Origin of the sequence: cyanobacterium endosymbiont of Rhopalodia gibberula (assembly GCF_003574135.1) — a bacterium.
GTDB lineage: Bacteria > Cyanobacteriota > Cyanobacteriia > Cyanobacteriales > Microcystaceae > Rippkaea.
On sequence record NZ_AP018341.1, the window covers coordinates 2,364,531 to 2,422,201 of the forward strand.

48 protein-coding genes (1 of these 48 only partly in view) are annotated in these 57,671 nt (G+C 35.9%); 28 read left to right on the forward strand and 20 right to left on the reverse strand.

The window, feature by feature from the left end:
• Nucleotides 1–121: 121 nt before the first annotated feature.
• From hisS to tadA, 3 genes are all read left to right on the forward strand, one after another.
• A complete protein-coding gene (gene hisS / locus RGRSB_RS07585) occupies nt 122–1,411 on the forward strand; it encodes a histidine--tRNA ligase (protein ID WP_119260516.1) in 1,290 nt (429 codons plus the stop codon).
• Between the two features lie 20 nt (nt 1,412–1,431).
• Nucleotides 1,432–2,667 (forward strand): hypothetical protein, encoded by a 1,236-nt coding sequence (locus RGRSB_RS07590; protein ID WP_119260517.1) that lies wholly within the window; start codon nt 1,432–1,434, stop codon nt 2,665–2,667.
• Nucleotides 2,668–3,161: 494 nt separating this feature from the next.
• Nucleotides 3,162–3,644, forward strand: a complete 483-nt coding sequence (gene tadA / locus RGRSB_RS07595; protein ID WP_269460811.1) for a tRNA adenosine(34) deaminase TadA — start codon at nt 3,162–3,164, stop codon at nt 3,642–3,644.
• A 28-nt stretch (nt 3,645–3,672) separates the two neighbouring features.
• On the opposite strand, the gene RGRSB_RS07600 is transcribed toward tadA, so the two are convergent.
• From RGRSB_RS07600 to queD, 5 genes are all read right to left on the reverse strand, one after another.
• A complete protein-coding gene (locus tag RGRSB_RS07600; RefSeq protein ID WP_119260518.1) occupies nt 3,673–4,029 on the reverse strand; it encodes a hypothetical protein in 357 nt (118 codons plus the stop codon).
• Between the two features lie 83 nt (nt 4,030–4,112).
• Nucleotides 4,113–4,862, reverse strand: a complete 750-nt coding sequence (uppS, locus tag RGRSB_RS07605) for a polyprenyl diphosphate synthase (protein WP_119260519.1) — start codon at nt 4,860–4,862, stop codon at nt 4,113–4,115.
• Nucleotides 4,863–7,514: 2,652 nt separating this feature from the next.
• Nucleotides 7,515–8,411: a diadenylate cyclase CdaA gene (gene cdaA / locus RGRSB_RS07610; protein WP_119260520.1), complete on the reverse strand. Its 897-nt coding sequence runs from the start codon at nt 8,409–8,411 to the stop codon at nt 7,515–7,517.
• Between the two features lie 57 nt (nt 8,412–8,468).
• Entirely contained in the window at nt 8,469–9,893 is a 1,425-nt protein-coding gene (lysA, locus tag RGRSB_RS07615) for a diaminopimelate decarboxylase (protein WP_119260521.1), read from the reverse strand.
• A gap of 816 nt (nt 9,894–10,709) precedes the next feature.
• A complete protein-coding gene (gene queD, locus RGRSB_RS07620) occupies nt 10,710–11,096 on the reverse strand; it encodes a 6-carboxytetrahydropterin synthase QueD (protein ID WP_119260522.1) in 387 nt (128 codons plus the stop codon).
• A gap of 201 nt (nt 11,097–11,297) precedes the next feature.
• On the opposite strand from queD, the gene RGRSB_RS07625 reads away from it, so the two are divergent.
• On the forward strand, nt 11,298–12,143 hold the full coding sequence (locus RGRSB_RS07625; protein WP_119260523.1) for a M48 family metallopeptidase: 846 nt from the start codon (nt 11,298–11,300) through the stop codon (nt 12,141–12,143).
• A 1,572-nt stretch (nt 12,144–13,715) separates the two neighbouring features.
• Here the strand turns inward: RGRSB_RS07625 and RGRSB_RS07630 are convergent.
• Entirely contained in the window at nt 13,716–15,062 is a 1,347-nt protein-coding gene (locus RGRSB_RS07630; RefSeq protein WP_119260524.1) for a Mur ligase family protein, read from the reverse strand.
• 1,714 nt (nt 15,063–16,776) lie between these two features.
• On the opposite strand from RGRSB_RS07630, the gene polA reads away from it, so the two are divergent.
• Entirely contained in the window at nt 16,777–19,701 is a 2,925-nt protein-coding gene (gene polA / locus RGRSB_RS07635; RefSeq protein WP_119260525.1) for a DNA polymerase I, read from the forward strand.
• Between the two features lie 1,828 nt (nt 19,702–21,529).
• Here the strand turns inward: polA and ileS are convergent.
• Nucleotides 21,530–24,409: an isoleucine--tRNA ligase gene (gene ileS / locus RGRSB_RS07640; protein ID WP_119260526.1), complete on the reverse strand. Its 2,880-nt coding sequence runs from the start codon at nt 24,407–24,409 to the stop codon at nt 21,530–21,532.
• Nucleotides 24,410–25,646: 1,237 nt separating this feature from the next.
• Here ileS and RGRSB_RS07645 point away from each other — a divergent pair.
• Both RGRSB_RS07645 and RGRSB_RS07650 read left to right on the forward strand, forming a co-directional pair.
• Complete coding sequence (locus RGRSB_RS07645; protein WP_119260527.1) at nt 25,647–26,606, forward strand: septal ring lytic transglycosylase RlpA family protein; 960 nt, start codon at nt 25,647–25,649, stop codon at nt 26,604–26,606.
• Nucleotides 26,607–26,759: 153 nt separating this feature from the next.
• On the forward strand, nt 26,760–28,298 hold the full coding sequence (locus tag RGRSB_RS07650; protein WP_119260528.1) for a bifunctional pantoate--beta-alanine ligase/(d)CMP kinase: 1,539 nt from the start codon (nt 26,760–26,762) through the stop codon (nt 28,296–28,298).
• A gap of 15 nt (nt 28,299–28,313) precedes the next feature.
• Here RGRSB_RS07650 and RGRSB_RS07655 read toward each other — a convergent pair whose 3' ends face one another.
• Nucleotides 28,314–29,312: a LysR family transcriptional regulator gene (locus RGRSB_RS07655; protein WP_119260529.1), complete on the reverse strand. Its 999-nt coding sequence runs from the start codon at nt 29,310–29,312 to the stop codon at nt 28,314–28,316.
• Nucleotides 29,313–29,517: 205 nt separating this feature from the next.
• Between RGRSB_RS07655 and RGRSB_RS07660 the strand changes: the two genes are divergently transcribed.
• The gene (locus RGRSB_RS07660; protein ID WP_119260530.1) at nt 29,518–30,234 is read left to right on the forward strand and encodes an NnrU family protein; all 717 of its coding nucleotides are present in this window, start codon (nt 29,518–29,520) and stop codon (nt 30,232–30,234) included.
• Between the two features lie 664 nt (nt 30,235–30,898).
• Here RGRSB_RS07660 and RGRSB_RS10195 read toward each other — a convergent pair.
• The 4 genes from RGRSB_RS10195 to RGRSB_RS07675 all read right to left on the reverse strand — a co-directional run bounded on the left by RGRSB_RS10195 (nt 30,899) and on the right by RGRSB_RS07675 (nt 34,209).
• The gene (locus tag RGRSB_RS10195) at nt 30,899–31,036 is read right to left on the reverse strand and encodes a hypothetical protein (protein WP_172582074.1); all 138 of its coding nucleotides are present in this window, start codon (nt 31,034–31,036) and stop codon (nt 30,899–30,901) included.
• 278 nt (nt 31,037–31,314) lie between these two features.
• Nucleotides 31,315–32,313 carry a glycosyltransferase family 2 protein gene (locus RGRSB_RS07665; RefSeq protein WP_119260531.1) on the reverse strand — a complete coding sequence of 333 codons (999 nt, stop codon included), beginning with the start codon at nt 32,311–32,313 and terminating at the stop codon, nt 31,315–31,317.
• 20 nt (nt 32,314–32,333) lie between these two features.
• Nucleotides 32,334–33,305 (reverse strand): glycosyltransferase family 2 protein, encoded by a 972-nt coding sequence (locus RGRSB_RS07670; RefSeq protein WP_119260532.1) that lies wholly within the window; start codon nt 33,303–33,305, stop codon nt 32,334–32,336.
• Nucleotides 33,306–33,507: 202 nt separating this feature from the next.
• Complete coding sequence (locus RGRSB_RS07675; RefSeq protein ID WP_119260533.1) at nt 33,508–34,209, reverse strand: phosphate ABC transporter permease; 702 nt, start codon at nt 34,207–34,209, stop codon at nt 33,508–33,510.
• Nucleotides 34,210–34,652: 443 nt separating this feature from the next.
• On the opposite strand from RGRSB_RS07675, the gene RGRSB_RS07680 reads away from it, so the two are divergent.
• Nucleotides 34,653–34,844, forward strand: coding sequence for a hypothetical protein (locus tag RGRSB_RS07680; RefSeq protein WP_119260534.1), 192 nt, complete (start codon nt 34,653–34,655; stop codon nt 34,842–34,844).
• A gap of 725 nt (nt 34,845–35,569) precedes the next feature.
• Here the strand turns inward: RGRSB_RS07680 and RGRSB_RS07685 are convergent.
• The 8 genes from RGRSB_RS07685 to cysE all read right to left on the reverse strand — a co-directional run bounded on the left by RGRSB_RS07685 (nt 35,570) and on the right by cysE (nt 39,855).
• Nucleotides 35,570–35,974, reverse strand: a complete 405-nt coding sequence (locus RGRSB_RS07685) for an ArsC/Spx/MgsR family protein (RefSeq protein ID WP_119260535.1) — start codon at nt 35,972–35,974, stop codon at nt 35,570–35,572.
• Between the two features lie 6 nt (nt 35,975–35,980).
• Entirely contained in the window at nt 35,981–36,577 is a 597-nt protein-coding gene (locus RGRSB_RS07690; protein WP_119261013.1) for a (2Fe-2S) ferredoxin domain-containing protein, read from the reverse strand.
• Between the two features lie 142 nt (nt 36,578–36,719).
• Nucleotides 36,720–36,920 (reverse strand): putative nitrogen fixation protein NifT, encoded by a 201-nt coding sequence (nifT, locus tag RGRSB_RS07695; protein WP_119260536.1) that lies wholly within the window; start codon nt 36,918–36,920, stop codon nt 36,720–36,722.
• A gap of 106 nt (nt 36,921–37,026) precedes the next feature.
• Nucleotides 37,027–37,338: a nitrogen fixation protein NifZ gene (locus RGRSB_RS07700; protein WP_119260537.1), complete on the reverse strand. Its 312-nt coding sequence runs from the start codon at nt 37,336–37,338 to the stop codon at nt 37,027–37,029.
• Complete coding sequence (gene nifV / locus RGRSB_RS07705; protein ID WP_119260538.1) at nt 37,325–38,458, reverse strand: homocitrate synthase; 1,134 nt, start codon at nt 38,456–38,458, stop codon at nt 37,325–37,327. Before nifV ends, RGRSB_RS07700 begins: the two co-directional genes overlap by 14 nt.
• A 47-nt stretch (nt 38,459–38,505) precedes the next feature.
• Nucleotides 38,506–38,718 (reverse strand): DUF2949 domain-containing protein, encoded by a 213-nt coding sequence (locus tag RGRSB_RS07710; protein WP_119260539.1) that lies wholly within the window; start codon nt 38,716–38,718, stop codon nt 38,506–38,508.
• Nucleotides 38,719–38,829: 111 nt separating this feature from the next.
• Complete coding sequence (locus RGRSB_RS07715; RefSeq protein WP_119260540.1) at nt 38,830–39,108, reverse strand: Asr1405/Asl0597 family protein; 279 nt, start codon at nt 39,106–39,108, stop codon at nt 38,830–38,832.
• Between the two features lie 15 nt (nt 39,109–39,123).
• A complete protein-coding gene (cysE, locus tag RGRSB_RS07720) occupies nt 39,124–39,855 on the reverse strand; it encodes a serine O-acetyltransferase (protein ID WP_119260541.1) in 732 nt (243 codons plus the stop codon).
• A gap of 1,063 nt (nt 39,856–40,918) precedes the next feature.
• Here cysE and nifB point away from each other — a divergent pair.
• The 19 genes from nifB to RGRSB_RS07815 form a co-directional block, all read left to right on the forward strand.
• Nucleotides 40,919–42,379, forward strand: coding sequence for a nitrogenase cofactor biosynthesis protein NifB (nifB, locus tag RGRSB_RS07725; protein WP_119260542.1), 1,461 nt, complete (start codon nt 40,919–40,921; stop codon nt 42,377–42,379).
• Nucleotides 42,380–42,382: 3 nt separating this feature from the next.
• Nucleotides 42,383–42,559, forward strand: a complete 177-nt coding sequence (locus tag RGRSB_RS10200) for a hypothetical protein (protein WP_172582075.1) — start codon at nt 42,383–42,385, stop codon at nt 42,557–42,559.
• 476 nt (nt 42,560–43,035) lie between these two features.
• On the forward strand, nt 43,036–44,238 hold the full coding sequence (gene nifS / locus RGRSB_RS07735) for a cysteine desulfurase NifS (protein ID WP_119260543.1): 1,203 nt from the start codon (nt 43,036–43,038) through the stop codon (nt 44,236–44,238).
• Nucleotides 44,239–44,315: 77 nt separating this feature from the next.
• The gene (gene nifU / locus RGRSB_RS07740; protein WP_119260544.1) at nt 44,316–45,215 is read left to right on the forward strand and encodes a Fe-S cluster assembly protein NifU; all 900 of its coding nucleotides are present in this window, start codon (nt 44,316–44,318) and stop codon (nt 45,213–45,215) included.
• Between the two features lie 452 nt (nt 45,216–45,667).
• Nucleotides 45,668–46,540: a nitrogenase iron protein gene (gene nifH, locus RGRSB_RS07745; protein ID WP_119260545.1), complete on the forward strand. Its 873-nt coding sequence runs from the start codon at nt 45,668–45,670 to the stop codon at nt 46,538–46,540.
• Between the two features lie 158 nt (nt 46,541–46,698).
• Nucleotides 46,699–48,135: a nitrogenase molybdenum-iron protein alpha chain gene (nifD, locus tag RGRSB_RS07750; RefSeq protein ID WP_119260546.1), complete on the forward strand. Its 1,437-nt coding sequence runs from the start codon at nt 46,699–46,701 to the stop codon at nt 48,133–48,135.
• A gap of 144 nt (nt 48,136–48,279) precedes the next feature.
• Nucleotides 48,280–49,815, forward strand: a complete 1,536-nt coding sequence (nifK, locus tag RGRSB_RS07755; protein WP_119260547.1) for a nitrogenase molybdenum-iron protein subunit beta — start codon at nt 48,280–48,282, stop codon at nt 49,813–49,815.
• Nucleotides 49,816–50,048: 233 nt separating this feature from the next.
• Nucleotides 50,049–50,141 (forward strand): Mo-dependent nitrogenase C-terminal domain-containing protein, encoded by a 93-nt coding sequence (locus tag RGRSB_RS10845; RefSeq protein WP_275540739.1) that lies wholly within the window; start codon nt 50,049–50,051, stop codon nt 50,139–50,141.
• Nucleotides 50,142–50,324: 183 nt separating this feature from the next.
• A complete protein-coding gene (gene nifE / locus RGRSB_RS07760) occupies nt 50,325–51,737 on the forward strand; it encodes a nitrogenase iron-molybdenum cofactor biosynthesis protein NifE (protein ID WP_119260548.1) in 1,413 nt (470 codons plus the stop codon).
• Nucleotides 51,738–51,854: 117 nt separating this feature from the next.
• On the forward strand, nt 51,855–53,237 hold the full coding sequence (gene nifN / locus RGRSB_RS07765) for a nitrogenase iron-molybdenum cofactor biosynthesis protein NifN (RefSeq protein WP_119260549.1): 1,383 nt from the start codon (nt 51,855–51,857) through the stop codon (nt 53,235–53,237).
• A gap of 66 nt (nt 53,238–53,303) precedes the next feature.
• Nucleotides 53,304–53,729, forward strand: a complete 426-nt coding sequence (nifX, locus tag RGRSB_RS07770; protein WP_119260550.1) for a nitrogen fixation protein NifX — start codon at nt 53,304–53,306, stop codon at nt 53,727–53,729.
• A gap of 75 nt (nt 53,730–53,804) precedes the next feature.
• The gene (locus RGRSB_RS07775) at nt 53,805–54,278 is read left to right on the forward strand and encodes a NifX-associated nitrogen fixation protein (RefSeq protein WP_119260551.1); all 474 of its coding nucleotides are present in this window, start codon (nt 53,805–53,807) and stop codon (nt 54,276–54,278) included.
• Between the two features lie 145 nt (nt 54,279–54,423).
• Entirely contained in the window at nt 54,424–54,654 is a 231-nt protein-coding gene (locus tag RGRSB_RS07780) for a CCE_0567 family metalloprotein (RefSeq protein ID WP_119260552.1), read from the forward strand.
• 1 nt (nt 54,655) lies between these two features.
• Nucleotides 54,656–54,991 carry a nitrogenase-stabilizing/protective protein NifW gene (gene nifW, locus RGRSB_RS07785; RefSeq protein WP_119260553.1) on the forward strand — a complete coding sequence of 112 codons (336 nt, stop codon included), beginning with the start codon at nt 54,656–54,658 and terminating at the stop codon, nt 54,989–54,991.
• Between the two features lie 8 nt (nt 54,992–54,999).
• Nucleotides 55,000–55,743: a HesA/MoeB/ThiF family protein gene (locus RGRSB_RS07790; protein WP_119260554.1), complete on the forward strand. Its 744-nt coding sequence runs from the start codon at nt 55,000–55,002 to the stop codon at nt 55,741–55,743.
• A gap of 126 nt (nt 55,744–55,869) precedes the next feature.
• Entirely contained in the window at nt 55,870–56,229 is a 360-nt protein-coding gene (locus tag RGRSB_RS07795; protein ID WP_119260555.1) for a HesB/IscA family protein, read from the forward strand.
• Between the two features lie 42 nt (nt 56,230–56,271).
• Nucleotides 56,272–56,613 (forward strand): 2Fe-2S iron-sulfur cluster-binding protein, encoded by a 342-nt coding sequence (locus RGRSB_RS07800; protein WP_119260556.1) that lies wholly within the window; start codon nt 56,272–56,274, stop codon nt 56,611–56,613.
• 514 nt (nt 56,614–57,127) lie between these two features.
• Nucleotides 57,128–57,466, forward strand: coding sequence for a hypothetical protein (locus RGRSB_RS07810; RefSeq protein ID WP_119260558.1), 339 nt, complete (start codon nt 57,128–57,130; stop codon nt 57,464–57,466).
• Nucleotides 57,467–57,530: 64 nt separating this feature from the next.
• Nucleotides 57,531–57,671: the 5' portion of a hypothetical protein gene (locus RGRSB_RS07815; RefSeq protein WP_119260559.1), read on the forward strand. It continues 72 nt past the right edge of the window; 141 of the gene's 213 nt are visible here — the first part of the coding sequence; its start codon is at nt 57,531–57,533; the stop codon falls past the right edge of the window.

Below are 57,671 nucleotides of genomic sequence, written 5' to 3' on the forward strand. Positions count from 1 at the left end.
CTCATTTATAAAAAAAAATTAACTGTTAATTAAGTAACCAGTTTCATCATGTTGAAGGCTAATTGATTTATAATAATTGATGTTACATTAGCGTAAATTTTAGAATTTAAGTGCAACCCCAATGGGTATAATTCAAGCAGTACCAGGAACACGAGATATAGTGCCAGCAGAGATTGGATACTGGCAATACGTAGAAACTGTCACCACGGAAATTCTTGGTAGAGCAATGTATCAGGAAATTCGTACCCCCCTTTTTGAGCAAACGTCGTTATTTGAACGAGGCATAGGAGAAGCTACCGACGTAGTGGGCAAAGAAATGTATACCTTTAAGGATAGGGGAGATCGTTCTTTAACTTTACGTCCAGAGGGAACGGCCGGCGTGGTGCGTGCTTTCTTACAAAACAATCTCTATGCGATAGGAGGGGTACAAAGGTTATGGTACAAAGGTCCAATGTTTCGCTATGAACGCCCTCAAGCTGGCCGTCAACGGCAATTCAATCAAATCGGTTTAGAATTATTCGGTAGTGGCGATCCTAGATCAGATGTAGAAGTGATTGCCTTAGCAACAGATATCCTCAAAACATTAGGACTACAAAATTTAAAATTAGATCTAAATTCTGTCGGTGATCGCAATGATAGACAGAGCTATCGGGAAGCCTTAGTTAACTATTTTCTTTCTTACAAAGACGAATTGGATCTTGATTCCCAAAATCGTCTAGAAAAAAACCCTTTGCGCATTCTAGATAGTAAAAATCAACGGACAAAGGAAATCAGCCGAAGTGCCCCTAATATTATTGATTATTTGGGAGATGAATCTCGGAAGCATTTTGACCAAGTTCAACAATTTCTAACGGATCTAAACATCAGTTATATACTAAATCCTTATTTAGTGAGGGGTTTAGATTACTATACTCATACAGCCTTCGAAATTAAATCAGAGAATCTTGGCGCACAAGCGACAGTTTGTGGGGGAGGTCGCTATGATGGTTTAGTAGCTGAACTAGGGGGACCCTACATCCCAGCCATAGGGTGGGCAATTGGAATGGAACGGCTAATCATCCTCCTAAAACAAATCCAGTATACTCCAAATACGTCTCCTGATTTATACATTGTATCTAAAGGTGAAAAGGCCGAAAGCAAAGCCTTAATCATAGCCCAAAAGTTACGTCATGAAGGATTAACTGTAGAATTAGACCTCAGTTGCGGTGCTTTTGGGAAACAATTTAAGCGAGCTGATCGCAGTGGAGCGATTGCTTGTCTCATATTGGGAAATACAGAAGCTGAGACTCAAACCGTTCAACTTAAATGGTTAGCTAGCAAAGAACAGAGTACTTTAACCCAAGAAGAATTAATTAGTCAAGTTGGGGAACTTAAAGAACAGTTGGCCAGACAAATACAAACAAATGGGTAACTATAATAGAGTAAGTTGCAATGAAACCTTGGGAATTTCTGATTCAAAAAGAAGGCGATCATCAATGGGTTTCTATTCCCACATCAACCTTCGAAATCGAATCGGGTACTTATCGTCTTCTTGCTAATTCTAATCACCTTGATAGTGATATTGAAGTTCGCATTAGTCATCAAACCCCAACTGGCGAAGATTCTTCTCATAATACTCAACATTATTCTCGTCATATCAATCTACAGGGGTTGGTAATGATTTTTTCATTTAGAGAATTATCTGCTGGGATTTGGGAAATACGCTGTCGTAACGATATCATGTCAGAATTACTTGGTGAAACTTGGCGGAAAACTCTGAAACTTCAGGTTTTAGATACTGTGACTAACCAAAATTTTTTTGATCCACAAATAGACTGTTTAAGAGCTCCTATCAATGATATTTTTTTAGAAAAAGAAACAAAAAATTTATCTAGGTCTAATCATTCCAATAAATTGGAAATTTGCGGAACTTCCTACATTAACGGCTCCTCTAATAAAACAGCCCAGTTTTATCTACATCAATTGGAGAAACTGGTACAGGAGAAAGTAGAGCCATTGATTGATAACTATGGGAAAAATTATCAGCAGAGTTCAGAGAATTTTCTTGAATTATCTTCATCGGATAAAATGATAGCACCAACTCTTAAACTTATCCTAGAGCAAGATACATTTCGAGGCAATCCAGATAAATCTATTACCATTTCAGGAAAAATTGAAGTGCAAAGTTCTGGAGAAGAATTAGCTTTAACCGCACAACTTTGCTATCAATTAAAACACCCTTATACTGATGAGATTATTCTAAAAATAGATTGTACTCTTTCCGATAAGACCCTACCCTATACATTTAATCAAACATTAGTCGTTCCTGAGAAACTAGAAAATCTTCCGTATTTATCAGGAGAAGTTTTACTACAAACCATAACAGGAATTACTATTACCCACTGTCCATTTCAGATTTATAGTAGGGAACACTACCCGGTTAATTATACTATTGAATTATTTAATACTGAACATAAGTTTTCTTATCAATTTGAATTCAAAGTTATAGAAAGGACTAAGACAGAATCTACAGCTATTGAATTACCAATCACTGCTAAATACACTCAAATATTAACTGAGCCTTTATCTTCATATAATCGAGGCTTACCTCCTAAATTGAACTGTAATTCTAGATTATTAAAAGTAGAAACAAAGTCTTTAAACCTACCACCAGTTATCTTTAGTTAAAGATAATTCAGTTCTTATTTTCTTTATTTAATAGAACTTTGATTTCAACAAAAACCCTATATTTCATTGCAGATAACTCCTAGTCAAATTTAAATTAATTTAGTGTTTTTTATTTAAAAATTGCTTGATTAAAATCAATCTATGGATTAATTTATACAGTATAAACACGTTTATGTTAAGAAACTATAAAAATAGTTAAATCATACATTTAATTTATGAATTAAATACTACTTCTTTTAAAAGATCTATAAATGTTCATTATAAAGATTTAGAATGGGAAGCTTACGCTGTTCAAACTCAGCCTAATGGTCTTAAGATGGTAGTATCTCTGACAAAAAGATACTGTTGAACTGCTCTTCAATTGTTAAGATTTGAGTTGGTAAACGCTCAAGCTGTTTCAAGCTGTTTCAAGAAGTGTTTGAACAGCTTGAGCTTTTGTCTATCTTCGTCTCTTATTGTTATCCCTTTTTGTATTTCTCGTTCCGTTGCTTCAATTGATCACCCAAACTTCTTATCACACTCATCGTTACTGGATGGCAAAGGCATTCATCCTTAGCCAAGAGGCGGAAAAAATGGGAGAAGTTCCCGTAGGGGCTGTTATTGTTGATAGTCAGGGGAATTTGGTCGCCCAGACAGCTAATCGTAAAGAAACAGACCAAGATCCCACTGCTCATGCAGAAATTGTGGCTATCCGTATTGCTGCTCAAACATTGCATAGTTGGAACTTAAAGGACTGTACCCTCTACGTCACCCTTGAACCTTGTCCTATGTGTACTGGAGCAATTATTCAATCTCGCTTAGGATTACTAGTTTATGGATGTGACGATCCCAAGTCAGGGACCATTCGGACAGTACTGAATTTGCCTGATAGTTACTGTTCTAACCATCGTTTAGCCGTTATTTCAGGTATCTATGAAGATGAATGTCGTCAACAGCTACAAAAATGGTTTACAAAACGACGACAACAAGTTCAGTAAAAGATAAGAAATTTACAATTAACAATGATTATCTTAATCTATTCACTTTCTTTAAAAGCCAATTAGTAATTAATTTAGGGGTATTTTTATGAACCCAATAAAAGGCAATGAAGCGAAAGCCAGGTCTAGAAAACTTAGCAATTAGCTTCATCATTTGATTGAAGGGACAAATAGAAAACTTCTTATTGATTAAGTTTACTGAACCAAGATCGTAAAGACAATCAATAATCATCTTAAAAGTTGCCTCTTCTCTTTCTATTAAATTTTCTATTAAAAGTAGTATGTTTTTCTTCTGCTCAGCTTCTAATCGCTCAGATTCTGAGAGTTTAGAAAGATGTTTGATCGCTTCAATAGTATTTTGTTTATACTGACGAGAGGTTAACATAAGTAATTAAATAACGAACACCCTGCAGTTACTATAAACTAGATATCGTATTTTCACTAGAGATAAAACTTTTTTATCTCGAACTAAACTTTCCCGAATCGTCGTTCCCTTTTTTGATAAGCTAATAAAGCTTTATAAAATTCTTCTCGATTAAAATCTGGCCAGAGGGTTTGAGTAACATAAATTTCAGCATAAGCCAACTGCCAAAGAAGAAAATTACTAATTCGCATTTCCCCACTGGTACGAATTAAAAGATCAGGGTGAGTAATTCCCGAAGTATATAAGTGGCGTTCAAATAGAGATTCATCAATTTCTTCTGGTGCTAAAAGACCTTTTTGAATTTGAATAGCAATTGCCTGACAAGCCTGGATAATCTCTTGACGGCCACCATAATTGGTGGCTACTGTAAATTGAATTCCTGTATTATCTTGAGTATCGTTCATAGAACGGGTGATTTCTAATTGCAAGGAAGGAGGAAGAACTTCTAAATTTCCTACAAAAGAGATCCTAACATTTTCCTCCATCATTTCTCGTAGTTCACGACGTAACACCCGTTCAAATAGAGTCATCAAAAATTCTACTTCTTCAAGAGGTCTTCCCCAATTTTCCGTCGAAAAAGCATAAGCAGTCAGTGCAGGGATTTTCCAGTCACGACAACAACGAAGTAAATCTTTAAGGGTATCAACACCTCGTTGATGTCCCATCATACGAGGAAGTCCGCGACGCTTAGCCCAGCGTCCATTACCATCCATTATTATCGCTACGTGTTTAGGAAGACGGACCTGATCGAGATCGGTGGGTAAATCTTTTGAGACAATGAGTTTAAGAGTCATTATTATCTGGCAATTTGTTGTATGGGATTTTATTTCCTCGTACTTTGAAAAACCTTTTGAGGGGTGTGTCTACGTAATTTATATGGAAGAAGTTATTCTTTATTACCAATTTGCTTTCTGCCATATTGTCAACTATTTTGCTTTAATCTATTTTTAGAGATTTACCATAATGGTAATGGCGATGATTTTAGACTAGTCCATGATGCTTTTCCATAGTATATTATCATAGTGGCTTAAGTTTTTTTGCTGACAAGTATGGTTATACTAAACTTATCATAATACAAATTACAAGTATAAAGACAAAGTTTGATTATAGACAATAGGCTTGTCAAAAGCCATAATTATTATATACACAGTACTCTGATGGACTTTGTATTTTAATTGAGTTATGCTGAACTCAATATTTTTGCCTAATTTGTACTTAATCTAAGGCACCATATACTTAACTTAATCTAATGAATAAAATTCTAAATTTAAAATGACTAATTGTTATTTATTTTAAGATTTTAAGTAGGATGTAGATAGTTTATTTTCCAAAAAAATAGAGTAAAAAAACTTATATTAATCATGTTTTAGCTGTTTAGTTAACTTTATTAAAAATAAAGTTAACTATTAAATATTAACCTTAAATATTTGCTTAAATAAAGAAAGGAAAAAGAAAGATGTTCATATTGAAATTAATCGTTATTAAATCGAATGTAATCAATATTTACTAGATACCTAGAAGAGTAAAACTTTTTCAAAAAAATACTAAAATATATAATATTAACAATATTAAGTAGTTCTTAAAAAGAGTTAGTATAGTAACTATATCAACAAAAATATCTAAAATAGCAATAATACTAAATTTAATAGCCAAATCTTCACCTCACAAAAAGCTAAAAGTTTAACTTATTTTTAGTTAAGTTTTTAGCTTTTTAAAATTTTACTGAGGGCACTACGAAAATTTACTGATAATTTTCTCATTGTATTAATTTTCATAAAAAACTTATGAATTCAAGGTTTATCTATTAATATTTATGATCTTTATACTAGCTCTATACTAGCTCTTCTTATAAAGAGTACTCTGGCTTATTTAGTAATTTTTAAAGATATTTTTAGCTAGATATTTATCGTTTAAATTAAGCTATTTTGTATTTACTATTAATGTTTAACTTGATAACTTTTATTAAGTTAAACATTTGATTATACAATACATATATAACATCAATAAGATTAGTTTTATATAGCACTTAGTCATTATTAAATGAAACTCTAAACTTTATTTTTAAATAAGTTTAAATCCAAGTTTAAGTCTTTTTAAAAAAACTTTTTTATACTTTTAAAAGTAAACCTTAATAAATCTTTATTCTCCGATAATTTTTTTCTGTTTAACAAGCTACTTTTGACATTAGTCTATCTGTTAGAATTAATTTTAATTAATGGACTAATTCTTTAACCAGTTTATAAATTAGAATTTATTTGTTATCTTTACTTAAAATTTTTATTCTTAAATTTTTCAACCACTTTTTCTCTCAAGTAATTATATTTTGTATTTTTTTACCATCAAAAAAGTTTATTACTACAAATAGCGCGCTATTCTAAAAATAGATTTTTAATTTTTTTGAAAAAAGTAATAATATAAATAATTTAATATTTGAAATGTATTATATTATTTATATTATTTTATTCACCTTATAAGTAAGGTCAATTCTACAATTTAATTCAAACTAAAATAGCTAATATATTTAAAAGAGTTTTAACTAAATTTAAAATAAATAATATATATTTTGATATATTTTCTAATCTTAGAGTTAATAAACCAATACCTTCAATTTAAGTAGTAGCGAATAAATTGCATTTAATAAAATTAATTAATACTAAATTAAGTAATAAAATAAAAACTCTTAAAAAATAAATCAAATAAACTATAAAAAATAGTTTATTTGAAATAAAAGTGAATATATTTTTTATAAAAAAAAGAAGGCTTAAGAAAATAACGAAAATTCGAATAAAACTAAGTGTACAAAAAACGTTACTAGTCCTCTCGATAATGGACCAATACAAAGAAAAAATTTAAAACAAATTTTTTCTTTGTATTGAACATCAAGACTGTTGAGTGAGATTAGCTGATTGATATCAAAACGTCTCTTCCCTAGACAAAAAATTGTAAAATGAAGCCATATGTTGGGTTTAAGAAATTGTCATCTATTTTGACAAGTAAAAAATTCAGGAAATAGTATTGTTTATTAACAACAAGTTAAATTGAAGTTAATTAAAAGAATAGCTTATATACTCAGAAAATTTATTTATCTTCAACTTCAATATTGTCTAACTTAGTATTTTACTGGTTGATTTTAAATCATAAATTTGGTATAATCATAACTATTAAGTTTACATATTTAGGTATTAATGCTATATTAAGTTTGCTGATTTGTATCTATTAGTTAAAGTCTTACCAATTATTAGAAATGATTTTTGACTTAACTGAACTTTTAATGACAGCAAGCCATAAGATTACAACATAGTCTTATCTTACCTGTTAATAACAGGCAGACTTTTAGAAACTTAAATAATTCCGGTATAAGGCTTTCAGGACGTTAGTATTAGGGCTTTATATAACAGGTTCTGTAGGGACTGATTGCTGGATGTTACTAACTTATATAGTTATCATCACTTCCGATCATTTTGAGACCTCGAAGAAGCGAGCAAGTTCCGTATTTGTGAGCCAAGAGTACGACTAACAAGTCCCAAACCAGGTGCCACAGACTCCCGCTCGACAAGTAGAGAAAATTTTTCTTCAAGAAGTTCTTTTAACTTACTACTAGTCAGGGGACGATCAAGCGTTCCACCTTGGGCTAAAGAAATCGAGCCTGTTTCTTCAGAGACTACTACACATAAACAATTACCAACCCGTTCTGTGATGCCCATTGCTGATCGGTGTCGGGTCCCTAATTGTCGGTGGGCAGTTCGTTCGGATAGGGGTAAAATCACTCCTGCTGAGACAATACGCGAGCCGCGAATAAAAATGGCTCCATCGTGTAAGAGAGTTTTTGGCTGAAAAATTGTCTGAAGTAATTCTTTCGAGACTTCGCCATTGAGGGTAACCCCTGGATTCACAAATACTCTTGTATCCACAGAAGCGATTGTTTCTAACACCATTAATGCTCCTGTTCTATTTTGAGAGAGTTCTTTAACTGCATCAACAATTTCATCAACTACACTATCAGGCTTGGGAGTTGGACGTCGTCGTTGAAATAATTGCAGCATTTGCCCGCGTCCCAATAATTCAAGAAATCGTCGGAATTCTCCCTGAAAAATTACTGCCATAGCGACGGCAGCCCCCAATACTAATTTATCCAGGACAACTTCGAGCAGCCTAAGTTGGAGCCTTTGGCTGATCACTTGTGCCAGCATTAAAATAATTAACCCTCGCACTATCCAGAGAGTACGACGTTCCCCGATGGCGAGAAGAATTAAATAAGTCAGCAGTAGCACCAATGCAATATCAATGCCATTGTGGATTAGCCCAGAGGGTATCCAGTGAGGGCCAGGAGTATCACCCGACATGATGGAGGATGGTAGAGATTAAGGAGCAATCAAAATAACAAGCAATAAGGGACTTAATTAAGACAGTAGCCTTTCAGGGAGGCGATCTTGACGAATTAGGTCATCATGGGTTTCTCGTTTGATCACTAGATTAGCTTCTCCATCTTTAACTAAGACAGCAGCTGGTCTAGGCAGACGATTGTAATTAGAAGCCATACTATAGTTATAGGCTCCTGTTCCCATCACTACCAGAATATCCCCTGGTTGGGTTTGAGGCAACTGAGTATTTTTAATCAGAATATCCCCAGACTCACAATGTTTGCCCGCGATAGTGACAGTTTCCGTGCAGGGTTCTAATATTTTATTAGCTACCACCATACAATAGAGCGATTGGTAGGTAATGGGACGAGGATTATCAGACATTCCACCATCTACAGCGATATAGGTTCGCAGTTGAGGAATTTCTTTCCGACTGCCTATAGTATAGCCAGTGACACAGGCTGATCCTACCAAAGAACGTCCAGGTTCAGCGATGAGTTTAGGGTAGGGTAATTGATAACTATCACAGGCTTTCATTACGGAGCGGCTCACTCCTTCAACCCATTGTTCTATGCTGGGGGGATTATCATCTTCCGTATAGCGAATGCCCAAACCTCCGCCAATATTTAATTCTTGCAAGACTAACCCATAACTTTGCGCTTTTTGAAGCAACTCCACCATAACTTCTCCTAAGTCTTGATGAGGTTGTTCCTCGAAAATTTGAGAGCCAATATGGGCATGTAACCCCCGGCAATCAAGGCATGATTGCTGGCTAATATAGGTGAAAACGGCATCGAGTTGGCAGAGATCAAAACCAAATTTGCTGTCTAGATGTCCTGTACGAATATACTCATGCGTATGACATTCAATTCCTGGAGCTAAGCGTACGAGGATAGGAATACTCATGGAGGCATTTTGATTGCCTAGTTTAGTTAGAGTTTCTAATTCAAGCCAATTATCAACAACAATAGTGCAATTAACCTCAAGAGCTAATTCTAGTTCTGCAAAAGACTTATTATTGCCATGAAAGTAAATTTGTTGGGCAATTTGTTCAGAGGTACGTCCCATCTTCTCCAAAGCGTTGAGGGTAGTATACAATTCTCCCCCCGATACAACATCAAAACCTAACCCTTCACTAGCAACAATACTGGCAATAGCTAGACAACTCCAAGCTTTGGAGGCATAAATGACTTGAGAAGATCCTTGATAGTGACGGTTAAAAGCTTCTCTATATTGACGACAGGCACTTCGGAGAGTTACTTCATCAAGAACATAAAGAGGAGAACCAAATTGTTTAACTAGGGTCTTAAGATCGCAACCGCCAATTTCTAAGCAATTATGATTATTAATATTGGCAGTTAGGGGGAACAATGACTGATTTGGTGATCGTTCACCCTGTTCTAGAGTTTCTTTCTCTAAATAGTCCCGCCCTGAATGGCTTTTCCTTTGTTCTGTCGATAACATAGTTCACGATTGATCGATGGGTATTAATATTTAAAGTCTAGTCTTAAGTAAGACTAAAGGAGAAAATTTAACAAGCGCCTTCTCACATAAAACCCCCAGAGGTTTATGATTTAATTAACGCTAAGGCTCCCTGTATCTAGTCTACAATTGAATCTCTCGTGTGGTTGTTGGGATTTTCTTAACTTCTTGCTATCTAGCCTCTTCGTAGGCTTTATCTTCTGTCTTCCCCAGTCATTAACTCCAAAAACTTTTCATTAGGTGTATTACAACACTACATCTACTTTGACTTTTAAGAGTAACGCAAAAATTGCCTTTACTATGAAGGGATCTGCACCTCTTTTGGGATCAGCTAGTAAGAAGAAGAAAAGCCAGAACGTAGAAAATTATCTATACTTTAGACAAGACGAGAAGTACTCAATTAGAAGATTTGTTTTAACTTAGTTATTTTTGCATGGTCCATACTTAGCTCAATCGTCAAGCTTTGTGTCAATGTTGAGGATAACTCATCGATAAACGTATTTCATAAAACTTTAGAAAGTGCGTTTCATTGTCCTCATTTTGTATTAGGAATGGGGAACTTCCTAATACTGATTTTTGATATTGAAGATATAGAGTCAACTAACTGAATTAAAGAATTATGATGTTTTATCATAGTAGAGGGGTATCTTGAATGAAAAAACATGAGTAAAGAAATAAAGTAATGATGCAAAACAATCAGAAACCAAATTCTCTAGATATAGAAAACAGGTTTTCGATAGTAATTAAACCTGTTTTTTTATAAGGCTGAACCAATTGGTAATTTAACTATTGGTTTAGTCAATTTTCTTTAGTGAATCTCGCTCCAGCAGTGCAAGTTTCTTTGATTTCTACGCCTTGCAGTCCTTGCAGTCCTGCCAATTCAAGTTTCTCAAAAATCCATTTAGCTATCACTTCGCAGGTGGGGTTTTCTAGTTCCATAGTTTCGTTAAGGTAGTAATGATCCAAAAACTGCTCCAATAGGGGGTTTAAATACTTCTTAATATCGTCAAAGTCAATAACCATACCCTGTTTAGCACCTTCTTGAATTAAGTTATCGCTTTTGACGTAAACCCGTCCTATCCAACTATGACCATGAAGACGGCAGCATTTGCCACCGTGGTGGGGCAACCGATGAGCAGCCTCAAAGCGAAACTCTTTATAAATTAACCAATTATCAATATTCATATCAATAGTGGGACTTTCATTAACGTTGATTGTAAGGAATAAAAAAGCTCAAACTCTTGACGGACAAACTTTTACCTTGATTAAATTCAGATTAGACAATATAGTAGGTGTAACAACTAAACTATCATTAACTTAGTGAAGAGCAATAATACTAGAAATAACTGATTCCTTCACTTTATCTGACTTATTAGCTTAGTCAAAATGATTAGAGTCTTTTTTCGTCTCCATCGCTCCTGGGTTTACTCTTGTCTTTCTTTATTGGTGATAACCTTCGTTATTCTAACCAATATTCAACCAAGTTATAGTCAGTCTTGGTTAAATTTACTCTTTCAAGGAGTACAGGTAATTCAATTAACTACCATGTCTGACTCCCAAGAAGTAAAAATTGCCCAGCAAATTAATGATGAATTAATTCGTTCTGGTCAGTTTCACATCTCCCAAAACCCTCAATTAAATCAAACTATTGAACGTATTGGACAGCGGTTAGCCCCTACGAGTGAACGTCCTAACCTTCCTTATACTTTTCAGGTAGTTGATGATATATCTATTAATGCTTTTGCGACAATGGGGGGGTTTGTTTATATTAATACTGGGTTAATTGCAACAGCAGAAAACGAAGCCGAATTAGCTAGTGTAGTTGCCCATGAAGTTGCTCATATTACTGCTCGTCATTCTATCACTCAAATGCGCGATGTTGCTCTTTCTCAAGGGTTAATGTCAGCAGCTGGTTTAAGGGAAAATACGATTGTTCAATTGGGAGTGCAATTAGGGGTCAATCTTCCTCACAGTAGAGAGTCCGAATTAGAGGCGGATAGATTAGGTTTAAGAAACTTAAGAAATGCCGGATATGCCTCCATTGGAATGGTCACTTTTATGCAGAAATTAATGCAAAAAAATGGTTCTTCTGTTCCTGATTTTTTAAGTACCCATCCAGCTACATCAGATCGATTAAGAGCATTAAATCGAGCCGTTGATGATCAACGATCATATCAAGGAGATGGTCTAGACAATCAAGCCTATCAACAGAATGTTCGTAGTTTTTTGTAAAAGTGTAGCTTGACTAAATAATTTAAGAAAATCATTAACTGCTTATTTGGTTCTATTATTTATTTTTTCAAGTTCCTTGAAGTTTACATGGACAGACTATGGATAGAGTAAATTATTGGCAAAACATAATAATTTTGTTAGCGTCTTAATCTGTTTCCTCATAGAATCACTTTATAATGGAAAATTCTTTACCGCATCATTGCTAAAAATTTCTTACTTAACGAGATAACTTTGATTTTTGGTGGTAAGATCGATGATTCGAAGTTTGTATTCTCCTAAGATATTTGAGTTAGTTTGTGTGTCTCCTACACTCCCGTTAATATATTAATTCAAGTACGTCTACCTTTTTTTAAGTCCATTTATTTATGTATAATAATCTTTACCAAAAAATATTTTTTAGTTGAGAAATCTATTAGTTTTAGTACTTAATATTTTTTGAACTCTTATCTTACAAACTAAACGATATTGACTTAGAAAAATTAAATATAAATAGCCATAGATAAAATTAAATAACTTTCTAAACTCTTTTTATTATACTTATTAAATAATCCCATAATTATTTTGTTTCTTAAATAATTTATCTAAAAATTGTGGTCATACCCAACCAATAATATAGAATTAATTGAATTAAATACCATATCAATAAACTTCAGAGTTTAAACTTGACAAAAATTATAATTTTACGGGCTTTCTTCTTAATTGACTTTAATTTATTACTAATATCTTCTACTATCTCTTGAGTTGTTTTTTTTTAAGATGGGCAATAATTTCTCTTTATTAAATGCCTAACCTAATTATTTCATATCTTTTTATGTAAAGTAAATAAGTTTTTGACACTAATCAGCGATGTTCAATAGTCCCGATATGTAGTTTAAGTTTGTTTAAATTGTTCTAAATTTTTATTCAAATAAATCAATCTCTTATCTACCTTATTTGAGCCTCATAATATTTTTTATTTTTGACCAGTCTTTGTAATTTTTTCACTTAACTTTATTTTTTTATCAATTTGTTCTGATAAGTAAATTTTATCGGCGGTAAACTTCTTTCTATTTTTAAAGTTTTGGTTGCCGTTAAAATGCCTTTTTCTTCTTGAGAAGTTATTGTAATTTTTATTTCTTATAAAAGATAACTATCACGTTTTTATTTAAAAAAAAATATTCTAGTGTTTTATTTGTAAACTCTATATAAGAATTATTAACATTTTTTACAAAATAGATAGAGTTAAACCTCTCTTGTTAAAATTACTAAGTAACATTTTTTAACAAAAAAGGAATATCATGGGATACATTATAGTTCTTAAGGCAAGTTAACTAAAAAGTTGACTTTCATCTCTAATAATTTTCTAAGCAAAGGTTAAATAATTAGTATTTTAATCATATTTTATTAGAGTCATGCTCTAGTTTAGCTTAAGATAAATAGGATTGATTTTGCACTCACTTGTATCAAGATAGTAACAAACACATTCCATCCTACAAATTAGGCTATAAAAATAAGATGAATTAAGTAAAACTTAATTTTTAAAAAACTAATATCCAAATTTTTATAAAAAAAACATAAGTTCAATTAATTTATTCAGAGAATTTGACGACCTATTAAGATGCCTCGTACTTCTAACATAGCAGAATAGGTAGGGATAATATGTAGAGTTCCATTAGAGGGAGTTAAGGTTAAAGCAGTTTGAATAGCTTCTTCCAAGTCCTCTTTTATAACTAATTGAACTGGATTTTGGTAATTAGTAAGAGTTTCTTTGCTATATTCTAATCTTAGCGCCATGTCATAGACACGATCTCCACTAACGATTAAAGTCCCTCCTAGATTAATTAATTTTTCCGTATCCACATCCCAAATCCAAGAAACATCAGTTCCATCGGGGATGCGATCATTTAAGACCATTAGAGTTGTAGAAACCTTTCCCATTACTTTTAAGTCATTAACAACACGTATTGTCTCATTCATTCCTACAGGATTTTTTGATAACAAAATGCGGATATTTTTGCCATCAATAGACAATTCTTCTGACCGTCCAAAAGCTGCTCTGAAGTTTTTAATACTGTCAAGAATATGTGCCATCTCAATTCCTAATTCCTGAGCAACTAATCCAGCTGCCAAAGTATTATATTTGTTGTAAACTCCAACCAGAATTTGTGGCCAAGCTTTGCTAGAAAAGACAGTTTTACTTTTTGTAAATCCACAACTAGGACAATTAAAATCTCCCAAATGAGAAAAGTAAATACCTCGATAATCAAGAGTACAACCACAATGAGGACAGTAAATAGAATCAACAGCGTGGGGAATTTCTTTAAGATATAAATCTGGTTCACTTAAGCCAAAATAACGGATTTTCTGCGATAATTGCTGACCTAAATAAGAGAGAGATGGATCATCCGCATTAAGGATAACAGTAGTGTTAGAAGGAAGGAGATCTAGTGCTGTAAGCCATCGTTGACTAATAGCATCAACTTCCCCATAACGATCAAGTTGATCTCGAAACAAATTTAACCCTAAAATTATTCGAGGTTGACATTCTTTAAGTAATAAAGATACGATATTTTCATCAACTTCTAGAATTGCATAGTCGACTATTAATTTACCAATTAAATTGGTATTTTTTAATAGAGCAGTAAGCAAGCCATTAATTAAATTAGCTCCAGTATCATTATGAGCAACTTTGAACCCTTGGTTCTCAAGAATAGTTCGTAACAATAGAGAAGTGGTGGTTTTTCCATTAGTTCCTACTACCAAGATAATTCCTTGTTTGACCTGTTCACACAACAAGGATAATAGTTTGGGATGAAAGCGACGGGCGATTGATCCAGGTAAAACGCTAGCTGCTCCTAAATTTAGCAAGCGAACTACGGCGGTGACCGTCTTAGCTACTGCCACTGCTAACCCTAAACGAATACGGTCAACTTGATTCATCAGTCTTTTATGATTAGTATTTATCTGCTCTCTGAATTATGAACGATTAGAGGAAGATTGTTAAGAGCATAGAAATTAAAACCTAATTTTAAATCTTGTGAACTTTTATAACACTCGGTCTTATGAGTTAAGATATTGATGCGTTTACAAAACTTTGTAGTTTGGTACACTATCTATCTTACAGTCATATGATGATAATCTCTTCGTACTGATTTTTTGAAAAAACTCGTTATACCGAACTAGTTTTGAATTGGGAGACTTCGGAGATAAGGCTTCACGTAATTTTTAATCTTATGAGTTCTCTTCTTAATCAACTTCGATTTATTATTAACTTCTTACTCTTACTACTGTTTATTTTTTTTATTCAAAATAGACGATGATTTCTCCAGACTCAACACTTAATCTAATTGTTTCATAGCTTTTTAGCCGCAATAAATAAGTTTTTTTACATTAATCAGCCGATTTTAATAAATCTGATAACCAGTCTAAATTTTAGTCAATAATTGTTTAAACTCTCTTTTTAAGGGATATATTTTTAAGAGGACTAGTAAAGTTTTATATGCTTATATTTAATTTTAACTTCTGTTTTTGCTCAAATTTACTTTGTTTTTTAGAAAATTTTTTACTTTTATATAATCTAAAATTGATATGATTTTTGCTTATTTATTAGTGCTTAAAATTTTGTAAAATTCTCGTTTAAACTTTTTTAAAGATTTGTTTAATTGAGTCTTAAATGATTTCAGAGAATAAAATCTATCTGATATTATTTCAATTGGTGACATTAACATTAATTTATTCACAACATTCTTGTAGAGGTTTTCAAAACCTAGATTTTCTTTATACTAAAGCTCCAGCTATCCTACTATTTCTTCAGATTTCTTTGTGTGTATAGTGACTACACTTATTTCTTTATATAAATCAGCAGTATATAATAACCATTTCGATTTCTAATATTTTTATATTTATAATTATCAACCTAGATTTTTAATCATTATTTCTATTTCTTGTTCAATTACTTTATTATTTTTAACTATATTTCTTATTTTTGAGATAGCTTAACTTTTCTTTTGTTTATTTTTATATAAATTTCATAGAATGAGATTTAATTGAGTTTAAAGATAAATTACTTTCTTTATCTAAGAAAAATACCTAATAGTCAACTCATTATTACAACTAAGTTTTATATTGGTTAAATCAAAATAAATGTAAATTGTTGTTATGTCTATTTTTCTATAAATAGAACTATTCCTATCTAATTTTAGATTAGATAGGAATAGTGAGTACTACTTAATTTAAAATCTTATTCATTAAACTTAGTAGAATATTTGATGCCATAGATATAAATAAAATGTAGATATTGAGCCTAATATAGTTTAATTTAAATATAAAATATGCGATATTATTATTCGTCTAATAAATATAACTTTTGACTAACCTTTAATTGATAAATAAACTTTGTATTTATATTTTCAATTTTGACATAAAAGCTTTGCTAGTATCGATATACTATTGATTAATAAAATATTAAGTCTACCAAATTAAATCAAGATTTACTAATACAATTTAACTTAACTATAAGAGTTTAAATCAGTGAGTTATTTACTGATTTTTGCTAATTTTTACAGTTCTCAAGTACTACTAAGTTAAGCTAATAAAAATTATTCTGAAAAAGAAATACGTTAAAATTGAAGGAGACCAATCTACAATTTTTACAATGCAGGCTCAGCAATCTTTACCACTTTTTATTCTTATTGATGGACATTCTCTAGCGTTTCGGGCTTATTATGCTTTTGCTAAAGCTAAACATGGTCCTCTACATACTTCTACGGGAATTCCTACCAGTGTTTGTTTTGGATTTTTAAATTCATTAATTCAAGTTATTATAGATCAAAAACCTCAATATCTAGCTATTGCTTTTGATCGACAAGAACCTACTTTCCGCCATAAAATTGATGCTAACTATAAAGCAAATCGTCAAGAAACTCCTGAAGATTTTATTCATGATATTGAAAATCTTCAAGAATTATTAATGGCTTTAAATATAACAATTGTGACTTGTCCAGGTTATGAAGCGGATGATGTATTGGGAACCTTAGCAAATCAAGGGAGTAAATCAGGATATCAAGTTAAAATTCTAAGCGGTGATCGCGATCTTTTTCAATTGGTTGATGAAAGTAAAAATGTTAGTGTTTTGTATTTAGAAAAAAATGCGATAAAGAATCTATCATCTGAAGGTTATACAGAATTTGATTCTAAAGCTGTAGAAGTCAAACTAGGAGTGAAACCCACTCAGGTGATTGATTATAAGGCGCTATGTGGAGATAGATCAGATAATATTCCAGGAGTTAAGGGAATTGGAGACAAAACAGCTGTAAGATTTTTACAAAAATACGGTAATCTACAAGGAATTTATAGTAATCTAAATCAGATAAAGGGCGCGAATAATAAAAAATTAAGAGAGGGAATGAAAGATGCAGAGCACTCTCGTAACTTAGCTGAAATCATAACTAATATCCCGATTGAAATTGATTTAAGCCAGTGCCAGTTAAAAGGATTTGATCTATCTTCTTTACAGAGAATATTACACAAGCTAGAACTTAATAAGTTCTTAAAAGAAATTGATAAGATAAAAAATATTTTTGAAAGAAAAAATATTTTTCTTTCTCAAGAAAGTTTTCAAGAAACATACGGATGTGAACCCAGACAACTCTCTTTATTTCCTAGTAAAAAATTAGTTAAAAGTCCTGCTGAATTAATCATTAAAGACGATCTTAATTCGTCACAAATAAATCCTGAAATTATTACAAACTTAGAGCAGTTAAATAAATTAGTTAGCAGACTCAAACAATATATAGGATCTCAACATTTTATTGCTTGGGATACTGAAACAACCTCATTAGAACCTAGAGATGCGGAATTAGTTGGAATTGGCTGTTGTTGGGGTCATGCAATAACTGACATAGCTTATATTCCTACAGGACATACGAAAGGGACACAACTAAAAAAAAAGGTAATTTTAGACAAATTAAGACCAATTCTGGAGAACGATCAATATGCTAAAGTTTTTCAAAATACGAAATTTGACCGTTTGGTTTTACATCATCAAGGAATTAAACTGACCGGTGTAGTGTTTGATACCATGTTAGCTAGTTATGTTTTGCATCCTGAAATGAGTCATAATTTGAGTGATTTATGTTATCGATATTTACCTGAAATCAGTCCTCAGAGTTACAAAGAATTAGGAATTATTAAAGGGAAAACTATTGCCAGTTTAGATATTAAAATTGTTGCAAATTATTGTGGAATGGATGCTTATATTACTTATTTGTTAGTTAATCAATTAGAAAAAGAATTAAAGTCAATTGAAACTTTAAAAAAATTACTCATAGAAGTGGAACAACCCTTAGAATCTGTCTTGGCAGTTATGGAAAATACAGGGGTTCGTATTGACACTAACTATTTACAGAAATTGTCTCAACAATTACAACAAGACTTAGAATTTATCGAACAACGAGCATACCAAGAAGCAGGGGAAAAATTTAATTTAAGCTCTCCTAAACAACTTGGAGAAGTTTTGTTTGAAAAACTAGATTTAAGTCGCAAGAAATCCCGAAAAACTAAACTTGGATATTCTACCGATCATGCTACTTTGGAAAAACTACAAGGAGATCATCCGATTGTTGATTATATTTTAGAACATCGTACTTTATCTAAATTAAAATCAACCTATGTGGATGCTTTACCTGCATTAGTTCGTGATGATACCCAACGAATTCATACTAACTTTAATCAAACGGTAACAGCAACTGGAAGGTTATCTTCTTCTAACCCTAACTTACAAAATATCCCCATTCGTTCTCAATTTTCTCGTAAGCTTCGTCAAGCGTTTATTCCGAAAGAAAATTGGTTATTAGTATCAGCAGATTATTCGCAAATCGAACTGAGAATTCTAGCACATTTAAGTCAGGAGTCTGTATTATTAGAAGCATATAGAAATGGTCAGGATGTTCATACTGTAACTGCTAAGCTATTATTTAATAAGGAAACTATTACACCAGAAGAAAGAAATCTAGGTAAAACAATTAATTTTGGGGTAATTTACGGAATGGGTGCTCAGAGGTTTGCCAGAGAAGCAGGAGTTACAGCAGCAGAAGGAAAAATATTTATTGATAAGTATCATCAGCGATATGCCAAGGTATTTGAGTTTTTAGAAAAGACAAAAAAAGAAGCAATTACTAGGGGATTTGTAACAACTATTTTGGGAAGAAGACGATACTTTAATTTTGTTACATACAGTTTGAAAAAGCTTAAAGGTACTAATCCAAAAAATATTAATTTAAACGAGTTACATCTAAATTATACAGATGCTCAATTACTACGTGCTGCAGCTAATGCACCAATTCAAGGCTCAAGTGCTGATATTATTAAAGCTGCTATGATTAAAATACAAGAAATTTTAAGTCATTATAAAGCAAATTTATTATTACAAGTTCATGATGAATTAGTTTTTGAAGTTCCTCTAGAGGAATGGGATGAATTACAAAAAAAAATCAAACAAACTATGGAAAATGCTATTATTTTAACAGTTCCTTTAGTGGTTGATATTTATTCAGGTAACAATTGGATGGAAGCAAAATAAATATCATTGGCTATCACTGGCGATTATGATAATTTATTTTATAAAAAAATAAAGTCAATACATTTGTTTTAATTAAATAAACTGCGATATAAAAATTATTACTCTATTGAGGTGTAATTAAAATTTAATCTTACTTATTTTTATTAACTGATTGCAATTATTGTTCAATATTTACTACTTTAAGATAGTCCGTAGAAGATTGAATTTAATAATTATATTTTTAGCAAAAAACTATTTATATATAAATAAATTTACTTTGTTCGATTTTAATTGCTTTTACTAACTTACAATTTTATTTATTGAATATCGTCTGTAGTTTTTTATTTTTGATACAATATGACTGCTTAATATATAGCTACTGAATATCGTTAATTTAGAATATTTAGATCTATCTACTTGTTTAATTAATTTTTAATTTTTTTAAAAACTACTTAAAATATTTAGCTTATGCTCACCATGAGTTTAATTTAAAAAGTACTCTAAACGACCTATTATTGTGTTAATATATAACTAATTGTTCTAATTTTTTTTTAAAAAATTAAACAAGTTACAGTTGATCTATAATTCATCTTAATTTAGTTTTTTTTAAAAAATCTTTCTTATTTCTTTATTATTAGTATTTTTTTATTAATTAAATAATTAACTTATTATTTTAAATAATGAGTTAATTAACTATACATTTTCTGCTTTGGAGTATTTTATGAAATAAAAGAAGAAATTACAGAAAATTTAGGCAATGATAATAAGTTAAATTTTCTCTACTTTGAGTAGCTGCTCTTTACTAGAAAAAATATAAATAACTATCATTTATAACTATGAAATAAACTTTTTTTTATGCAAATAAAATAAGCTTTTTTTTTTTAATTATCTGCTATAGAACATATGATTTTTACGATATTGAAAATTAAATATTTTGTTTTTTAGTATATTAAAAATTAATTAAATAAAAAATTGTAAGTAAAATTATTAATTTATTTATTAGGTTTGTGATAGATTTTAATTAATTATATAATTATGGAAATATCTAATATTTTTTTATATAAAAATCTAGATAGTAACCATTGTTTTTTTGTATTTTTTGGAATATTTTTATAGTGTATTTACTATAAATTAAATGAATTATATTTGGTTTAGAGTAAACCATAGACAGACATTCTGCATTAAATAGAACTCCTCCTTTGAAGGATTATCTATAAAGGTATATTGTTAATGGTTTATATATTAAAAACTTGCAGTTTTACAAGGATAATCTCTAAGTATATAAATATAGTTTTTGATTGTAAAATAAACAAAATAATTTTTTTATATTAAGTTTTAATAAAAATGATTTTTCCTCTATATCAAGAAACTATAAAACCTTTATTATTAAATAGTTTTTAAAAAATTAAATAACTTAAATATACTTTTTTATAAATTTTTTTAAAGACAAAAATTTTAGTAGTGAATTAAATTTATAAGATTTATTAAATAAATAATTAGGTAATTGTTTAATTTAATTAAATATTATAAATACGGAAAATAAGAGTTATTTTTATATCTTTAAATTTTAATTATTAATAATTATTCTAAAATAATAATCAGCAAAACATATAGTTATGACTTTAAAATCTTATTGATTACTATCAATTTACTTAGTAATGTTTTTGTTGATAATTTTCTTAATGATAAGTAATATATAAATCTTACTTATATAAAAGTATTAAACTAGTATATATAGAGCAAAAAACTTTAAAATTTTTTTTAAAAGATTGAGTTTTTAGCATAAGTCGCTATTTGTTTATATTAAAAATAAGGTGTGTTAACTAAATTAACGCACCTTAAGAAGTTTCTAAAATTTACCCATTAATGCCGCATTACATCGTTCACAAATAGTAGGATTATCACCAAATTCTCCTACCTTTATTGAGTAGTTCCAACAGCGATCACATTTATGTCCATCTGCTTTAATTACCCCAACAGAAACTAATTCAGACTTACTTTGGTACTCTGTCTTTTGAAGATTTTCAATACTATCAACTAATTCTACTTGAGAAGCTAACAATAAATAGCGCAATTCATCTACTTGATTGCTCGTTGAAGTATTATTAGAGGTGAACAATCTTAAATGCTTTTTTAAGTCTTGGTCCGAGACATAAAGTAACACTTTTGCATCTAGAGAAGACCCCACTGCTTTCTCTTTTCTAGCTTGTTCTATTACTTGATTAACTTCACTACGGATTAGCCGTAATTTTTCCCAGTAATCTTTTAATTCTGGTCGTTTCCATTGTTCTTTTAGCTCTACCCATCCTGACTGAAAAACAGACTTGTATAAAGTTTTATAGGGCAAGGATTGCCAGATATCTTCAGCCATGTGGCACAATACGGGAGCGATCACTTTAGCTAAATTTTCCAGGACGATTTTTAACACCGTTTGACAACTACGACGACGCAACGCATCAAAATGAGAAATATAGAGTCTATCTTTGGCAATATCCAGATAAAAATTAGATAGATCTATGACACAGAAATTTTGAACTGTTTGAAAAAAACGAAAAAATTGAAACTTTTCAAACGCATCAGTTACCTCTGCAAAAACATCAGTGATGCGGTGTAGCATGTATTTATCTAACTCTGGCAACTCTAAGTAAGTAACTGTATTCTTTTCTGGCTCAAAATCACTTAAATTACCTAACAGAAATCTGGTTGTATTACGTATTTTTCGGTAAGTATCTGAAAGTTGTTTGATTATATTCTGACCAATAAGTACATCAGAGGAATAGTCGACAGATGATACCCATAACCGCAGTACATCAGCACCATAGGGAGGATTTTCTTTCTGATCTTTACCTCCATTTATAATGATAAATGGATCAACGATATTTCCTAAAGACTTACTCATCTTATGTCCTTTTTCATCTAAGACAAAACCATGGGTTAATACCGTTTTATAGGGAGCAATTCCATTAACAGCAACACTAGTCAATAAACTTGATTGAAACCACCCTCTATGTTGATCAGTTCCTTCTAAATAAATATCTACTGGATACTTTAATTCTCCCCGTTGTTTTGTTACTGCTGCCCAAGAGGAACCAGAGTCAAACCAAACGTCCATTGTATCATTTCCTTTGCGATATTTATGAGCATCTTGACTATATTTCTTTGGCAGTAACTCCTCAACAGAAAGTTCCCACCAAGCATCAGAACCTTTTTCTAAAAAAATAGCTTGTATATGATTAATAGTTTCTTCTGTTAATAAAGGTTTGTTAGTTTCTTCGTCATAAAAAACAGGAATAGGAACTCCCCAATTACGCTGACGAGAAATACACCAATCTGAGCGATCACCTACCATATGAGTAATGCGATTTTCTCCTTGTTGTGGAATCCAATTAACAGATTTTATTGCCTCTAAAGCGGATTTACGAAAACCTTCTACCGAGGCAAACCATTGTTCTGTAGCACGAAATATTGTTGGTTTTTTTGTCCTCCAATCATAAGGATATTTATGTAAATAAGGTTCTTCTTTAAGTAGAGATCCTCGATTTTTTAATTCATCAATAATAGCTTTATTAGCATCTTTTAAAACATTTAATCCTGCAAATTGTCCGGCTTCTTCTGTAAAGTTTCCCTGATCGTCTACTGGAGATAAAACCTTTAAGCCATACCGTTGACCAACCATATAATCTTCTTGTCCATGACCAGGTGCGGTGTGAACTAAACCTGTCCCTGATTCTGTAGTAACATAGTCTCCTCCGATGACAATTTCACCTTCTCGATTATACAAAGGATGGCGATAAACAGTATGTTCTAAAGCCTTTCCTTGAAAAGTTGTTTTGACTTTTAGAAAAGTCCCAAAAGTTTCCGATAAACGTTCCACTAAATTAGCTGCAACAATGAGGTATTGATAGCTACAAAGATCAGAAGTTAGTTCAACAACAGCATAAGTAAGGTCGGGATTAAGAGCAATAGCTAAATTACCAGGAAGAGTCCAAGGGGTAGTTGTCCAAATAGCAACTCCCAAATTATAGAGAAATGGACTTAAAATCTCTTGAGCAATTTTTGAAGATTTAGTAACAGGAAATGCGGCAAAAACACTCTGGGAAATATGACCTTCAGGATATTCTAATTCTGCTTCAGCTAATGCAGTCCGAGAACTAGGACTCCAGTGAACTGGTTTGAGTCCTCGATATATATAGCCTTTAAGTGTCATTTCACCAAATACCCCAACCTGTGCGGCTTCGTATTCAGGAGTTAGGGTTAAATAAGGGTTTTTCCAGTCCCCCCAAATTCCATATCTTTGAAAACTTTCTGCCTGTTTTTGTTGAGTTTTAAGAGCAAAATCACGGGCTTTTTGGCGAAGTTTAAGAGGAGTTAAACTCTCCCGTTCTTTAGATTGCATACTTTGCAACACTTTCAATTCAATAGGGAGTCCGTGACAGTCCCACCCTGGAACATAGCGAACTTTATAACCCCGCAATAGCTTATATTTATTGATGATGTCCTTAAGGATTTTATTTAATGCATGACCCATATGGAGAGAGCCATTAGCGTAGGGTGGACCATCATGGAGGATAAATAGGTCTCCTGAATTATTTAGTGACATCTGCTCATAAATTTTGTTTTCTGACCAAAATCTTTGTAATTCAAGCTCACGCTTGACGGCGTTGGCGCGCATACTAAAGTCAGTCCGGGGTAAGTTTACGGTATCCTTGTAGCTTTTAGGTTCTATCACTGCGGTAATAACAATTTTTGTATTAGGTGGTTACTATCTCTAATGATATTACAAGGAAAAAGTTATCCATATTGATAAAACTTAATCCTTTAAGTTGTGGTAAGGCGTATATATCCTCTTAATAATTAAATCAATGCCTAATCCCTTCAATTAGACTCAACTCTATATATACAGCTTTTATTAGAGTCTATGGAATTAAATAAAACAACAATTGTGTTTTGTCTATCCAAATAAAATACTTGTATTGTACATTTTTATACAAACAATTATCTCTATTCTCATCTTCATATTATTTTTTTAGTAAAAAAGTCTAAATCAACTTATAAATTTAGAAAAGATATTTAGACTTATTTAAGATAAAATATAGAAAATAAAACATTTTTTGTAGTAAAAACAATTTTATATTCATAAATATTCTTAATTTTACTTATTAAATACTTTTACTCCTAAAATTTACACTGCTTCTCTATTATGGAATAGTCTAGCCATAAAATAATTAATAAAACACATAAAATTTAAAAATTATTTAACTTAAAGTAAGGCAATAAGATGATATCAATTTTCAAAAAAATGTTTACTGTTACCGTCTCAGTTACAGCTATGATGAAAATCAATAATAAATCTAAGTAGTAGAAAATACAATTTTACAAAAAAAATATCAGCATCAATAAAATTTAATTGACAAAATAATAAAATAAACTAACAGATTTTCAATTACTAATATCTAGGTTCAAATTAATACTTAATTTCTAGTAATTTATAAATAGTAAAAATTTTTATAAATTACATTTACTACTTATATTTTTTTTAAAAATTTATTAAAAATTCTAATTAAATACTCCAAGAGTTATTTTCTTCTTTGAAGATTAAATTAAATATATTGTGTATTTTTGTCTATACATATTATCTTGACATTTTTTATACTATACATACAACGCTTATTGAATGAGTGGTCAAACTTTATCATTAGATTGTTCAACAATTAAGTAACAACTATCATCGACAATGCCGAGTCAACTCGGTCAAGCTGACCATAATAATTGATGAAGTCGTTAGTATAAAAAACTATTGATAGAAATCTATATAACCAATTATAAGAAAACACTCTATAAAAAATTCGTGTTACCGTGTAACAGTTTAAATAAGTGTAAAGCAGTTCCGTAAGGAGTCGACATTGCCCAATTCACTGAATCATAGAGATTTCGAGGGATTACACTACTCACTTAACAAAACACCCATGATAAAAAAACCTTGGAAAGGAATAGCAGCAATAGTATTAGCTACCAGTTTAGGGACACCACTCCTTTTATGCGGGTCCTTGAATAGCTCAGTGGCATCTTATTTTAGAGATAAAACTAATGACCAAAGAGAACTCCTAAGGGGAGAGACTATAACAACAACAGAAAGTTCCGATAAAAGTGCGATAGTTACTCTCCATCCCCATCAGTGGAAATCTAAATTAGTTGTGACGCTCAGAGTACGAACAATACCTATTCTCACTTTTATCGGTACAAAAGCCGAGCTCATCAAAATTAAAAACAGCGAAAACAGTTCTGAACAAATCCCAGCTGACACCGATGTTATGAACCGGGCTAAAGCTGTCGCTAAACGCTTAAACAAAGTTAGTCATAATAAACAATTTGACTCCAAGAATATCACTGTTAGTACAAACGCTAAAAATAAATCCTACACAATCAAATTAAGTGATAAAGAACTTGTTACCATTGACGGTCAGACAATTTTATCAGACACTACGAACAATTTGGCGGTCGACGCGCTACAAGCTACAAATCGCCTACGTCGGTTGATGGGAGATGCACTCCCCTTAAATGCCATTGCTAATATTCCATCAGCTGCTCCAGAAATGGTAATAGTAGGAGCTAAAAAACAAGGAATTAGTCCTCGTAAAGGAATGGCATCTTGGTATGGTCCTGGATTTCACGGTCGCTTGACTGCTAATGGAGAACGGTACAATCAAAATGGTTTAACAGCAGCTCATAAAAATCTTCCTTTTGGAACGAGAGTTCGGGTGACTAACCTTAATAATGGTCGTTCAATAACCGTTCGTATCAATGATCGTGGTCCCTATGCCCACGGACGGATTATTGATTTATCAAAAGGCGCAGCCCGAGTTATCGGTTTGATGGGGAGCGGTGTAGCTCCAGTACAAATCGAAATTTTAGGACGTTTAAAATAATAATTAGTAATGAGTGAATAAAAATTTTTCCAGTTACCGCAGCAGACATTAAGGTGTTTGACATCAGTAGAAGCAACACAACCCTTGGCGAAATTAACTTTTGCCCCCTACCTTATGCGTCCTAATCCATTCGTGACGACCCAATAAATAAAGATGCGTATTTTTAAAACTGTAGCCGGGTTACGTGCCTATTTAAAAAATCAACCCTTTGAGCGATCTTTGGGCTTAGTTCCCACGATGGGAGCTTTACATCCTGGACACATCAGTCTAATCTGTCGTGCTGTCACTGAAACTGATCTTGTGGTAGTTAGTATTTTTGTCAATCCTCTTCAGTTTGGACTCCATGAGGATTTAGAACAGTATCCTCGACAATGGGAGCAGGATTGTCAACTGTGCAAAGAATTAGGAGTAAAGGTAGTATTTGCACCCACGCCCCAAGAGATGGGTATGAAGAATAATCTTCAGAAGCCCACCACTACAGTAATACCACCTCTGTCAATGATCTCCTCTTTATGTGGAGCCTTTCGTCCTGGACACTTTGCAGGAGTTGCTACTATTGTCACGAAATTATTGATTATTGTGAATCCTGATGTTGCTTTTTTTGGAGAAAAAGATGCTCAACAACTCGCAATCATTCGGCAGTTAGTTAAAGACTTGAATTTACCAGTTACGATCAAAAGCTGTCCGATTGTCAGAGAACCGTCGGGACTGGCTTATAGTTCCCGTAATCAATACTTAAGTCAAGAAGGACGAGAACAAGCTCTAGCTTTATTTAAAGGACTCAAAAAAGTACAACAGGCTTTTGATGAGGGGGAACGTACTGCAAAACGACTGCTTAATATCGTTGAGCAAGAATTAGGATTAAATTCTGGGGTTAAGATGCAATATGTTTCTCTGGTAGATCCTGATACCTTAACCATCCTAGACAAAATTGAAGATACTGGATTATTGGCGATAGCAGCTTATGTTGGCTCAACCCGTTTAATTGATAATGTCATTCTTCGGGTTCGTAAACCTATTATTGCCATTGATGGACCGGCTGGTGCCGGGAAATCTACCGTTACCCGTCTAGTGGCTAAAGCCTTGAATTTGCTTTATTTAGACACGGGAGCTATGTATCGGGCAATTGCTTGGCTGGTGAAACGTTCAGGAGTTTCTCCCGACGCTCCTGAAGAGATTGCGGAATTAGTTTCTCAAGCCACCTTAGAATTTATCTGCACAACAGACGACACACTTCCTCGTCTTAAAATAAATGGTGAAGATGTCACAGAAGTGATTCGTACTCCCGAAGTAACTGCCTTAGTCTCTCAAGTTTCTGCACAATGGGCTGTACGAGATAAATTAGTTCGTTATCAGCAACAATTTGGAAAAAAAGGGGGTATAGTCGCAGAAGGACGGGATATTGGAACTAATCTTTTTCCTGATGCCGACCTTAAAATTTTTTTAACAGCTTCAGTAGCCGAACGCGCCAGACGGCGTTGGCAAGACTTTCAAGATCAAGGATACAATAGAATTACCTTAAAAGAACTTGAGCAAGAGATTGAAAAAAGGGATTATCGAGATAGTCATCGTTCTCTTGCTCCCTTACGTCAAGCTGCTGATGCTATTGCTATTAATACTGACGGACTGACAATAAAAGAAGTGACAGACAAAATCATTTATCTTTATCATCGTCACAAGACCTCATGTTGATTGATTATCCCTAAATCACATTTTAGAAACAGGTTCTTTTAACGAATTAGCCTCATTAGAAGGGGGGACAAGTTCGAAATCCAAGGTTTCTTTATAAGTGGAAAATTCTGGTAGTATCTCCGTAATGAATGCTTCGGCCGCTTTTGAACGGTAACGAGTTGGGTTGGTAATTACAGACAGAGTTCGCTGGACTTCTATATCTTTAATGCGGCCAACATGAAGTTCTTTCATTTCCAATTCTTTTTTAACGGCTGTAATAGAAACAAACGCGACACCTAATCCTGCTTGAACCGCATTTTTTATGGCTTCAATCGAGTTAAGTTCCATCTCTATTTTGAGACGTTTGGTATCGATATTACAGCGATTTAACACTTTATCTATCACTTTGCGAATGGTAGACTGGGAGTCCAATCCAATAAAATCAAGGCGGTATAAATCCTCTTTTTGAATAGTTTCTACCTTAGTCAAAGGATGAGAAACCGGCAAAATCAATGTTAATTCATCTTCAGCATAAGGACAGATTTTTAAGATTTCTTGTAGTTCAGTCGGAACTTCTCCTCCAATAATCGCTAAATCTACCTGTCCGTTTGCCACCCCCCAAGAAGTCCGTCGGGTTGAATGAACCTGAAGTTGCACCGAAACATCGGGATATTTTCGGTGAAACAAGCCAATCATTCTAGGAAGAAGATAAGTTCCCGTGGTTTGGGATGCCCCTACAATTAAGGTCCCTCCTTGAAGATTTTGTAGATCTTCGATAACTCGGCAGGTCTCTTGACACAAAGTAATGATTTTTTCTCCATAAGATAGTAGAAGATGTCCAGCTTCTGTCAATCGTGCTTTGCGGCCACCTCGATCAAATAAGGGGACATTGAGTTGTTTTTCTAAATTTTGAACTTGGAGACTAACAGCCGGTTGAGAAACATATAAGGTGTCTGCCGCCCGTTTAAAACTCCCTTCAGAGGCGATAGCCTTAAGGATGCGGAGTTGATCTAATGTAAAGGGAATGTCTACCATAGGTTTTTTAAAAAATAGGCAAGGAGTTAACCGAGAAAGCCATCTTAACTATTAACTTAATTTTGATGACGGGATATCCTCAATAGTGGACACTTATCCCTACTGAAAATGACAGTAACATACGATGGGGATCAAAATCCTTTAGTATGGTTTTGACAGAGGTCCCAAACTTGACTGATTTTTTTAATCAAAAACAAAAATACTAATGGCTTTACTAACCTGGTTAACACCAAGTCATGGAATTATTTTAGGATTACTCTTAGTATTTGCTATTGTTCATAGTGGACTAGCAGCATTGCGTCCTTGGGGAGAAAATAAAATTGGACCGAGACCTTATCGTGTTATGTTTGCCTTTATCAATATTCCCCTGGCGGTAATTTTAATTATTTACTTTTTCAATCATCGTTATGATGGTTTGGTTCTATGGCAATTTCAAAGAAATCATGGTGTTAAAGCTCTCGTTTGGCTTTTTAGTGCTATATCTTTTTTATTTTTGTATCCAGCTACTTTTAATCTTCTGGAAATTGCAGCGATCTCTAAACCCCAAGTTCATCTTTATGAAACAGGTATTCTTCGAATTTGTCGCCATCCCCAAATGGTTGGTCAAGTGATTTGGTGTATTACTCATACTCTATGGCTAGGAACTACCTTTACTTTGGTGACATCATTAGGGTTAGTTACTCATCATTTATTTGCCGTTTGGCATGGAGACTATCGTCTTGAAAAACACTATGGAGAGGCTTTTATTGACGTTAAAAAACGGACTTCTATTATTCCCTTCTTAGCTATTTTTGATGGTCGTCAAACTCTAAAATTACAGGAGTTTTTTAAACCAGCTTATCTAGGGATTCTCATTTTTATAGAGTTGTGCTGGTGGGGACATCCTTGGTTAATACAAGTAACTTCTCAAGTTGACTGGTAATTTCAGATTATCAGGGGCTAACTTAAAAGACTGTAATTTAAGTGATTTTTTCTTGATTAAAATTAAAATAAGTAAATTAAAATTAAAAAAATATAATTAACGCCAACCTTAGGGGAGCATGTTCTCGGGTAAAAGATTATTTGTGGTCACAGAAAACTCACTTTATCAATCTTAAAGATAGAGACAAGAACCAATTTATTCAGACTAGATTTAAGATAAGGTGATTTAAATCATACCAATTTTGAAACATTTAATTTAATCTTAGCTAATTTAGAATGAGAAAGTCTGAAAAAATACTTTTTAAACAAAGCTAAGTCTTGAAGAGACTAATCTTAAAGAAGTTATTGGATTAATAATAAAACAGATTAAATAAATAAATTTTAGAAAAAAGCGATTTATTCTCTAGTTTTTAAAACTAATTGAGATTAGAGACTTCTATTAAGAGAAGGAAATAACTCGACCAGAAAAGATGATTTTTCCCGAATTTTTCTACCCACTAGTAACACTTATCAAAGATAAGGAAAATTTTTCTAAAAATCCAATTCTCAACTCATTCATCACGGCTAAAGCAGCTATTTTGATGGTAACAAAAACCTATTAATTTAGACTTATCCCTTATGTAGAAACATTAGGGTAGGCTACAGCAGCCGCCTAGGCGACTTTATTATGATACCCAGGTTGAGTTAAATAAAAGTGGATCTTGGTCCAATTGATTTAACCATTGATTCAGAGCATGGGTACGACGACTGAGCAGGGGAATAACTCTCTTATCTTTACAAGTTTTGACAAAAATATCATTCATCTGCGTATTTTTTCAGGGTTCCTCCTGCTTGGGCGATTACGATTTCGATAGCTTCCCGTGATCAAAGGAAATTAAAAGTTTTATTAAAGTAAAATTGACTATATTTGAACAAATTATTGAGTTATTATTTTATACACAGAAAAGCTTTATAAAGAAGAACTACCCAACATTCCTTTTTATTTTCATCTAAAAATCGATTTCGAATAAACATCGAGTTTCTAGATCGTCCCTATGCTTATGATTTGCTCCTAAAAATAGTTAGTTTTGAATGATTAGTCTTAGTGGCTGCCGATGATTTCTCTCACCCGATAAATTGGACGTTTCTGAGATTCATGATAGGTTCGCATTACTAATTCAGCTAACAATCCAAAACTCAACAATTGTACCCCAGTTAACACTAATAATACTGCTAAAATCAGTAAGGGACGATGACCAATACTTTGCCCTAATACTAATTTGAGAAAAATTAGATAACTCCCTAATGTTATACCCAAAATAGTTGAACCAAGTCCAAATAATCCAAAAACATGCATAGGGCGAGTTAAATATTTCTTAATAAAGAAAACTGTTAATAAATCCATAACAACTCGAAAAGTTCGCCCTAACCCATATTTACTTTTACCGTAACGGCGAGGGTGATGGGAAACAGGCATCTCCGTAATTTTCGCTCCTTCAATATAAGCTAAAGCTGGTAAAAATCGATGTAATTCACCGTAAAGATTCATGTCAGCGACTAATTCTGAACGATAGGCTTTTAAAGAACATCCATAGTCATGAAGATTCACCCCTGTTACTTTACCAATAACCCAATTAGCAATCTTAGAAGGAAGCAACCGAGTTAGGGCATTATCTTTTCGATTTTTTCGCCAACCATTAACTAAATCATAACCCTGATTTAACTTGTTAATCAATCTCGGAATATCTATAGGATCATTTTGCAAATCTCCATCTAAGGTTACAATTATTTTTCCTTTTGCATATTTAAAACCGGCTGCTATTGCCGGTGTTTGTCCATAATTTCGACGTAAAACAATCGCTTTGAAGTTATTAAATCTTTGAGCTAGTTCGCTTAAAATATGAGAAGATTTATCCTGAGAACCATCATCAATACAAATCACTTCATAAGATAAATTACAATCGGCTAAGATTGCAATAATTCTTCTAATTAACTGTTCAATACTTTCTTCCTCATTAAAAATAGGAATTACGATTGAAACTTCAGGAGTTAAATTTTTCTTATTAAGAGTTAAGTTTTCGGAAGAAAATGAAGGTTTCATCTAGATTATCTGGGTGAAAATTAATTCAATTCTAGTAATGAATGAGATAAATATGCCATTCGTTTTATTTCACGACGACCCCTGGCAACCGAGTCTAAAATCATACCACAGGTCAAGCTTAAAAAAGCTAGTAACATCATAGAAGCCGCTAGAATTGCAGTAGGAAATCTAGGAACTAACCCTGTTGCTAAATACTCCCCAAATATGGGCAAACCTAAAAGAATTGAGATTAAAGCGAGAACAATAAAAACTAGTCCGAAAAACAAAAATGGTCGTGCTTCTTTGAATAAAAGGATAGCCGTACCTAAAACTCGCCAACCATCCGTAAAAGTCTTCAACTTACTTTCTGAACCTGGCGGTCTGGACCCATATAATGTATATTCTTCTGCAAAAGGAATCTTTAATTCTAAAGCGTGTACGGTGAATTCAGTTTCGATTTCAAATCCACTCGATAGGGCCGGAAATGATTTAACAAAACGTCGAGAAAAAACACGATACCCTGACAACATATCCTTGAGTTGAGCTCCAAACAGTAGCTTAACCACACTCGTCAAAAAAAGATTTCCCCCGCGATGGCCCAAACGATAAGCTTCTTTATCTTCGATTGCAGAACGACGCGCACCTACCATCATATCAAGACGGTTTGTAATCAGTTGTTCAATTAGTCCCCCAATAGCAGAAACTTCATAAGTATTATCTCCATCGACTAAAACATAAATATCTGCTTCAACATCAGCAAACATTCGCCTAATAACATTTCCTTTTCCTGGTTGAGGTTCACAGCGAATAATGGCTTTGGCGGCGTGGGCCTGTGCTACAGTGTTATCGGTGGATCGATTATCATAAACGTAGATCGCTGCTTCTGGTAATTCTTGACGGAACTGTTTCACTACTTGAGCGATTGTCAATTCTTCATTACGACAAGGAATTAGAACGGCAACTTTGTAGTGAGTTGAAGAAAATTTTAGGGATTGAATTCTGTTATTTAACATAACGCTTATAATTTCTTAACTTAATTTATAAGTAAACTTTTACTGTTGATTTAAGTTCCATTTAATGGGTTTTTATGATTAGAATCTTGATTAGGTTTTTTCTAAAATATTTTTGGTTTTTTTTAAAAAAAAAGAATATCTAGTTCAGCTGAATAATTATTTATTGACTAATAACCATAACATATTGTTCCTTATTTTGTAGCTAACGTCTACGTCGTTGAACCCGATGAGGATGATGTCTTTTGTACGTTCTTTTACCCTTGACTGTCTCTAGTTCATCACTCACCTGAGTAAAAACATCCCTTCGTAAATAGGGGTATTCTCCTAACCAAAGATTATGTTGTGGAAGATAAACATCTGTAATTTTATCAATTTGGCTTAGATCTGACTGTTTTGATAAAATTATCATTTCTGCTACGTCTCCAGGCTTAATGACCTTATAAATTCGTTTGACGGGAGCTTTTATCCTAGCCCTGAACTGTTCGTTATCGCCAACTTCGAGATTGATTCGCCGTTCTCGGTTCTCAATGACGACTAGTTCCCCACGCTTGTTGACAGTTTGTTCTTCTCCAACAATTTCTTCTGTGAGATAGATATCTAATACTCGTCCTTGCCAAAATCCACTATAGGGAAAGCGACGGTAACTACTATTGCGTAAATTTGCCCAGTAAATAGGGCTCCACAGCCAATATAATCCAGCAATAATGTCGAAAATAAGTTTAATGGTTACGCTTCCTGAACCTAGGAGTTTTCCAATTAACCAGAAAATAGTTAGAGCAACCACAGAAATTAATAACCGTCTTAAGACATCCCGCGCTTTTCCCCAACAAGATGCATATTGTGCTCCTGTTGCAATAGCGGGAATAATTTTCTCGAGTGCTTGGCGAGTCAGAGGGATCAACATCTAAGTTTTGATAATTGGAAAATCATACAATTCCTGAACTAAATTATTAATCTTGAATTGGTCCTAAGAATTAAATTGTTGTTTGAATTAGGTAATTAACTTAGGAGCAATTCAATCTTTTTTAAAGATAACACTTCATTGAACAATCTATTTTACTTCAATGTAATATTGCAATAGAGTCTACTAACTTAACCTATTAGTCATCGTTCATACCATATGTTATAAAGTACGGGAAAAATTTTTAGTTACAATTCATAATAATGTAATGAATTACACAAAGTAATTTCTAGCATAACTAACGTAATATAAAATTAACTAAATTTTCTACATAACTCCCCTTAAATAGACTGTAAGACTCCACACTTTTTTAGTATTTTGGGACTGACATAACCCTTAAAATTTTTATATTATAAATATAACAAAAGAAAGGTAAATAACTCACCATGTTAACGACTACTACCGAGATTATTAACCCTCGTAACTACATAATTGCTGCTACTAGTGTAATGTTTCTTAGCGTAGGATTAACAGAAGTTTTTAAAGAGACAACAACTGTAGAACAAAACATTTGTTACAACGATGAGCGTGATATAACTGCGGAATTAATAATTTATAACCAAATATTTAATCGTTAGTTATTTCTTAAAAAAAATTGCTATATAATGACTAATGAAAAGGGTGAGTAAATGAATTCAGTAAGACAAGTATTATCTACAAATTTAAACCATTATTTCAACGTCATAACTTTGACTAAAAGTTAATATTTAAGTAGTTAAACATAATTTAAAAATTTATTCCTACGCTTTTTAACAAAAACTAGAGTTAGTTTATATTTATTGAACTCATGGTTTAATGCTTTCTATAGAGATTCTTAAATCTGTTTAAACTTGTTTAACTTTATCTTGTTGAGTTGTTCTATAACTATCTGTTTAGATTTCTATTTCGTTCAAAGTTAAAATACTAAATTGGTATATAATAATTTTCAAAACTCTTATTTTGATTGAAATTTACGACCTTAAGAACTTGACTTATATAAAACTGAGTTGTCGAGGTATTAAAACCTTGTAAAGTAGACTTTTAGTTTCTTATTAAAATTATTTTGCAGCTGACTTAGGAAATTTTAAGTTACTAAGTTTATTTCAAATTAATTTATATTAATTTCTTATAGAGAAATAGTAAAAACTATCATAATCTATGATTTTACTTTATATAAAGATTAATAGTATAAAGTTTTAAAATTGAATTATTAATTTACTTAAACCTATTATTTCACTATTTGTTGGACTGTTTTTATTGTTCTTCTTTTAAGAAAAAAAGAGATGTATTAATTAACATCTCTAATGGCTTCTCCAATAATTAATTATTGACGAGCATTGGGACAAGTTTCTAAATCCTCTATTTTTGGATTTAAACTGTTTAAACCAATCCAAGAGTCAATTTGCTTTACATCAAATCCTACTTGAAAAACTTCTTTCACTTGAATAAGAGGACGACGAATCAATAGAGGATCAGCTATCATTAAATGAAGTGCTGTTTTCTCGTCTAATTGTTTTGGAATAATTTCTCCTGATTTAATTCGAGGTGCAGTAGGGTTAAACCATTCTTCAACAGGTCGATCACAAAAAAAAGGTCGTAACTTTTCCAAAGTCCAAGAAGTCGTTAACAGGTTACGAACATCCAAGGTATGTCCTGCATTCTGGAGAAGTTTTTTTTGCTTTGTATTGTTAATACAACCTGGTTTTTCGTAAAAAATAACATTAGCCATTTTTTCTTAGTCCATAGGAGCCAAATAATGATCACGAAGAAGATTTGCAATACTCTGAGGTTGGGGGTTGCTGCATTTTTCTTTCCCAGGCATTAAAATCATATTGGGCGCCTTTTTACAGCGTTTCTGACAACTAGTTTTTTGGATAGTTACAGAGTGTTCCAACCCCAAACGACAGATAGTTTTTTGGAGTTCTAGATAAAGTTCTTCACTACCATTTTTAGCACAATCAGACTTATTACACAAAAGAATTTTTCCTTTTTTTGAGCAACTTGGTGATTGATTTTCAGAAATTGCTGAATAATTTTGGTTTAAATCATCTTTACACTCTAAGCCACAACTCAATCGATTTACTTGAAATGCTTTGAGTTTAAAGTCATTAAAACTACCCTTGAATTTTTGTCTTCCTACAATCTGAACCCAATCACCAACAGCTAAACCATATTCTAAGGACTCCCGTAATTCTTTATCCAATTTAATATGTAACTCTTTGCCATTGAGCATTAATCGCAGAGATTTCAATCGGCCATTGGGTTTATTGATAAATCCAACAAACTGACCCTCTAATCGAAATGATAAAGTTTGGTAATGCACTGAATCCATGACTAAATCCTCAATAATTAGAGAACAAGAAAGTAAAAATGAGACAAAAAGGAGGAAAATGTTAACCTCCTCCTCTTTCCCTTTACTTTTCAAATTCGCTAAAGGGTTTACCTATGTTTCTTTCTCCAAAAGCTAACAGTAATTACAGCTTTGTCGCTTCCATAGTTTGGGGTAACTTAGTATCATCGGTCAAAGTAGGAAACTTTAAATCCCAACCATTAGCCAAGGTTAAAACTTTCCCCTCATCTGCGGGGGTCTCATTGACCACCACTTCTTCTAAGTCTTTTTTAGGAACGTAGACAGATAAACTGCCGGTATCGTTACGACTTAAAATAACTTTCATGAAATAACTCCTAATAACAAAAAATGACAATCTAAACACTAATATAGGGGGCGGAACTATGATCACTAATCAACAGTTATAATTCCAATTTTTTTTAGTGCATTAGTCAATAGCTACTCATTTCGGACTTGCGACGTTCGAGGGTTTCAGGATCCTCAGCTGATTCTAATTCCTTGCGGCGACATCCTACAACAAAGCCACTATCAATAAAATGCACCGCATAAATATAATAACTCTGTAGATAAGTTCCAATACCAACTACATAGCCAACATCACCTTTTTTTGCCAAAGTTTGGCCAAGTTCTTTACCTGGAAATGTACCATCATTACGAATCATTTTCCGTAAGCGGACTTTTTCTTCCATTTGAAAAACTGGAGGATCATTGAGTTCGATTTCGCCAGGATTATATAATCCCATGAGATATTCTCCTATGAGGTACTAAATTAATTAATTCATCCACTGTTAAACTTCGTTTCATCTTAACTGACAAACTGCGCACTGCGTCTAAAACACATTGGGCTTCCTCTCGATTTAAAGTAATGCCATGTTGTTTTAGCAGATTAGCAACTAGATGTCTTCCAGAATGCTTACCTACCACCAATTGTCTTTGCCAACCGATTTCCTCTGGGGAAAAGGGTTCATAGGTTTGGGGATTTTTGAGAACTCCGTGGGCGTGAATACCTGATTCGTGAGCGAAGGCATTGTCTCCTACTACAGCTTTCCAAGGAGGAAGAGTGTGACCAGAGGCAGCAATCACCAACTGAGATAATTTCCTCAAATGACAAGTATCAACGCCCAAGTCCACCTTATAGAGATGCTTCAGAGCCATAATTATCTCTTCTAAGGCCGCATTTCCTGCCCGTTCTCCCAACCCATTAACGGTAGTATTTACCGAAGTAGCTCCCGCTTGAAGGCCAGCTAAAGCATTGGCTGTAGCTAAGCCAAAGTCGTTATGAGTATGTATCTCTACAGGGATTGATAACTTTTTTACTAAGTTCCCAACTTTTTTGGTAGTAGTGACAGGATTTAGAATACCTACCGTATCGCAAAATCGAAAACGAGATGCCCCCCATTCCTGAGCAGCACAGGCAACCTCTAGCAAAAATTCTTCTGAAGCTCTAGAGGAATCTTCTGCTCCTACAGAAACAAATAAATCGTTATCTACAGCAAATTTAAGGGTGTTTTCTAGATAGGTAAAAACCAGAAAGCGATTACCCTTGAACTTAGTTTGAATTTGTACCTCAGACACGGGAACGGAGATATGAACTCGTTTGAGTCCACAAGCAACGGAAGCTTCCACATCGGAGCGGACTGCTCGATTCCAGCCTAATAAATCGGCTTTTAACCCTAACTGGGTAATCGCTGTAATGGCTTCTGCTTCACTTCCTCCCATGGCCGGAATCCCTACTTCCAATTCGGGAATGCCCATAGTATCCATTAAACTAGCTAGAGATATCTTTTCTTCGGGAGTAAAAACAATACCAGCTGCCTGTTCTCCATCTCTGAGGGTGGTATCATTAATATAAGTTTTGTCCATGGCTTAATGTCTCGACAACTATAGGTAAGAACTTGCTAAGATGATAGTCAAGGGAATTGGAATTGAATCTGAGCATCAAGCCAATCCCAAATTCGTTGAAGTTGTCCTCTAGAAATTAATCCATATTGCCATAGCAACATAGGAATAGGATCCCCCGGTTGTCGGCGATTGTTTATGGCAACCGCTAGGTCATCGGAGGAAAGAGATAGTTCTTGTTGTAGAAATTGAGTGAATTCGTTAGAGATTGGATGATCTTCCATGACAGCACTAAAAAACTAATTACTCCGCAATCAGCCAGCAGAGCTAGGTCTCAACGAGTTAAGGGCGCAACAAACAAGACGGTAATTACGATAAGTTTGAGAAAAATATTCTCAACTATTGTAGAATTGAGTTGAAAGGATATCAGCCGCCTCCCAGCAGCGTCCGAGCCAGTCCACCAATTCTTGACGAGAGGCACTCGCCTGGTAGACGGTGCTGCGCAAAAGAATGGCATCAATGCCGTGTTCAATTTCAACCCACAAAGACCCGTCGTCGGGACACCAACAGGGGATCATCAGTTCTTCAAGGCGACGATGGAGTAACCAGCGTTCACATCGAGAAACCTTCGCAACTTGGCTGATTAACGCATCGGGACGAGATGATCTAATCATAATGGTAGAATAGGGTTAGGATAGGTTTTGTATCTTTTGTTCCAATTGCTCAATTCGGTCTAACAAGGTCCGAATAACTTCGGCTTCTACATCGGGTAACTTGCCGTGTTCTAAGGGACAGCCACGACCACTGCGGGAAATAATCCGACCCGGCACACCGACCACAGTGCAGTCACTAGGGACATCCCTTAGAACAATTGAACCAGCTCCGATGCGAACGTGATCACCAATGGTAATATTTCCTAAAACTTTAGCTCCCGCCCCCACCACTACATTATTGCCAAGGGTAGGATGGCGCTTACCGAGTTCCTTTCCAGTCCCGCCGAGGGTAACGTTTTGATAAATTAGACAATAATCACCAACAATGGCAGTTTCCCCAATAACTACTCCCATGCCGTGATCAATAAATATTCCTTCTCCGAGGGTTGCCCCTGGATGAATCTCAATACCTGTAAAAAATCTCCCCAGATGGGAAAGAAAGCGCGGCAGAAAGGGTATTTCATAGTGCCACAGCCAATGAGAAATACGATGTAAAACTAGGGCGTGTAACCCTGGATAACAACACAGCACCTCTAGCCAGTTGCGGGCAGCTGGATCACGGGCGAAGATTATCTGAAAGTCTTCCCAAAGAGTTTTCAACGGCAGTTGAGTCGGATGGGAAGGCGCCGACAAGGTCGTAATCGAGATGTTTGGGGGATTATCTCGACTCTCAGAACGTCCGTCTCTAAGCGGTATGGATCCAAACATTGAATTCCGTGATTCTACATAGACCTAGTTGTTATGCTTATACCAAGTTACCCTGAACTGTTCAAGACAATTGTGGCGAGTCAGACTAATCAATATTAATTATTAATGTACTCAAAATTTCAACAAACTTATATTTTCAGCGTTTACGTCGTTAATTAATTTTTTTTTGAGTATGGGGTGCTAGTATTTTTGGTACATTGCTTATGTATTTATAGGTATGGGTAAAAGAATTTATGTACTCAATCTAGACATCAATCAGGGTAAGGATTTAAACCACATAAAAAGAAAATTTTAAGACATCATCTAAAGAACTCAAGAATTGATCATGAGTTAACCCCTAAAGACCTTATGAAATAAGGTCTTTAGGGGTTTTGATGCACAAAGGTTAGAGTAGATATAAATTAAAGTCAGCTTTATCTTAAAAAAAGTGTTACGTTAGATACAGAATTGAATTCCGTGACAGCACTGGAGGAGCTTCAGAACGCTTACTCCGGTTTTTTATAGTAGAGGAGTAGAAGAGAAAACAGGAAAGAGACCTAAATATACGAAGAGAAAAGCCAAACATAGAAAATATATCAACATCTTGCCGAGGAGTCTATTGTCATTCTCGGTGGAGGGGTAAAGAGTAGTTGAGTACAAAATCATAAAGAAAATTACGAAGAACTTAACTGTCTCAGAATGGTTTCAGTTCCTTTTATAAAAGAGATTTTGTCTTGAGTGCATAAATGCTCGTATCCCCTAAAAAAAATACCTAGACCTAATGCTGAAAATACTGGTACCATGACCTAAAAAAAAAAAATAACATGCGTTTATGCGGTGTAAAGAAGTAGTTTCAGCACTTGAGTACTTTCTAATAAATATAATAAATCCCAACTCATCCGTCTACATCGGGAACTATCAGAGGAAGTGATATAACTTGTACAGACGCCAAAGACGAAAATCAATCGTTTTTGACTCCTGTTGTGATAAGTTCCAGCAAGCGACTGAATCACCAAATGCTCTTAGAAATGCTCTTAGATGTTCTTAAGTCATTTTTTAGCCACCTCTTACTCCACGGAATTCAATGTTACAATCAACCGGTCTAACTAACTCTGACTCATCAGCGGCCAAGACAGTAACCCCGTCTACCATAAAAGCTTCGGGCCCATGTGGCTGCGATTCCTCTGCTCCTCAGGCTATTCCTGAGAACATTCAGGAGCGAATTGCTAAACACCCTTGTTATAGTGAGGACGCACACCACCACTATGCTAGGTTGCACGTAGCAGTTGCCCCTGCTTGCAACATTCAATGCAATTATTGTAACCGCAAGTACGATTGTGCAAACGAAAGCCGTCCAGGAGTGGTTAGTGAAGTTCTAACCCCCGAAGAAGCTGCCCACAAGGCTTTAGTCATTGCCGGAAAGATTCCTCAAATGACCGTGTTGGGTATTGCAGGTCCCGGTGATCCCTTGGCGAACCCCAAGCATACTTTCCGCACCTTTGAATTAGTAGCTGAGCAAGCACCTGATATTAAATTATGTCTGTCAAGCAACGGCTTGATGTTAACAGAGTATATTGATAAAATCAAAGAACTAAAAATTGACCATGTTACCCTAACCATTAATATGGTTGACCCTGAAATCGGGGAAAAAATATACCCTTGGGTACGTTATAACCGCAAACGTTACAAGGGAATTGAAGGGGTCAAGATCCTTCATGAAAAGCAAATGGAGGCTCTTGATGCCCTCAGGGAAGCAGACATCCTTTGCAAGGTCAACTCAGTCATGATTCCTGGAATTAACGACCAACACCTAGCAGAGGTTAATGAAGTTATTCGTTCTAAGGGTGCATTTCTTCATAACATCATGCCTTTGATAAGTGCGCCTGAACATGGGACCCACTTTGGGTTAATAGGACAACGCGGTCCTAACCCCAAGGAACTTAAAGCGGTTCAAGACAGTTGTTCTGGCAACATGAAAATGATGCGTCACTGTCGTCAATGTCGGGCAGACGCGGTAGGACTCTTAGGGGAAGACCGTTCTCAAGAGTTCACCAAAGATAAGTTCCTCGAGATGACGCCTGAATATGATTTAGCCGCCCGTCAGGAAGTCCACGAAAATATCGAGAGATTCACCGCCGAGGTAAAAGCGGCTAAAGCCGCTAAAGCCGCTAAAGCCGCTAAAGGAGGTCCTAAGATTCTTGTAGCGGTAGCAACTAAGGGGAATCGCTTAGTCAACCAACACTTCGGTCATGCCAAAGAATTTCAGATATTTGAAGTTGATGGCGTAGATGTTAAATTCGTAGCTCATCGCAAAGTCGATCATTATTGTCAAACTGGGTACGGCGAGAAAGCGACTCTCGAGCATATCATCAAAGCTATTGCTGATTGCAAAGGAGTACTTGCTTCTAAGATTGGTCTTTGCCCTCAGGAGGAGTTGCGTAAGGCTGGTTTAGAACCCTTTGAGGCTTACGATGTCATCGACAAAGTAGCCCTGGATTTCTACGAGCAGTTTACAAAGTCTAGCGAATCGGTGGGAGTGTCATAGATTATGAGTTCTATTGTTATCACTTCAGCAACTGCTGCTAGTGCTATAGATCACCATTCCAACAATGACACTCAGGATACCTGTTATAGTTGCGTCAATGACCATCGTATACCACCTTGTGCGGGATTTTCCCAAGATTATAGCTGTTTACCCAATCTAGGCAGCAACCAGCGAACCTAAATCTAACAGGGGTAGTGTCATGAGTTATGCCATAACATCTGAATGTATTGTATGTCATTCCTGTCGTGTTGGATGTCCCACCAATGCTGTTTCCTCCGATAAAGATGTCTTGCTCGTTGACTCTACCACTTGTAACCATTGCCGAGGCTACCGTGGAACCTCTCAGTTTGCTGTTGTATACACCACAAATGTGGGTCGTCTACCCAGTACTCACTGCGGTTCTTTAGCCTCGTGCCCGCTACAGGCTTATTCTTGGAAAGATTGCTTCGGTCGTTATTCAAACCTTATTAAAATAGTTCAAGACCAAACAAAGTCAGTCCTGTCGGGAACATTGGTTTGCCGTTTATTCACAAAAATTAGCTCTCTCGTTATTCCAAAGCGCAATCAGGATTTGACTAAGATTTTAACATCTGTCTCCTGCCTTTAACTTAACTGCTAGTTGCTCGATCACGGAATTTATTTATGGGTACCTTGCGATGAAAGACTGTGTATATCTCGACAATAACGCTACTACACAAGTTGACGAAGAAGTTCTTGCAGCTATGCTGCCCTATCTAACCCACTATTACGGTAACCCCTCTAGCATGCATACCTTTGGTGGGCAGGTGGGGCTTGCGGTCAAAACTGGTAGACAACAGGTTGCTTCCTTGTTGGGTGCGGAACCTTCTGAGATTGTTTTCACTAGTTGTGGAACTGAAGGAGATAACGCCGCAATTCATGCTGCCCTTTTAGCTCAACCCAACAAACGTCACATCATCACTAGTAAGGTCGAACATCCGGCAGTTCTTAACCTCTGCAAAAGTTTGGAACGTCAAGGTTACATTGTCACTTACCTGTCGGTTGACGATCAAGGGCAGTTAGATCTTTCAGAGTTTGAGGCATCTCTGACCCAAAACACAGCGTTAGTTACTCTGATGTATGCCAACAACGAAACCGGCGTTATTTTTCCAATAGAACAAGTTGGGCAACTGGCCAAGAAATACGGAGCAATATTTCACGTTGATGCGGTACAAGTAGTAGGAAAAATTCCCCTCGATATGAGGGAAAGTACCATTGATATGTTGACTCTTTCTGGTCATAAAATTCATGCCCCTAAAGGAATTGGTGCTTTATACGTGCGTCGTGGCACAAGATTTCGCCCTTTACTGATCGGTGGGCATCAGGAAAGAGGTCGTCGCGGAGGAACGGAAAACGTCCCTGGTATTGTCGCCCTAGGAAAGGCTGCTGAGTTAGCTGAGTCTCATCTAATTATGGGAACTGGGGAAAAGGAGTTACGAGATTATTTAGAACAAACTATACTAACAACTATTCCTGATACCGTACTTAATGGTCATGCTGTAAAAAGACTTCCCAACACCTCAAATATTGGCTTTAAATTCATCGAAGGAGAAGCTATTCTCTTATCCCTAAATCAACATGGAATTTGTGCCTCTTCTGGTTCTGCTTGCACCTCCGGATCTTTAGAACCATCTCATGTATTGCGGGCGATGGGACTTCCGTATACGGTACTTCACGGCTCCATTCGCTTTAGTTTGTCTCGTTTTACCACTTATGCTCAAGTCCAAAAGGTACTTGAGGTACTGCCGGGAATTATTGATCGCCTCCGTGCCTTGTCTCCGTTCACTAGTGATGATGCCGGTTGGCTCGTCGAACGACAACAGGCAACTTTAGCTAAATAGTGAATACTAACAAGAAAAACAGCTATCAACTCGTCATTAGTATTAACAGATATCAACGATTCAGGTAGGAAAAGACAATGTGGGACTATACAGACAAGGTCATGGAACTCTTCTACAATCCTCGAAACCAGGGAACGATCACGGAGAAAAAATTGGGAGAAGCAATTACAACTGGGGAAGTGGGAAGTATTGCTTGTGGTGATGCGCTAAGACTACACTTAAAAATCGACGAAAGTGCTCAGATTATTTTGGATGCGCGATTTCAGACCTTTGGCTGTGCCTCAGCGATTGCCTCCTCTTCCGCATTGACAGAATTATTGGTGGGCAAGACTTTGGATGAAGCTCTTAGCTTAACTAATAAAGAGATTTCTGAGTTCTTGGGAGGATTACCCGAAGAAAAAATGCACTGTTCTGTTATGGGACAAGAAGCGTTGGAAGCAGCTATATTTAACTATAGGGGAATCCCCTTACATAACAACGAAAATGACGGAGGAACTTTAGTATGCCGTTGTTTTGGAGTAACTGATTCCAAAATTCGCCGCATTGTTCTTGAAAATAATTTGAATACTGCTGAACAGGTTACGAATTATATCAAAGCGGGTGGCGGTTGTGCTTCCTGTCTTACCGATATCGATGACATTTTAGCTGAATTAGCTGAAATTGTGCAAGAAGAGACCATGGCAGTGGAAGCAGCAACAGAAGTTGCCCTCTCCAAATCAAAAGTTGTCACTACCACATCTTTAACAAATCTGCAAAAAATCACTCTTATTCAAAAGGTTCTTGAAGAAGAAGTTAAGCCAGCCCTAGCACAAGATGGAGGGGATGTAGACTTGTTTGATGTAGAAGGAGATTTAGTCAAAGTCACTCTCAAAGGAGCTTGTAATTCTTGTGCGAGCAGTGCAGTCACCCTGAAAAATATAATTGAGGACAAATTGCGTGATCGTATCTCTTCAGAATTAATCGTCGTTTCTGTATAACAACTTGGTAAATAGAACAAACTATCAACTATTCACTTAATCTACTATCAACTACCCAAAGCCCATGTTATTAATTAAAAAAGGTCGAGAGCGATCTCCACCATAGGTATCGCTTCTCGCCGGGCGTTTTAGAGATAAACCACTATCAAGGATAATTACGAGAATTAGTTTATCTACCTACTCATGATACAATCCTGGCTAGGTCTGGTTTTGCCCTCTACAGCGCCACCTCGTGAGTGAAGTTTTATAGCTTTTGCTCTTCTCGGGGTAAGCTTTTCTTAACCAAGAGTTAGCTTCTGTGTGGAAGAAATCCCAGAACTGACGTAGAGATTAAGGGTTCGATGGGACATAATTCCTACTGCTAATGATCAATTGGCGATCCACTCTCACGTCAGAAACGGTCAAAACTTCCCTATTGTACACACTTATTGTCTAACAAGCGAGAGTCAACAATGCGTCAAATTGCATTTTACGGAAAAGGCGGTATCGGTAAGTCTACTACTTCTCAAAACACCCTTGCTGCACTCGGCGAAAACAACCGTATTATGATTGTTGGTTGTGATCCCAAAGCAGATTCCACCCGTTTGATGCTACACACCAAAGCACAAACCACCATTCTTCACTTAGCAGCAGAACGGGGAACCGTTGAAGATATCGAGCTCAGTGAAGTATTACTCGAAGGATACCAAGGAATCAAATGTGTTGAGTCCGGTGGTCCTGAGCCTGGAGTTGGATGTGCTGGTCGTGGGATCATCACTGCTATTAACTTTCTTGAAGAAGAAGGTGCTTATGAAAATCTAGACTTCGTATCCTATGATGTATTAGGAGACGTTGTTTGTGGTGGTTTCGCTATGCCTATCCGTGAAGGAAAAGCACAAGAAATCTACATCGTTACTTCTGGGGAAATGATGGCGATGTATGCTGCTAACAACATCGCTCGTGGGATCCTTAAGTATGCTCACACCGGTGGGGTTCGTTTAGGCGGTTTAATCTGTAACAGTCGTAACGTTAACTGTGAAGCTGAGTTAATTGAAGAATTGGCTCGTCGTCTTGGAACTCAAATGATTCACTTTGTACCTCGTTCTAAGCAAGTACAAGAAGCTGAATTACGTCGTATGACTGTTATCGAATACTCACCTGATCACCCTCAGGCTGAGGAATACCGTGAATTAGCTCGCAAAATTGAAAACAACAAAAACTTAGTTATTCCTACTCCTATCTCCATGGAAGAACTCGAAACCTTATTGGTCGACTTCGGTATCCTTGGTGGTGAAGAGGAGTATCAGAAAGCTATTCAAGCTGACCAAACTGCGCCCACAGCTTAGGTTTAGTCTCGCTTAGTCGGAATAGAGGAACACCAAGGTAAAAGTGGATGGGAAATAGTAATGAGGGAAACAACCGACAACTATTAATCCTTTTGCCTTCCCTCTTTTTTCGATGATTCCTAGATTCCTAATCCTTTACGACTCTACAGAGGAACATCATGGCAACAGTAGAAGAAAATAAGAAGCTTATTAAGGATGTCCTAGCGACATACCCTGAGAAAACCGCTAAAAAACGTGAGAAACACCTCAACGTTTACGAAGAAGGTAAAGATGATTGTGGAGTAAAATCCAACAAGCAATCCTTACCCGGTGTGATGACCACTCGTGGTTGTGCTTACGCTGGATCAAAAGGGGTGGTTTGGGGTCCTATCAAGGATATGATCCACATCTCCCACGGTCCCGTTGGTTGTGGTTACTATTCCTGGTCTGGTCGTCGTAACTACTACATCGGAACTACCGGGGTTGATACCTTCGGAACCATGAACTTCACCTCTGATTTCCAAGAACGGGATATTGTTTTTGGTGGAGACAAAAAGCTCAGTAAAATCGTTGATGAAATAGAAGAGTTGTTTCCCCTCAATGGTGGTATTTCTGTTCAATCAGAATGTCCCGTTGGATTAATCGGAGATGACATTGAATCTGTCGCTCGTACTAAGAGTAAAGAAATCGGGAAATCAGTTGTTCCCGTTCGTTGTGAAGGGTTCCGTGGGGTTTCTCAATCCTTAGGACACCACATCGCTAACGACATGATCCGTGATTGGGTTTTCCCCGCTGCCGACAAAGAAAACGCAGAATTTGAAAGCACTCCTTATGACGTTGCCATCATCGGTGACTACAACATTGGTGGAGATGCTTGGTCTAGCCGTATTCTTCTTGAAGAAATCGGACTCCGCGTTGTAGCTCAGTGGTCTGGCGATGGTACTTTCACTGAAATGAAAGCCACTCCCAACGTTAAGTTGAACCTCATCCACTGCTACCGTTCCATGAACTACATCAGTCGTCACATGGAAGAAAAATACGGTATTCCCTGGTTGGAATATAATTTCTTTGGACCTACCAAGATTGCTGAGTCTTTACGCACCATTGCTGAACGTTTTGATGAGACTATTCAAGCGAAAGCTGAAGAAGTTATCAAAAAGTACCAAAAACAGTGTGATGACGTTTTGGCGAAGTACCGTCCTCGTTTAGAAGGCAAAACTGTCATGATGATGGTTGGTGGACTACGTCCTCGTCACGTTGTTCCCGCTTTCCAAGACTTAGGTATGAAGATGATCGGAACTGGGTATGAATTTGCCCACGGTGACGACTACAAACGTACAACTAAGTATGTTGAAGATGCGACCCTCATCTATGATGATGCAACCGCTTATGAATTCGAAGAATTCGTTAAAAAACTCAAGCCTGATTTAGTAGCCTCTGGGGTTAAAGAGAAGTATGTCTTCCAAAAGATGGCTCTTCCTTTCCGTCAAATGCACTCTTGGGATTACTCAGGACCTTACCACGGTTATGATGGCTTCGCTATCTTCGCCCGTGACATGGACTTAGCCCTTAACAGTCCCACTTGGGGATTAGTTGGCACCCCTTGGAATAAATAGAGGGATAAAAGAAGACACGGGGGACTAAGGAAAACACGAGAGACTAGGAATATTTTGTTCCATATCTCCCTAACGCCCCCCTCCCTTGGAAATGTGCCAATTAATCAATATTCAACCCTACCCATACAGGAGTTACCAAACAAAATGGCTCAGAATGTAGATAACATTAAGGATCACGTTGATCTGTTCCACCAGCCTGAGTATCAAGAACTGTTTGAAAATAAGAAACAGTTTGAAGGAATGCCTTCTCCTGAGAAGGTCCAAGAAATTGCTGAGTGGACAAAAACCTGGGAATACCGCGAAAAGAACTTTTCCCGTGAAGCCCTAACTATCAACCCCGCTAAAGCTTGCCAACCTCTTGGTGCTTTATTGGCCGCTGTCGGTTTTGAAGGAACTCTTCCTTTCGTTCATGGTTCTCAAGGATGTGTGGCTTACTTCCGTACCCACTTAACCCGTCACTTCAAAGAACCTGTTAGTGCTGTTTCTTCTTCCATGACTGAAAACGCTGCTGTTTTCGGTGGATTAAAAAACATGATTGAAGGTTTGCTGAACGCTTATACTCTTTATAAGCCCAAAATGATTGCTGTCTGTACTACTTGTATGGCAGAAGTAATTGGAGATGACTTGGGTGCATTCGTAGAAACTGCTCGTCAAGATGGTTCTATCCCTGAAGATTTTCCAGTGCCTTACGCTCATACTCCCAGTTTTGTGGGCTCCCACATCACCGGTTATGACAGCATGATGAAAGCAATCCTTTCCACCTTGACTGAAGGCAAGAAAAAAGAGACTACTAACGGAACCATCAACTTTATCCCTGGTTTTGAAACCTATATGGGGAACCTTCGGCAACTCAAAAGCTTGACGGCTGCAATGGGAGTTAATGCCACTATTTTAGGTGACACCGAAATGTACCTTGATTCTCCCAACTTAGGGGAGTTCAAAATGTACCAAGAAGGAACACCTTTAGATGCCGCTGCTGACTCTATCAACGCTGAAGCAACCATTACCCTTCAAACCCACACCACTCCTAAGACTCGTGAATATATTCAGAAAGAGTGGAAACAAAAGGTCCTTAACTATCTTCCTTGGGGTATTAAAGGTACCGATGAGTTCTTGATGGGCTTATCCGAACTGACCGGAAATCCTATCCCTAAAGAACTTGAAATCGCTCGGGGACGTGCGGTTGACGCAATGACTGATACCCAAGCTTGGGTACACGGTAAGCGCGCTGCGGTTTACGGAGATCCTGACCTAGTAATGGGCTTATTACAGTTCATGTTAGAAATGGGTATCGAGCCTGTTCATGTTCTGGTTAATAATTCTACCAAAGAATTTGAAATTGAAGCTAAAGCTCTTCTAGAATCTAGTCCTTTCGGACAACAGGCTACTGTTTGGGGTGGTAAGGACTTATGGCATCTTCGTTCCTTACTATTCACTGAACCTGTTGATTTCTTAATTGGTAATTCCTACGCCAAGTATCTTGAGCGTGATACCAAGACTCCTTTAATCCGTATCGGATATCCTATCTTTGATCGCCACCATTTACATCGCTATTCCACTATTGGGTATGAAGGTGCTATCAACCTACTCAACTGGATTGCTAATGGGGTTCTTGAAGCGTTAGATCGTAAGACTGATACTCCTTCTGTGACGGATATTTCTTTCGATCTAGTTCGTTAATCACAGGGAAATCTGAAAACAAGGGAGACTTAGGAAGATTTAGGGAGTAATCACTCTCCCTCTCCTCTCCCCTCCCTTTTTCAGATCGATATCGATCTGAAAAAAAAGTTACGGTAACTAGAACCCATTATTTCTCGACTGTTAACAAACCTGGGTTCGGGTCTTTCTGTACTCTAAGACGTTAGATAGAGTTGATGAAAGTGCAAACAGGCTAAAATTGCTCATACTATGGGTTGGTTGCCTATGCCTGTTCCTTTGAACGGGATATTTTTGTATTTGGACGTACTCAGCTTCATATTACTTCTTTAGGACACACTCGAACCTAACTGGAGTTTGTGACGCTATATTACGAGAGCTCTCACCTATCTTTTCAATGTCTGTGGTGAAGATGCAAGTAAATGTGTTTTTTAATAAAAAGGCAAAAGGCAGTAGCTCGATTTCATTCTTACCCACTCATCCCCTTTTATACTAAGACTAGTCATTGGTAACAAGAATAAGCGGCAATTAACATGAAACTCACGAAAGGCAAAATCTCGGAACTGCTCACCCAACCTGGTTGTGAACATAACCATAGCAAGGAAGGTCAAGGAAAAAATAAGTCCTGTACACAACAAGCTAAGCCTGGGGCGGCTCAGGGAGGTTGTGCCTTCGACGGAGCGTCTATCGCTTTAGTTCCTATCACGGATGCGGCTCATTTGGTTCACGGTTCTATCGCTTGTTCAGGTAATAGTTGGAATAGTCGTGGCAGCCTCAGCAGTGGACCCATGACCTATAAAATGGGGTTTACCACGGATATATCAGAAAATGATATTATTTTCGGGGGTGAAAAAAAGCTTTATAAGGCGGTTGCTCGATTAGTAAAACGCTACAATCCAGCAGCTGTTTTTGTCTATTCCACTTGTGTTACTGCTCTAATTGGGGATGATTTGGATGCAGTTTGTAAAGCCGCTACCGCTAAGTATGAAACTCCTGTTATTCCTGTTCATTCCCCTGGTTTTGTGGGTAGTAAAAATCTAGGGAATCGCCTCGGCGGGGATGCATTGTTGCAGTATGTTGTCGGAACCCGTGAGCCAGAATATACTACTGATTATGATATTAATTTGATTGGGGAATATAACGTTGCCGGAGAAATGTGGGGTGTTTTACCTCTGTTTGAGAAAGTCGGTATTCGAGTATTGGCAAAGATTACAGGTGATGCGCGTTATGAAGAAGTATGTTATTCTCATCGCGCCAAACTCAATGTAATGATTTGCTCCAAAGCTTTAATTAACATGGCGACAGCAATGGAGGAACGTTACGGGATTCCTTACATTGAGGAATCATTTTACGGCATTGCAGACATGAATCGTTGTTTACGCAATATCGCCGCAAAATTGGGTGACCTTGCCTTGCAACAACGGGTTGAAGAATTGATTAAAACTGAAACTGAGCAATTAGATAAAGCATTAGTCCCTTATCGTAATCGCCTTAAGGGTAAGCGAATGGTTCTCTACACTGGAGGGGTCAAAAGTTGGTCTATTGTCTCTGCAGCACAAGATTTAGGAATGAAAGTAGTGGCAACCAGCACTAAGAAGAGTACAGAAGAAGATAAAGCAAAAATAAGGAAACTTTTAGGCAAAGACGGCATGATGCTTGAAAAAGGTAATGCAACAGAACTCTTACAGGTTGTAGAACAGACGAAGGCAGATTTATTGGTAGCAGGGGGTCGCAATCAATATACTGCACTAAAAGCGAGAATCCCCTTCCTAGATATTAACCAAGAACGTCATCACTCCTATGCCGGCTATGTAGGAATGATTGAAATGGCTAGAGAATTAGATGAAGCAGTGCATAGTCCTATTTGGCAACAGGTCCGTAAACCGGCTCCCTGGGAAATTTGGCAGCGGGAACACGAAGGCTTACTGAATCTAGAAGCGGAATAGGGAGTGGTGAATAGTATAGTGAAGATCATAAAGTTTTCCAGTTAGTGACTACCAACTATCGGCTCTCAACTACTAACCATCAACGCTTAACTATTACATGCTTAATTTGTAACTAAAATGACAACTGTTGTTAATGCAAACAAATCCCTGTCTGTCAACCCCCTCAAAATGAGTCAACCATTGGGCGCGTCCTTAGCATTTTTGGGGTTGAAGGGAATGATGCCTCTATTTCACGGGGCGCAAGGCTGTACCGCGTTTGCCAAGGTTGTCCTAGTACGCCATTTCCGTGAAGCTATTCCTCTATCAACCACTGCCATGACGGAGGTAACGACTATCTTAGGAGGTGAGGAGAACGTTGAACAGGCAATTTTGACTATTGTCGAGAACAATAACCCTGATATCATTGGGTTGCTCACCACGGGGCTAACAGAGACGCGCGGAGATGATATGAAGCGCATTCTCAAAACCATTCGGGAACGTCACCCAGAACTGGACAGTTTGCCCATTGTTTATGTTTCTACCCCAGATTATAGCGGCTCTTTACAAGATGGTTTCGCCTCTGCAGTAGAGCAAATTGTCGCGTTGGACTACAATGCCTTCCCTGGGAAAGCATCTCTCAGTTCGGTTGTCTATCCCCAACCTCAAGTTAATATTTTGCCTGGTTCTTTTATATCTCCAGGAGATATGGAAGAACTTAAGGCAATTGTTGAAGCATTTGGTTTGACCCCTTTAGCTATTCCAGATTTATCGAGATCTCTTGATGGACACCTTGAAGATGGATATCAAACTATCACTGGAGGAGGAACAACGGTTGCTCAATTAAGATCATTGCCTCGTTCAAGTTTTACCCTAGCAGTTGGGGAAAGTATGCGCGGAGCAGCTAAAATATTAGAGGAACGTTTCGGGACAAAGTATGAGGTGTTCCCTCGTTTAGCTGGTCTAGAAGCGGTTGATAGCTTTTTGTGGCGTTTGTCTCAAATTGTTACTTCTCGTTGCGATCACCATTTCCCCATTATTCCTAATATTCCTGCGTTATTCCAACGTCAACGCCGTCAACTTCAAGATACTATCCTAGATACTCATTTTTATTTCGGAGGTAAAAAGATAGCTTTAGCTCTTGAACCAGACCTACTCTATCAAACTGCTTGGTTACTTAATGATATGGGTGCTAAAGTTTACGCGGCGGTTACTACCACTAGGTCCCCCATTTTGGAAGATTTACCTATCGGTACTGTTACCATTGGCGACTTGGAAGATTTAGAGGATTTGGCAGCTGGGTCAGATTTAATCATTACCAATTCTCACGGAACTGTTTTAGCAGAACGCTTAAATGCTCCCTTATATCGTATGGGCTATCCAGTCTTTGATCAATTAGGTAATGGTCAACGGTGTTTAGTTGGATATCGCGGAACAATGCGGTTTCTGTTCGATGTCGGCAATATTTTGTTAAATGAAGAAGCTAACGCCCCTCATTGTCCATCAGTCTTAAGTCATAATTGAGCTCTTTGCTTAATGGCTTTTCGAAATTTTCCACTAATTTATTTCAGTTTTAAGAGGAAAACTACCATGAAAGTTGCATTTACTACCAGTGATAGGGTTCACATTAATGCCCATTTTGGTTGGGCGAAGGAAATTGACGTTTATGACGTTACACCTGAAGGGTTCAGTTTTGACAAAACTCTAGAATTTTCAGGAGATTTAAAAGAAGATGGTAACGAAGACAAAATAAACCCAAAACTTGAAGCCCTCAAAGGGTGTACTATTATCTATGTTGCTGCTATTGGTGGTAGTGCAGCGGCTCGATTGATTCGCAGCAATGTTACCCCAGTTAAAGCTAGGAGTGAATCGGAAACTATTGAGGAACTGCTAACAGAATTGGTAAAAACCTTGAAGGGAAATCCTCCCCCCTGGTTACGCAAAGTTCTTCAACAAGAGTCTAAACCTTTGAACTTTGAAGATGAGGACGAAGAGGGGATTTTAGTTAATGGTTGATAGTATATAGTGGATAGTTTTGAGTTCATTATTAACTATCAATTGTCAATCGTTAATTAACATCAGAGAGCTGCTATGACGACTACAACTAATTCAGAACAGTCAACACTTTTAGTTTCGAATAGTCCCTTTTTACAAGAAGTGGCTCGACAAATTCGGGCCTACGATCACTATGGGGTCTATAAAAGTTGGACTAATGAATTAGTCCTCGGACCTTATGTAATTAGTAAAAAACAAAAACGGGAAATTTCTCTAGAGGGAGATATCGACCCAGCTACTAAATTAAGAATTCTTTGTTTCTATCGTGCTGTTGCTAGTCTAATTGAGAAAGAAACGGCTCAGTTATGTCAGGTAGTAGTCGATCTAAATAATGAAGGATTTGGTTGGGCCTTGGTCTGGAGCGGTCGCTTGATGACAGTTTGCCGGACTTTAAGAGATGCTCATCGCTTTGGTTTTGACTCCTTAGAAAAGTTAGCAGTTCAAGGAGAAAAAATTACTCAATCAGGAATCGAAGTTGTGCAGCGTTTTCCTGAAGCTGCAAGATTTTAATGGCTAAAATCTATCAAGATTTGTTCTCTTAAGTCGAGAGTTTTTGACGAATCTTTGTCAGAAATAGCTGTTTTAATTTTCCTAAACAATAATTAAGTGAAAATTGTTCATTGCTAACGGTTTGTTAAGGAAGAGTTGAGTGAAAATGGGAGAAGTAACAACTGCTAAACCAACACCAGAAAATATAGAAGCTCTCAAAAAATCCATCAAACGACTCAATTCCAAAGCGGGTCAACAGAAAATGGATTTGCATGATCTAGCGGAAGGTTTACCGACAAATTACAAAACCTTACTAGAGATGGCTCAGAAAACTTACGACATTTATTTTGAACTAGATCAACTGAAAAAACAACTCAAAATCTGGGAGGAACTCTAAAATGGCTGGTACAAAAAAGACCTACGAACAGTTTTCCAAATTAATTAATGCAGAAGATTTTTTAGAGTTTTTTGACATTAAATATGACCCCGGTTTTGTTAATGTTAATCGTCTTCATATTTTGAAGCAGTTTTCCATTCTTATTGCCGCCGTTGATAAGGCATTTCCTGATATCAGCGAGTCAGAAAAAATAGCTAAGTATGGTGAAGCTTTTCAAGAAGCTTATGAGTTGTTCAAAACTTCTAGTCCTTTGGAAACTAAGCTATTTAAGGTCTTCAAAGATGCCCCTAAAAACGTAGTCTTACTTGACGATTTAGCTAAAGAAACTGAGGATTAAGAGTCATTATGGAGTTAACCCCCATCGAATTAGAACGCTATTCTCGTCAAATGCAATTAGACGGCTTTGGTGAGGAAGGACAGAAGAAACTGAAATCCACTACTGCCATTGTTACAGGGGTAGGTGGGCTTGGCGGAACTGTCGCTCTTTACTTAGCTGTCGCCGGAATAGGCAAGTTAATTCTAGTTCGAGGGGGCGATCTTCGTCGGGACGACCTAAACCGTCAGATTTTGATGACCGACGATTGGGTGGGAAAACCGAGGGTATTCAAAGCTAAAAAAACTCTTTTAGAAATCAATCCTGATGTGGAAATTGAGGCTATCCCTGAATTTGTGACCTCAGAGAATGTCCATAACCTGATGCAACAAGCCGACATTGCCCTCGACTGTGCCTTTGACTTCAAAGAACGTGAAGCCCTGAATGCCGCTTGTGTGCGACAGAAAATTCCGATGGTGGAAGCGGCTATGAGTGAGATGGAAGCCTACTTAACCACGGTTGTTCCTGGGGAAACCCCCTGTTTGTCCTGTATTTTCCCTGAGAAACCAACCTGGGACCGTTGGGGGTTTGGGGTATTAGGGGCTGTTTCAGGAACCCTAGCTTGTTTAGCTGCCTTAGAAGCTGTGAAACTAATTACGGGACTAGGAGAGCCATTGACCGGACAATTATTGACAATGGATTTGGCGAGCACTACTTTTGCTAAACGTCGTCCTTATCATGATCCTGACTGTCCGGTTTGTGGTAATTTCACCTGAAAAACTTGACTGAGACAATAGCCCAGAACACACGGAGAGTGCTCATCTAAGTAGTGAGTAGTAAATAGTGAGCAGAGAATACAACTTTACAGTCGGTAACTATCAACTGAAACTTGGAGACAAATTATGACAGTTAGTTTAACTGAAAAAGCAGCCTTTAGACTTCGTACCTTCTTAGAGGGGAAAGGAGCTAAGGTAACTGGGATTCGTGTTGGGATCAAAGATGGCGGCTGTAATGGCTATGAATATACCCTCAATCTAGTAAAACAGCCAGACGACCAGGATATTTTTTTTGAACAGGAAAATGTTCCTATTTATGTTGATTCCCAGAGTTTCCCTCTTCTTAAGGGAGTGGTAATTGATTTCGTAGACAGTTTAGCCCAAAGCGGATTTACTTTTACCAATCCTAACGCTGAAGACACCTGTGGGTGTGGCAAATCTTTTTCATCAAGAGATTGTGGTGGTAAAGCCACCCCTTGTAGCTAATTCAAATTTCCAATTACTGTTCTTAAATGGAGGAGAACACACATGACTACTACTTACAAAGTTCGTCTCATGAAAGTTGCCAAAAGAAAAAATAAAGAGACGGGCAAAAAAGAAGAATTTGCAGAAATGGACGTAACTTTGGAAGTACCAGAGGATCAATATATTCTGGATTTTGCTGAAGAAAACGACATCGAGTTACCTTCTTCGTGCCGCTCAGGAGGTTGTTCTAGCTGTGTTGGCAGAATGGTAGAGGGAGAAATTGATCAAGAAGATCAAAGCTTTTTGGATGATGAACAAGTGGAGAACGGATGGGTGCTTCTTTGTGTAGCTTATCCTCGCTCTGATTGTACGATTAAAACTCATCAGGAACCTTACTTAGGGTAAGTCATAATCTTTTCTAGTTTTATACTCATCATCTGCTATTGAAGTCGTAGTTTGTTCTTGTAATTCTGCGACTTTTTCCCCCTCTTATCCTTTTTTAGGAGTTATGTATTATGGACACGATGCGCGAATTTTTGCTGAGGTTCGGCTATGCTCAAATGGAAAACATTTGTCTTCAAAACAATATTTTGGATGATGGGAGAGATTTTGCTCAATTTGTTGGGTCTGGATAATGTAGCCGATTATAGTGAGTTTCTTTTCGGGCAAGAACTAGAATTATCTCGCAAAAATCACAAAACTGTTAAACTTTCTTGCCTTAAACCTAAATTTTGTCCAAAAATAAGCGAATACTGTCCTATTAATGAGGTGGCTTTCCAATTTTCTGAGTATCCCCTAAAGGATTGTATCAGTCATAAGAGTGTATTTTTTAATAAATGCACTAAAATCAAAAACCATTGCATTAAAGCTTCTCTATTTTCCGACCTATCTCATAGTTTAAAGTGGAGGGATTGCAGCAGTGATTCGTGAGAAATTACTTGAAGAATATGTTTGTCTTGTTAATAAGTATTATCCCCATATTTCCTACTTATTGAGTGGTTGTTATCTAACTGTTGTTGATAGTTGGGCGGAAAGACAAGAGAAATTTTATCATTATCTTGCCATCTATTATTCTGCAAGAACAGGAAAGAATATTCTTTCATATCGAAAGGAGTTGAAAGAACTTGCTGAAAATTTAGGATTGGTTGAAGTTGTTTGTCTAAATGCAACAAGAATTGTGAGGGACCCCATGTCTAATCTTAAAAAGAAGAACCCTAGACTCTGGTTAGAATTGTATTGGATTGCTACTAATTATTGAGCCTCAGAATAGACTAGACTAAATCACTCTATATAGCATTATAGTATTAAGGTGAATTGGAATTATGGTTGCTGTTTACTGTTTATTGTTAATTGTCGGAATCACTGCTAGTTGGATTAGGTTAAAAGGTCAAGACGAAATTCATAAACTAGCAGCGATTATGGCAGGAAGTTTAGCTATATTTTTATTGTTCATGATGACTTCA

Bases quoted from the DNA above. Each gene is read 5' to 3' on its own strand.
- hisS (WP_119260516.1), top strand. From the start codon at position 122: ATGGGTATAATTCAAGCAGTACCAGGAACACGAGATATAGTGCCAGCA.
- RGRSB_RS07590 (WP_119260517.1), top strand. From the start codon at position 1,432: ATGAAACCTTGGGAATTTCTGATTCAAAAAGAAGGCGATCATCAATGG.
- RGRSB_RS07600 (WP_119260518.1), bottom strand. From the start codon at position 4,029: ATGTTAACCTCTCGTCAGTATAAACAAAATACTATTGAAGCGATCAAA.
- uppS (WP_119260519.1), bottom strand. From the start codon at position 4,862: ATGACTCTTAAACTCATTGTCTCAAAAGATTTACCCACCGATCTCGAT.
- cdaA (WP_119260520.1), bottom strand. From the start codon at position 8,411: ATGTCGGGTGATACTCCTGGCCCTCACTGGATACCCTCTGGGCTAATC.
- lysA (WP_119260521.1), bottom strand. From the start codon at position 9,893: ATGTTATCGACAGAACAAAGGAAAAGCCATTCAGGGCGGGACTATTTA.
- queD (WP_119260522.1), bottom strand. From the start codon at position 11,096: ATGAATATTGATAATTGGTTAATTTATAAAGAGTTTCGCTTTGAGGCT.
- RGRSB_RS07625 (WP_119260523.1), top strand. From the start codon at position 11,298: ATGATTAGAGTCTTTTTTCGTCTCCATCGCTCCTGGGTTTACTCTTGT.
- RGRSB_RS07630 (WP_119260524.1), bottom strand. From the start codon at position 15,062: ATGAATCAAGTTGACCGTATTCGTTTAGGGTTAGCAGTGGCAGTAGCT.
- polA (WP_119260525.1), top strand. From the start codon at position 16,777: ATGCAGGCTCAGCAATCTTTACCACTTTTTATTCTTATTGATGGACAT.
- RGRSB_RS07645 (WP_119260527.1), top strand. From the start codon at position 25,647: ATGATAAAAAAACCTTGGAAAGGAATAGCAGCAATAGTATTAGCTACC.
- RGRSB_RS07650 (WP_119260528.1), top strand. From the start codon at position 26,760: ATGCGTATTTTTAAAACTGTAGCCGGGTTACGTGCCTATTTAAAAAAT.
- RGRSB_RS07655 (WP_119260529.1), bottom strand. From the start codon at position 29,312: ATGGTAGACATTCCCTTTACATTAGATCAACTCCGCATCCTTAAGGCT.
- RGRSB_RS07660 (WP_119260530.1), top strand. From the start codon at position 29,518: ATGGCTTTACTAACCTGGTTAACACCAAGTCATGGAATTATTTTAGGA.
- RGRSB_RS10195 (WP_172582074.1), bottom strand. From the start codon at position 31,036: ATGAATGATATTTTTGTCAAAACTTGTAAAGATAAGAGAGTTATTCCC.
- RGRSB_RS07665 (WP_119260531.1), bottom strand. From the start codon at position 32,313: ATGAAACCTTCATTTTCTTCCGAAAACTTAACTCTTAATAAGAAAAAT.
- RGRSB_RS07670 (WP_119260532.1), bottom strand. From the start codon at position 33,305: ATGTTAAATAACAGAATTCAATCCCTAAAATTTTCTTCAACTCACTAC.
- RGRSB_RS07675 (WP_119260533.1), bottom strand. From the start codon at position 34,209: ATGTTGATCCCTCTGACTCGCCAAGCACTCGAGAAAATTATTCCCGCT.
- RGRSB_RS07680 (WP_119260534.1), top strand. From the start codon at position 34,653: ATGTTAACGACTACTACCGAGATTATTAACCCTCGTAACTACATAATT.
- RGRSB_RS07685 (WP_119260535.1), bottom strand. From the start codon at position 35,974: ATGGCTAATGTTATTTTTTACGAAAAACCAGGTTGTATTAACAATACA.
- RGRSB_RS07690 (WP_119261013.1), bottom strand. From the start codon at position 36,577: ATGGATTCAGTGCATTACCAAACTTTATCATTTCGATTAGAGGGTCAG.
- nifT (WP_119260536.1), bottom strand. From the start codon at position 36,920: ATGAAAGTTATTTTAAGTCGTAACGATACCGGCAGTTTATCTGTCTAC.
- RGRSB_RS07700 (WP_119260537.1), bottom strand. From the start codon at position 37,338: ATGGGATTATATAATCCTGGCGAAATCGAACTCAATGATCCTCCAGTT.
- nifV (WP_119260538.1), bottom strand. From the start codon at position 38,458: ATGGACAAAACTTATATTAATGATACCACCCTCAGAGATGGAGAACAG.
- RGRSB_RS07710 (WP_119260539.1), bottom strand. From the start codon at position 38,718: ATGGAAGATCATCCAATCTCTAACGAATTCACTCAATTTCTACAACAA.
- RGRSB_RS07715 (WP_119260540.1), bottom strand. From the start codon at position 39,108: ATGATTAGATCATCTCGTCCCGATGCGTTAATCAGCCAAGTTGCGAAG.
- cysE (WP_119260541.1), bottom strand. From the start codon at position 39,855: ATGTTTGGATCCATACCGCTTAGAGACGGACGTTCTGAGAGTCGAGAT.
- nifB (WP_119260542.1), top strand. From the start codon at position 40,919: ATGTTACAATCAACCGGTCTAACTAACTCTGACTCATCAGCGGCCAAG.
- RGRSB_RS10200 (WP_172582075.1), top strand. From the start codon at position 42,383: ATGAGTTCTATTGTTATCACTTCAGCAACTGCTGCTAGTGCTATAGAT.
- nifS (WP_119260543.1), top strand. From the start codon at position 43,036: ATGAAAGACTGTGTATATCTCGACAATAACGCTACTACACAAGTTGAC.
- nifU (WP_119260544.1), top strand. From the start codon at position 44,316: ATGTGGGACTATACAGACAAGGTCATGGAACTCTTCTACAATCCTCGA.
- nifH (WP_119260545.1), top strand. From the start codon at position 45,668: ATGCGTCAAATTGCATTTTACGGAAAAGGCGGTATCGGTAAGTCTACT.
- nifD (WP_119260546.1), top strand. From the start codon at position 46,699: ATGGCAACAGTAGAAGAAAATAAGAAGCTTATTAAGGATGTCCTAGCG.
- nifK (WP_119260547.1), top strand. From the start codon at position 48,280: ATGGCTCAGAATGTAGATAACATTAAGGATCACGTTGATCTGTTCCAC.
- nifE (WP_119260548.1), top strand. From the start codon at position 50,325: ATGAAACTCACGAAAGGCAAAATCTCGGAACTGCTCACCCAACCTGGT.
- nifN (WP_119260549.1), top strand. From the start codon at position 51,855: ATGACAACTGTTGTTAATGCAAACAAATCCCTGTCTGTCAACCCCCTC.
- nifX (WP_119260550.1), top strand. From the start codon at position 53,304: ATGAAAGTTGCATTTACTACCAGTGATAGGGTTCACATTAATGCCCAT.
- RGRSB_RS07775 (WP_119260551.1), top strand. From the start codon at position 53,805: ATGACGACTACAACTAATTCAGAACAGTCAACACTTTTAGTTTCGAAT.
- RGRSB_RS07780 (WP_119260552.1), top strand. From the start codon at position 54,424: ATGGGAGAAGTAACAACTGCTAAACCAACACCAGAAAATATAGAAGCT.
- nifW (WP_119260553.1), top strand. From the start codon at position 54,656: ATGGCTGGTACAAAAAAGACCTACGAACAGTTTTCCAAATTAATTAAT.
- RGRSB_RS07790 (WP_119260554.1), top strand. From the start codon at position 55,000: ATGGAGTTAACCCCCATCGAATTAGAACGCTATTCTCGTCAAATGCAA.
- RGRSB_RS07795 (WP_119260555.1), top strand. From the start codon at position 55,870: ATGACAGTTAGTTTAACTGAAAAAGCAGCCTTTAGACTTCGTACCTTC.
- RGRSB_RS07800 (WP_119260556.1), top strand. From the start codon at position 56,272: ATGACTACTACTTACAAAGTTCGTCTCATGAAAGTTGCCAAAAGAAAA.